The organism is Mesorhizobium sp. WSM4840 (assembly GCF_055811755.1).
Genome location: NZ_JBVVQD010000009.1, coordinates 54217 through 109105, shown reverse-complemented (window position 1 = coordinate 109105; position 54889 = coordinate 54217). Strand labels below are relative to the sequence as shown.

59 protein-coding genes and 1 pseudogene (2 of these 60 running past the window's edge) are annotated in these 54889 nt (G+C 62.8%); 26 read left to right on the top strand and 34 right to left on the bottom strand.

Going from position 1 to position 54889, the window contains the following annotated elements; all coding sequences use genetic code 11:
- On the top strand, window positions 1-331 hold the 3' portion of the coding sequence (locus tag AC0L3I_RS14695; RefSeq protein ID WP_473527329.1) for a transglycosylase domain-containing protein. The gene continues 1925 nt to the left of window position 1, outside the view; 331 of the gene's 2256 nt are visible here — the last part of the coding sequence; its start codon lies beyond the left edge, outside the window; its stop codon occupies window positions 329-331.
- A 209-nt stretch (window positions 332-540) separates the two neighbouring features.
- On the top strand, window positions 541-1293 hold the full coding sequence (locus tag AC0L3I_RS14690; protein ID WP_027153080.1) for an SDR family NAD(P)-dependent oxidoreductase: 753 nt from the start codon (window positions 541-543) through the stop codon (window positions 1291-1293).
- Window positions 1294-1314: 21 nt separating this feature from the next.
- Here the strand turns inward: AC0L3I_RS14690 and AC0L3I_RS14685 are convergent.
- Window positions 1315-1536 (bottom strand): annotated as a pseudogene (locus AC0L3I_RS14685) (NAD-binding protein); the annotation flags it as partial.
- An 87-nt stretch (window positions 1537-1623) separates the two neighbouring features.
- Window positions 1624-2073, bottom strand: coding sequence for a baeRF12 domain-containing protein (locus AC0L3I_RS14680; RefSeq protein ID WP_095488474.1), 450 nt, complete (start codon window positions 2071-2073; stop codon window positions 1624-1626).
- Window positions 2074-2539: 466 nt separating this feature from the next.
- Here AC0L3I_RS14680 and AC0L3I_RS14675 point away from each other — a divergent pair, with 466 nt between their 5' ends.
- The 7 genes from AC0L3I_RS14675 (at window position 2540) to AC0L3I_RS14645 (ending at window position 8824) form a co-directional block, all read left to right on the top strand.
- Window positions 2540-3013, top strand: a complete 474-nt coding sequence (locus AC0L3I_RS14675) for a cupredoxin domain-containing protein (protein WP_123151718.1) — start codon at window positions 2540-2542, stop codon at window positions 3011-3013.
- Between the two features lie 278 nt (window positions 3014-3291).
- Complete coding sequence (gene cysG / locus AC0L3I_RS14670) at window positions 3292-4743, top strand: siroheme synthase CysG (RefSeq protein ID WP_473527328.1); 1452 nt, start codon at window positions 3292-3294, stop codon at window positions 4741-4743.
- The gene (locus AC0L3I_RS14665; RefSeq protein WP_473527327.1) at window positions 4740-5045 is read left to right on the top strand and encodes a DUF2849 domain-containing protein; all 306 of its coding nucleotides are present in this window, start codon (window positions 4740-4742) and stop codon (window positions 5043-5045) included. The genes cysG and AC0L3I_RS14665 overlap by 4 nt, the downstream gene beginning before the upstream one ends.
- A gap of 46 nt (window positions 5046-5091) precedes the next feature.
- Window positions 5092-6762 (top strand): nitrite/sulfite reductase, encoded by a 1671-nt coding sequence (locus tag AC0L3I_RS14660; protein WP_473527326.1) that lies wholly within the window; start codon window positions 5092-5094, stop codon window positions 6760-6762.
- Complete coding sequence (locus AC0L3I_RS14655; RefSeq protein WP_095496871.1) at window positions 6737-7501, top strand: phosphoadenylyl-sulfate reductase; 765 nt, start codon at window positions 6737-6739, stop codon at window positions 7499-7501. Before AC0L3I_RS14660 ends, AC0L3I_RS14655 begins: the two co-directional genes overlap by 26 nt.
- A gap of 28 nt (window positions 7502-7529) precedes the next feature.
- Window positions 7530-8066, top strand: coding sequence for a DUF934 domain-containing protein (locus AC0L3I_RS14650; RefSeq protein ID WP_473487879.1), 537 nt, complete (start codon window positions 7530-7532; stop codon window positions 8064-8066).
- 137 nt (window positions 8067-8203) lie between these two features.
- Window positions 8204-8824 carry a DJ-1/PfpI family protein gene (locus tag AC0L3I_RS14645; RefSeq protein WP_123151722.1) on the top strand — a complete coding sequence of 207 codons (621 nt, stop codon included), beginning with the start codon at window positions 8204-8206 and terminating at the stop codon, window positions 8822-8824.
- Between the two features lie 44 nt (window positions 8825-8868).
- Here the strand turns inward: AC0L3I_RS14645 and AC0L3I_RS14640 are convergent, their stop codons facing one another.
- Window positions 8869-9891, bottom strand: a complete 1023-nt coding sequence (locus AC0L3I_RS14640; protein ID WP_123151723.1) for a fatty acid desaturase — start codon at window positions 9889-9891, stop codon at window positions 8869-8871.
- Between the two features lie 149 nt (window positions 9892-10040).
- Complete coding sequence (locus AC0L3I_RS14635; RefSeq protein ID WP_244603111.1) at window positions 10041-10277, bottom strand: hypothetical protein; 237 nt, start codon at window positions 10275-10277, stop codon at window positions 10041-10043.
- A gap of 238 nt (window positions 10278-10515) precedes the next feature.
- On the opposite strand from AC0L3I_RS14635, the gene grpE reads away from it, so the two are divergent.
- Window positions 10516-11151, top strand: coding sequence for a nucleotide exchange factor GrpE (gene grpE, locus AC0L3I_RS14630; protein ID WP_473527325.1), 636 nt, complete (start codon window positions 10516-10518; stop codon window positions 11149-11151).
- Between the two features lie 136 nt (window positions 11152-11287).
- Here the strand turns inward: grpE and olsB are convergent, their stop codons facing one another.
- The 11 genes from olsB to sppA form a co-directional block, all read right to left on the bottom strand.
- A complete protein-coding gene (gene olsB / locus AC0L3I_RS14625; protein ID WP_165848842.1) occupies window positions 11288-12163 on the bottom strand; it encodes a l-ornithine N(alpha)-acyltransferase in 876 nt (291 codons plus the stop codon).
- Window positions 12164-12339: 176 nt separating this feature from the next.
- Window positions 12340-14628, bottom strand: coding sequence for a hybrid sensor histidine kinase/response regulator (locus AC0L3I_RS14620; RefSeq protein ID WP_473527324.1), 2289 nt, complete (start codon window positions 14626-14628; stop codon window positions 12340-12342).
- Between the two features lie 112 nt (window positions 14629-14740).
- Entirely contained in the window at window positions 14741-15730 is a 990-nt protein-coding gene (gene acuI / locus AC0L3I_RS14615) for an acrylyl-CoA reductase (NADPH) (protein ID WP_473488047.1), read from the bottom strand.
- A 55-nt stretch (window positions 15731-15785) separates the two neighbouring features.
- On the bottom strand, window positions 15786-16286 hold the full coding sequence (gene lspA / locus AC0L3I_RS14610; RefSeq protein WP_095496863.1) for a signal peptidase II: 501 nt from the start codon (window positions 16284-16286) through the stop codon (window positions 15786-15788).
- 8 nt (window positions 16287-16294) lie between these two features.
- Window positions 16295-17152, bottom strand: coding sequence for a TrmH family RNA methyltransferase (locus AC0L3I_RS14605; protein ID WP_123151729.1), 858 nt, complete (start codon window positions 17150-17152; stop codon window positions 16295-16297).
- Entirely contained in the window at window positions 17153-18199 is a 1047-nt protein-coding gene (locus AC0L3I_RS14600) for an RsmD family RNA methyltransferase (RefSeq protein WP_473488046.1), read from the bottom strand.
- 89 nt (window positions 18200-18288) lie between these two features.
- Window positions 18289-18774: a DUF1772 domain-containing protein gene (locus AC0L3I_RS14595; protein ID WP_473527323.1), complete on the bottom strand. Its 486-nt coding sequence runs from the start codon at window positions 18772-18774 to the stop codon at window positions 18289-18291.
- Between the two features lie 153 nt (window positions 18775-18927).
- A complete protein-coding gene (gene lhpI, locus AC0L3I_RS14590) occupies window positions 18928-19908 on the bottom strand; it encodes a bifunctional Delta(1)-pyrroline-2-carboxylate/Delta(1)-piperideine-2-carboxylate reductase (RefSeq protein ID WP_473527322.1) in 981 nt (326 codons plus the stop codon).
- 134 nt (window positions 19909-20042) lie between these two features.
- Complete coding sequence (locus AC0L3I_RS14585) at window positions 20043-20375, bottom strand: LapA family protein (protein ID WP_473488043.1); 333 nt, start codon at window positions 20373-20375, stop codon at window positions 20043-20045.
- Window positions 20376-20458: 83 nt separating this feature from the next.
- A complete protein-coding gene (locus AC0L3I_RS14580) occupies window positions 20459-20743 on the bottom strand; it encodes an integration host factor subunit beta (RefSeq protein ID WP_006200394.1) in 285 nt (94 codons plus the stop codon).
- A 70-nt stretch (window positions 20744-20813) separates the two neighbouring features.
- Window positions 20814-21767 carry a signal peptide peptidase SppA gene (gene sppA / locus AC0L3I_RS14575; protein ID WP_473527321.1) on the bottom strand — a complete coding sequence of 318 codons (954 nt, stop codon included), beginning with the start codon at window positions 21765-21767 and terminating at the stop codon, window positions 20814-20816.
- 320 nt (window positions 21768-22087) lie between these two features.
- On the opposite strand from sppA, the gene lptC reads away from it, so the two are divergent.
- The 6 genes from lptC (at window position 22088) to ptsN (ending at window position 27347) form a co-directional block, all read left to right on the top strand.
- Window positions 22088-22801 carry an LPS export ABC transporter periplasmic protein LptC gene (gene lptC / locus AC0L3I_RS14570; protein WP_473527320.1) on the top strand — a complete coding sequence of 238 codons (714 nt, stop codon included), beginning with the start codon at window positions 22088-22090 and terminating at the stop codon, window positions 22799-22801.
- Window positions 22788-23411 (top strand): LptA/OstA family protein, encoded by a 624-nt coding sequence (locus tag AC0L3I_RS14565; RefSeq protein WP_473527319.1) that lies wholly within the window; start codon window positions 22788-22790, stop codon window positions 23409-23411. The genes lptC and AC0L3I_RS14565 overlap by 14 nt, the downstream gene beginning before the upstream one ends.
- Window positions 23411-24229, top strand: coding sequence for an LPS export ABC transporter ATP-binding protein (gene lptB, locus AC0L3I_RS14560; protein ID WP_123151735.1), 819 nt, complete (start codon window positions 23411-23413; stop codon window positions 24227-24229). The genes AC0L3I_RS14565 and lptB overlap by 1 nt, the downstream gene beginning before the upstream one ends.
- Before the next feature lie 190 nt (window positions 24230-24419).
- Window positions 24420-25946 carry an RNA polymerase factor sigma-54 gene (rpoN, locus tag AC0L3I_RS14555; protein WP_473527318.1) on the top strand — a complete coding sequence of 509 codons (1527 nt, stop codon included), beginning with the start codon at window positions 24420-24422 and terminating at the stop codon, window positions 25944-25946.
- Between the two features lie 268 nt (window positions 25947-26214).
- Window positions 26215-26799 (top strand): ribosome hibernation-promoting factor, HPF/YfiA family, encoded by a 585-nt coding sequence (gene hpf / locus AC0L3I_RS14550; RefSeq protein WP_123151737.1) that lies wholly within the window; start codon window positions 26215-26217, stop codon window positions 26797-26799.
- Between the two features lie 83 nt (window positions 26800-26882).
- On the top strand, window positions 26883-27347 hold the full coding sequence (gene ptsN / locus AC0L3I_RS14545) for a PTS IIA-like nitrogen regulatory protein PtsN (RefSeq protein ID WP_095488401.1): 465 nt from the start codon (window positions 26883-26885) through the stop codon (window positions 27345-27347).
- Window positions 27348-27421: 74 nt separating this feature from the next.
- Here ptsN and AC0L3I_RS14540 read toward each other — a convergent pair whose 3' ends face one another.
- Window positions 27422-27679, bottom strand: coding sequence for a BQ00720 family protein (locus AC0L3I_RS14540; protein WP_473488039.1), 258 nt, complete (start codon window positions 27677-27679; stop codon window positions 27422-27424).
- A gap of 165 nt (window positions 27680-27844) precedes the next feature.
- Window positions 27845-28270 carry an Hsp20 family protein gene (locus tag AC0L3I_RS14535; RefSeq protein WP_095496851.1) on the bottom strand — a complete coding sequence of 142 codons (426 nt, stop codon included), beginning with the start codon at window positions 28268-28270 and terminating at the stop codon, window positions 27845-27847.
- Between the two features lie 143 nt (window positions 28271-28413).
- Here AC0L3I_RS14535 and AC0L3I_RS14530 point away from each other — a divergent pair, with 143 nt between their 5' ends.
- Window positions 28414-29355, top strand: a complete 942-nt coding sequence (locus tag AC0L3I_RS14530; RefSeq protein ID WP_473527317.1) for a nucleoside hydrolase — start codon at window positions 28414-28416, stop codon at window positions 29353-29355.
- Between the two features lie 53 nt (window positions 29356-29408).
- On the opposite strand, the gene AC0L3I_RS14525 is transcribed toward AC0L3I_RS14530, so the two are convergent.
- The 4 genes from AC0L3I_RS14525 to AC0L3I_RS14510 all read right to left on the bottom strand — a co-directional run bounded on the left by AC0L3I_RS14525 (window position 29409) and on the right by AC0L3I_RS14510 (window position 33591).
- A complete protein-coding gene (locus AC0L3I_RS14525; protein WP_473527316.1) occupies window positions 29409-30023 on the bottom strand; it encodes a LysE family translocator in 615 nt (204 codons plus the stop codon).
- Window positions 30024-30133: 110 nt separating this feature from the next.
- Entirely contained in the window at window positions 30134-31582 is a 1449-nt protein-coding gene (locus AC0L3I_RS14520; RefSeq protein ID WP_473527315.1) for an amidase, read from the bottom strand.
- 5 nt (window positions 31583-31587) lie between these two features.
- Complete coding sequence (locus tag AC0L3I_RS14515; RefSeq protein WP_473527314.1) at window positions 31588-32499, bottom strand: ribokinase; 912 nt, start codon at window positions 32497-32499, stop codon at window positions 31588-31590.
- 213 nt (window positions 32500-32712) lie between these two features.
- The gene (locus tag AC0L3I_RS14510; protein ID WP_473527313.1) at window positions 32713-33591 is read right to left on the bottom strand and encodes a methylated-DNA--[protein]-cysteine S-methyltransferase; all 879 of its coding nucleotides are present in this window, start codon (window positions 33589-33591) and stop codon (window positions 32713-32715) included.
- A gap of 113 nt (window positions 33592-33704) precedes the next feature.
- On the opposite strand from AC0L3I_RS14510, the gene AC0L3I_RS14505 reads away from it, so the two are divergent.
- Window positions 33705-34520: a class I SAM-dependent methyltransferase gene (locus AC0L3I_RS14505; protein ID WP_473527312.1), complete on the top strand. Its 816-nt coding sequence runs from the start codon at window positions 33705-33707 to the stop codon at window positions 34518-34520.
- Between the two features lie 567 nt (window positions 34521-35087).
- On the opposite strand, the gene AC0L3I_RS14500 is transcribed toward AC0L3I_RS14505, so the two are convergent.
- The gene (locus AC0L3I_RS14500; protein ID WP_473527311.1) at window positions 35088-35582 is read right to left on the bottom strand and encodes a DUF2244 domain-containing protein; all 495 of its coding nucleotides are present in this window, start codon (window positions 35580-35582) and stop codon (window positions 35088-35090) included.
- Window positions 35583-35604: 22 nt separating this feature from the next.
- Between AC0L3I_RS14500 and nth the strand changes: the two genes are divergently transcribed.
- Window positions 35605-36408 (top strand): endonuclease III, encoded by an 804-nt coding sequence (gene nth / locus AC0L3I_RS14495; protein ID WP_473527310.1) that lies wholly within the window; start codon window positions 35605-35607, stop codon window positions 36406-36408.
- On the opposite strand, the gene AC0L3I_RS14490 is transcribed toward nth, so the two are convergent.
- Complete coding sequence (locus AC0L3I_RS14490; protein WP_473527309.1) at window positions 36402-36857, bottom strand: DUF2214 family protein; 456 nt, start codon at window positions 36855-36857, stop codon at window positions 36402-36404. The genes nth and AC0L3I_RS14490 overlap by 7 nt on opposite strands.
- A 244-nt stretch (window positions 36858-37101) precedes the next feature.
- Between AC0L3I_RS14490 and AC0L3I_RS14485 the strand changes: the two genes are divergently transcribed.
- Window positions 37102-37641 (top strand): GNAT family N-acetyltransferase, encoded by a 540-nt coding sequence (locus AC0L3I_RS14485; RefSeq protein WP_473488029.1) that lies wholly within the window; start codon window positions 37102-37104, stop codon window positions 37639-37641.
- A 50-nt stretch (window positions 37642-37691) separates the two neighbouring features.
- Here the strand turns inward: AC0L3I_RS14485 and AC0L3I_RS14480 are convergent, their stop codons facing one another.
- Window positions 37692-38465: an IclR family transcriptional regulator gene (locus tag AC0L3I_RS14480; RefSeq protein WP_095496906.1), complete on the bottom strand. Its 774-nt coding sequence runs from the start codon at window positions 38463-38465 to the stop codon at window positions 37692-37694.
- Between the two features lie 204 nt (window positions 38466-38669).
- Between AC0L3I_RS14480 and AC0L3I_RS14475 the strand changes: the two genes are divergently transcribed.
- From AC0L3I_RS14475 to AC0L3I_RS14455, 5 genes are all read left to right on the top strand, one after another.
- The gene (locus AC0L3I_RS14475) at window positions 38670-39647 is read left to right on the top strand and encodes a Bug family tripartite tricarboxylate transporter substrate binding protein (RefSeq protein ID WP_095496841.1); all 978 of its coding nucleotides are present in this window, start codon (window positions 38670-38672) and stop codon (window positions 39645-39647) included.
- Window positions 39648-39777: 130 nt separating this feature from the next.
- Complete coding sequence (locus AC0L3I_RS14470) at window positions 39778-40314, top strand: tripartite tricarboxylate transporter TctB family protein (protein WP_095496840.1); 537 nt, start codon at window positions 39778-39780, stop codon at window positions 40312-40314.
- 4 nt (window positions 40315-40318) lie between these two features.
- Entirely contained in the window at window positions 40319-41842 is a 1524-nt protein-coding gene (locus tag AC0L3I_RS14465) for a tripartite tricarboxylate transporter permease (RefSeq protein WP_473488027.1), read from the top strand.
- A gap of 15 nt (window positions 41843-41857) precedes the next feature.
- Window positions 41858-43042 (top strand): CaiB/BaiF CoA transferase family protein, encoded by a 1185-nt coding sequence (locus AC0L3I_RS14460; protein WP_473488026.1) that lies wholly within the window; start codon window positions 41858-41860, stop codon window positions 43040-43042.
- Window positions 43043-43055: 13 nt separating this feature from the next.
- Window positions 43056-43907, top strand: a complete 852-nt coding sequence (locus AC0L3I_RS14455; RefSeq protein WP_473527308.1) for a citryl-CoA lyase — start codon at window positions 43056-43058, stop codon at window positions 43905-43907.
- Here AC0L3I_RS14455 and AC0L3I_RS14450 read toward each other — a convergent pair.
- Both AC0L3I_RS14450 and AC0L3I_RS14445 read right to left on the bottom strand, forming a co-directional pair.
- Window positions 43883-44392, bottom strand: coding sequence for an NUDIX hydrolase (locus tag AC0L3I_RS14450; RefSeq protein ID WP_473527307.1), 510 nt, complete (start codon window positions 44390-44392; stop codon window positions 43883-43885). The genes AC0L3I_RS14455 and AC0L3I_RS14450 overlap by 25 nt on opposite strands.
- A gap of 123 nt (window positions 44393-44515) precedes the next feature.
- Entirely contained in the window at window positions 44516-44815 is a 300-nt protein-coding gene (locus AC0L3I_RS14445) for a hypothetical protein (RefSeq protein WP_473527306.1), read from the bottom strand.
- 226 nt (window positions 44816-45041) lie between these two features.
- On the opposite strand from AC0L3I_RS14445, the gene AC0L3I_RS14440 reads away from it, so the two are divergent.
- Complete coding sequence (locus tag AC0L3I_RS14440; RefSeq protein ID WP_473488022.1) at window positions 45042-45191, top strand: hypothetical protein; 150 nt, start codon at window positions 45042-45044, stop codon at window positions 45189-45191.
- A 20-nt stretch (window positions 45192-45211) separates the two neighbouring features.
- Here AC0L3I_RS14440 and AC0L3I_RS14435 read toward each other — a convergent pair whose 3' ends face one another.
- The 8 genes from AC0L3I_RS14435 to AC0L3I_RS14400 form a co-directional block, all read right to left on the bottom strand.
- Window positions 45212-45904, bottom strand: coding sequence for a response regulator transcription factor (locus AC0L3I_RS14435; RefSeq protein ID WP_473527305.1), 693 nt, complete (start codon window positions 45902-45904; stop codon window positions 45212-45214).
- Window positions 45901-48618, bottom strand: a complete 2718-nt coding sequence (locus AC0L3I_RS14430; protein WP_473527304.1) for a DUF4118 domain-containing protein — start codon at window positions 48616-48618, stop codon at window positions 45901-45903. The genes AC0L3I_RS14435 and AC0L3I_RS14430 overlap by 4 nt, the downstream gene beginning before the upstream one ends.
- Before the next feature lie 52 nt (window positions 48619-48670).
- Window positions 48671-49240, bottom strand: coding sequence for a potassium-transporting ATPase subunit KdpC (kdpC, locus tag AC0L3I_RS14425; RefSeq protein WP_473527303.1), 570 nt, complete (start codon window positions 49238-49240; stop codon window positions 48671-48673).
- Window positions 49241-49253: 13 nt separating this feature from the next.
- Entirely contained in the window at window positions 49254-51347 is a 2094-nt protein-coding gene (gene kdpB, locus AC0L3I_RS14420; RefSeq protein WP_473527302.1) for a potassium-transporting ATPase subunit KdpB, read from the bottom strand.
- Complete coding sequence (locus tag AC0L3I_RS14415) at window positions 51348-51557, bottom strand: hypothetical protein (RefSeq protein ID WP_473527301.1); 210 nt, start codon at window positions 51555-51557, stop codon at window positions 51348-51350.
- A 24-nt stretch (window positions 51558-51581) separates the two neighbouring features.
- A complete protein-coding gene (gene kdpA, locus AC0L3I_RS14410) occupies window positions 51582-53285 on the bottom strand; it encodes a potassium-transporting ATPase subunit KdpA (RefSeq protein ID WP_473527300.1) in 1704 nt (567 codons plus the stop codon).
- 33 nt (window positions 53286-53318) lie between these two features.
- The gene (locus AC0L3I_RS14405) at window positions 53319-53408 is read right to left on the bottom strand and encodes a K(+)-transporting ATPase subunit F (RefSeq protein ID WP_036266998.1); all 90 of its coding nucleotides are present in this window, start codon (window positions 53406-53408) and stop codon (window positions 53319-53321) included.
- A gap of 352 nt (window positions 53409-53760) precedes the next feature.
- On the bottom strand, window positions 53761-54889 hold the 3' portion of the coding sequence (locus tag AC0L3I_RS14400) for a hypothetical protein (RefSeq protein WP_473527299.1). Its footprint extends 371 nt past the window's final position; 1129 of the gene's 1500 nt are visible here — the last part of the coding sequence; its start codon lies off the right edge, out of view — the gene reads right to left on this strand; it ends in the stop codon at window positions 53761-53763.

Here is a 54889-nt window from a genome sequence, read left to right as displayed (position 1 = left end):
CGCCGCGCATGAAGGCGTGCCGGTGCGGCCGCTGCCTGGAACATGGAGGTCGACGCCTGCGGATACGATCGTGCAGGACGAAATACCGTCCAACACGCCGCAACCGGCGCCGGTGCCGTCCGCTTCGGTCAGCCAATCCGCGCCGTCCGCCCAAAAAGCGTCATCGCCTCGCGCCGTGCGTCCAGCCGAAACGGTCGATGCTGGCGGCTTCGGCATGCCGGGCGGTGGCGGCACCACCGCATCGGTCAAGCGCCCGGTGCCGCCCGGCGATGTCGGCGGCCCGGTCAAGAAGCGGCAGACCTCGATCCTCGACATCCTCACCGGCGGCTGACCCCCCTCGTCATCGCTGCCGTGTTCCGCTACATCTCCGGGTTAAAAGTGCTAGAGCGTACTTTGTGCGTCCAAAGGGACGCACGTCGCCCTAAAATCGCGTCGCGTTTGACCGGCCTCGTGCGACGCGCTTTAGGTTGTTGATTTACGCATGTCGTTATCGCAAAACCGCTGCACACTTTTGCGCGACATGCATTAGAGAGATCGCGAATGGCCGAGACCGACACCAGGAAGACCATCGTGCTGACCGGCGCCAGCCGCGGCATCGGCCATGCCACGGTCAAGCGCTTTTCGCGCGAAGGCTGGCGCGTTATCACCTGCTCGCGCCAGGCCTTTGCCGAGGACTGCCCGTGGCCGGCCGGTCCGGAAGACCACATCAAGGTCGATCTGGCCGACCAGGAGGATGTCGGCATCGCGATCTCGGAAATCCGCCATCGGCTGGAAGCGCATGGCGGCCAGCTTCATGCGCTGGTCAACAATGCCGGCATCTCGCCGAAGCTCAAGGACGGCAACAGCCGCATGAATTCGATCGACACGCCGATGCATGTCTGGCGCGACGTGTTCCAGGTCAATTTCTTCGCACCGATCATGCTGGCGCGGGGATTGTTTAGGGAGTTGGCGTCGGCCAAAGGCTCGATCGTCAACGTCACCTCGATCGCCGGCACCCGGGTGCACCCCTTCGCCGGCACCGCCTATGCGACGTCGAAGGCCGCGCTCGGCTCGCTGACGCGCGAAATGGCGCATGATTTCGGCCCGCACGGCATCCGCGTCAACGCCATCGCACCCGGCGAGATCGACACGGCGATCCTGTCGCCCGGCACGGAAAAGATCGTCGAGACGATTCCGCTGCGGCGGCTGGGAACCACGGCCGAAGTCGCCGACATCATCTTCTTCCTGTGCTCGCAGCAGGCCTCCTATGTGACGGGCTCGGAAATCCACATCAATGGCGGCCAGCACGTGTGAGCGAACGCCGGCGACCGAGGGCTAAGTAATCGGTGCTTTCGGCTCTTCGGCCCCCTCTGCCCCCTCTGCCCCCTCTGCCTTGCCTTCCATCACCTCTTCCACAATCCCCCGCGCGATCTCGCGTTCACCCATGATGACGGTGTCGGCTCCGAGCCCCTTGAGATGCTCGACCTCGGCATCGGAATGGGCGCGGGCAATGACGTTGATCTTCGGGTTGGCGGCGCGGGCGCGCAGCACGATCCGACGACAGGGATGACAGAAGGCGAGCCGCCTCGGGGCTGGCAATGGTTGCTGCAAAAGAGAAACGGCTGGTGCGCCTGATGCCCGCGATCAGGCCGCCTGCAGCAGGTTTTCGATGTCGACGATGGTGTGGTTGGTCAACGTCTTCGGAATTTCCACTGTGATTTTCTCGGCGACTTCCTTGTGGAGTTTTCGACGCATGTCGCCCAGCACCTGCGGCGGTGCGATCAGCACCATCTCCTTGAAGGCGCCGCGATGCGCGAGCTTGTACAGCCGCTCGGCAATTTCGTCGGCAAAACGCTCCTTACCGAGACGGTGCCAGTCGGTGTCCTCGACTGCGCTTCTGTGGACGGAAGGGCCGTCGCTGTAGCGGCCGGGGCGGTCCGAACCTTGCTCTCGCGTCGCCGGATTTGCCTGTTCCATCTCCTGCACGACCTGAAGGTCGGGATATTGGGTGTCGCCACGGTTCTCGAGGAACAGCGCCTTCTCGCCGTCGGCCACCACGATCCACAGTCCGCGTTTCAGTTTGAGGTTGTTCACGGAGCGCTCCTTTTTCCTGTTTTTCATGGTTTTTCAGGCCCGTCTCTGGAGCCATTGCGGCAGCTGAGCAGCCAGGCTCGGATTCGCAGGGGCAAACGCGCGCCGAGGCAGGAATGTTCCGGTGACGACAAGAACAGCGAGCGAGCCAACCAACCAGCCAAGGATGACGGTGTTCGGCCACGACATCGAAGCGGGCTATCATGTAGCAGTCTTCGTGCCCGAGACGGTGGCAGTGGAGCACTCACTCGCCACAGGGGCAGCCTGCTTGACGGGCTGCGTCTTAAGGCTGGAAGAATCCGGCGTTTGGAATCGTTGATATGGCGATACACCCGTTTGAGGTGATCCCCATGCAAGCACGATTGATCCTTGCTTGTCGATGCGCGCCTTGTGATCGCTCCCGCCTTTTCGGCCGGTGGCGGTGGCAGCGCGCGTTTCACAGTGGATAACAACATCAAGGGAGGTCCAAATGTTTAAGTCTAGCACAACCGCGACGCTGCTTTCGTTAGGTGTGGCGCTGAGCGCGGCGGCGTCGGCCGATCTCGCGCAGGCGGCGAAACGCACCATCACCATGGTCGCGGTCGAGGCCAAGGGCGGGACGACCGTCGACAAGGAGCCGTTCCCGACCGCGGGCCTACCAGAAGGTAAGGGCTACGAGCTCGAAGCGCCCAACGCCGAGGGTCGGTGGGAGGTATCGGCCTACCGCTGGGAGCCCAATCAGATCATCGTGAACCAGGGCGACGAAGTCACGCTCGAAATCCTGGGTGTCAATGGCGCGGAGCATCCGGGGGTGATCGACGGCTACGATGTCAGCTTCACTGTCAAGCGCGGCCAGCTCACCACCGTAACCTTCACCGCCGATAAGACGGGTGTGTTTGAATTTCGGTGTGGGACTCATCAGCCGTCGATGGTGGGCGAGTTGATCGTGCTGGCAGGCGGTTGATAAGCGTGTTCGGCGCTTGGTGACTTTAATCTACTAGATTGGTAGAATTTAGAAGAAAGTGTTTTGTGATACACCTCGCTTGCCGCTAGAACGGCGGCAGATCAAGGCGCGCAACAGCGGCTTGGATCCGCTCCACTCGTGGGTGTGGAATTTTTTTCTCCTGCCTTTGGTGCTTGCGGAAAAGCGATTGCTTCGCACGAAGCGATGCGCGAGTGCTTTCCTTCTGCTTTTCCGCTCCCGCGCGTAGAACTGACAGCGTATTCAGGATTCCACTCGCCATGCCGCAGGCCATAACCAAGCTCAACGCCTTTCCCGTCTTCATGCGGGTCGAGGGCGAAGCCGTGGCCATCGTCGGCGGCGGCGAGGAGGCTCTGGCCAAGGCGCGACTGATCGGCCAGTCGAGCGCCGTGCTGCGCATCATAGCCGATGCCGCCGAGGCCGAGTTGCTGGCCTTCATCGCCGCGAACGGCGCCATCCACATCGCTGCCCCCTATGATGCCGCGCATCTCGAAGGCGCGGTGATGGTGTTTGCCGCCAGCGGCAATGAGGCGCTCGACCGCCGTGTTGCCGAGGATGCGCGCCGGCTGGGCATTCCGGTCAATGCCGTCGACCGGCCGGAGCTGTGCGATTTCTTCACTCCGGCGCTGGTCAACCGCGCGCCGGTCGCCATCGCCATCGGCACGGAAGGGGCGGGCCCGGTGCTTGCCCAGATGCTGCGCAGCCGCATCGACCGCATGCTGTCGCCGTCGCTCGGGCCGCTTGCTTCGCTTGCTGCCTCGTTGCGCGGCACCGCTGAGAGATTGCTGCCGAAAGGCAATGCCCGCCGGCGCTTCTGGAGCGACTTTTTCGGCGGCGCACCGGCCCGTGCCATGGACGCCGGCCAGCTTTCGCAGGCGCATGACGCCGCCGTCGACCTGTTGCTTTCGAACGCGCCGGCACCGGGTCACATTGCCCTGGTTGGCGCGGGTCCCGGCGCCGAAGACCTGCTGACGCTGCGCGCCCACCGCCTGCTGATGGAAGCCGATGTCATCGTCCATGATGCGCTGGTGCCGGAGGCGATCGTCGCCATGGGCCGTCGCGACGCCGAGCGTCTGCCGGTGGGCAAACGCAAGGGCTGCCACACCAAGAGCCAGGCCGAGATCAACGCGCTGCTGATTGAGCTCGGCCATGACGGCAAGCGCGTCGTGCGGCTGAAATCCGGTGATCCGCTGGTGTTCGGGCGGGCGGGCGAGGAAATGGCAGCGCTGCGCGATGCCGGCGTCGCCTATGAGGTGGTTCCGGGCGTCACCGCGGCCTTCGCCGCCGCCGCCGATTTCGAGCTGCCGCTGACGCTGCGCGGCGTGTCGTCGTCGATGGTGTTCACCACCGGCCACGACCTCAAGGGAAATTCGCTGCCCGACTGGGCCAAGCTCGCCATTTCCGGCGCCACGGTCGCCGTCTATATGGGCCGCTCGGTCGCGGCCGAAGTTGCCGGCGGGCTGATCGAGGCCGGCCTATCACCGGATACGGCGGTCGCCGTGGTCGAGAATGCCAGCCTTGCCAACCGCCGCCGGTTCCACGGCACGCTCGCCGACCTGCCGTCGCTGGAGGTCCGCGCCGACCTTACCGGCCCGGTCATGACGATCATCGGCGATGCGGTTGCCGGCGCCAACTTTGAACGTTCCGAGCCGCTCGCGGCACACAGGCATGAAGGCGCGGCCCAAACAGCCGCCGAAGGAGCTGAACGATGAAAGTTCTGACCGCAAACCGCCTGACCAACGGCGAAGCCGTCTGGTACGCCAATGGCGGCTGGGCCGAGACCATCGACCATGCCGACGTCGCCCATGACAAGGTGGCTGAAGACCGGCTAGAGGCAATCGGCGCCATGGCCTACGCCAACAACGAAGTGGTCGACGTCAATCTGATCGACGTGGCCGTCGCCAATGGTGTGGTCGAGCCGGTGCGGCTGCGTGAAAAGATCCGCGCCGCCGGCCCGACCAATCGCAACGACCTGGGCAAGCAGGCCCGCCCGGTAGCCGCCCGGGCGGCGTAAACGACAAATTTGATGAAACGGGCGGACGCGCCCGGAAAGACCAGACATGTACCGTTACGATGAGTTCGATTACTATTTCGTCCAGGCCCGCGTTGCCGAGTTCAGCGATCAGGTCACGCGGCGGCTTGCCGGCGAGATCACCGAGGATCAGTTCCGGCCGCTGCGGCTGATGAACGGCGTCTACCTGCAGTTGCACGCCTACATGCTGCGCATCGCGGTGCCTTACGGCACGCTGAACAGCAAGCAGCTGCGCATGCTCGGCCACATCGCCCGCAAATACGACAAGGGCTACGGCCACTTCACGACCCGCCAGAACATCCAGTTCAACTGGCCGGCGCTGTCGGACATTCCGGCGATCCTGGCCGATCTGGCGAGCGTCGAGATGCACGCCATCCAGACCAGCGGCAACTGCATCCGCAACGTCACCGCCGACCACTTTGCCGGTGCCGCCGCCGACGAGGTGGCCGATCCGCGTCCCTATGCGGAAATCCTGCGCCAATGGTCGTCCGTGCATCCGGAGTTCTCGTTCCTGCCGAGAAAATTCAAGATCGCGGTGACCGGCGCCGAGCGCGACCGCGCCGCCATCCAGACGCATGACATCGGCCTGCATTTGAAGAAGAACGCGGCCGGCGAACTCGGTTTCGCCGTCTATGTCGGCGGCGGTCAGGGCCGTACGCCGATGATCGCCAAGAAGATCCGCGACTTCCTGCCCGAGGCCGACCTTCTGTCCTACTGCACGGCGATCCTGCGCGTTTACAACCTCTACGGCCGCCGCGACAACAAATACAAGGCGCGCATCAAGATCCTCGTCCACGAGACCGGCGTAGAGGAGATCACCCGCCAGGTCGAGGCCGAATGGCAGGAGCTGAAGGATGCGGATCTAAAGCTGCCGGAAGCCGATATCCGCGCCATCGATGCTTATTTCGCGCCGCCGGCTTTGACCGACCGGCCGGAAGGCGACGAGGCGGTCAAGCTTGCCCGCCTCGATTCGAAGAGCTTTTCGGAATGGCTCGACCAGAACGTGGTGACCCACCGTCATCCCGATTATGCCGCCGTGACGATTTCGCTCAAGGGCATCGGCGAAGCGCCGGGCGACGCCTCCGACAGCCAGATGGAAGCGGTCGCCGACCTTGCCGAAAAATATGCCTTCGACGAGTTGCGCGTCAGCCATGAGCAGAACCTGATCCTGCCGCATGTCGCGCGCGCCGACCTCAAGGCGGTCTATGACGCACTGGTCGACATCGGACTGGCGACGGCCAACTCCAACCTGATATCAGACATCATCTCGTGCCCTGGCCTCGATTATTGCGCGCTGGCCACGGCGCGTTCCATTCCGGTGGCGCAGGAAATCTCGCTTCGTTTCGCTTCGCTCGAGCGGCAGCGCGAGATCGGCGAATTGAAGCTGAAGATTTCCGGCTGCATCAACGCCTGCGGCCATCACCATGTCGGCCATATCGGCATCCTCGGCGTCGAAAAGAAGGGCGCCGAACTCTATCAGGTCACGCTCGGCGGCTCGGCCGACGAGAACACCTCGGTCGGTGAGATCATCGGCCGCGGCTTCAGCTCGGCAGAGATCACCGACGCCATCGAACAGATCGTCGAGACCTATCTCGGGCTTCGACTGGACAGAAACGAAAAATTCATCGACGCCTACCGCCGTGTCGGTCCCGCGCCGTTCAAGGAGGCGCTCTATGCTGGCGAAGCCAAGGCCGCTTGATCGTATCGTCGACGTCGAGGCCGGTATCGCCGCCGAAGCGGCGGGGCTCGATGCGCTCTATGGTCATCTGAAGCCGCTGGAGATCATCGAGCGGTCGGCCCAGGAATTCTTTCACGGTGAAATCGCCGCGGTTTCGTCGTTCGGCGCGGATTCGGCAGTGCTGCTGCACATGATCGCCAAGATCGACCGGACGCTGCCGGTGATCTTCCTCGACACCGGCAAGCATTTCGAGGAGACGCTCGGCTATCGCGACGCGCTCGTTGCCGATTTCGGGCTGACCGACATCCGGGTGATCACGCCCGAAGAAGCGGCACTCGAACGGATCGATCCGACCGGCAATCTGAACGAGACCGACACCGACGCCTGCTGCGGTGTTCGCAAGGTTGAGCCATTGGCGCGCGGCGTCGAGCCGTTCCGCGCCTGGTTCACCGGCCGCAAGCGTTTTCAGGCGACGACGCGGGCGTCCCTTCCGGTGTTCGAGGCGGTCGGCTCGCGCATCCGCATCAATCCGCTGGCGCATTGGACGACCGCCGACCAGGCCAACTATATGCGCGCGCATGCGCTGCGTGAGAATCCGCTGGTCGCCTATGGCTATCTGTCGATAGGCTGCTTCCCGTGCACGCAGCCGGTGCAGCCGGGCGATGACGCGCGCAGCGGCCGCTGGGCAGGGCACGCCAAGACCGAGTGCGGCATCCATTTGTCGGGGCTGGAGAAGTCGCTGACCGACGCATCGCTTTAGGATCTTTTTTGAGCTTTAGGAATTTTCGATGACCGAACTGACGCCAGAGACTGTTACCCGCCTCTGGACCCCGACTGGTTTTAGCGAGGACGAGTGGAGCCATGCCGAGAGTGCCGACGCACTCTCCGGCAATGGCCGCTTCATCCTGCCGCTGCAGGCATTTCTCGACCTCGATCCGGCGGTGCGCCGGTCGGCGAAGGAGCGCCTCGGCGTGCTGCTTCAGCCCGGCGATCAGCTCGAAAAGATCGCGGACCTGCTCGACCAGATATCGCTGGTGGCGCTGGCCTTCCCGGCTTTCAGTGACGGCCGGTCCTTCTCCAAGGGCGAACTGCTGCGCAGCCGCTACCGTTTCGAGGGCGCGGTCCGCGCCACGGGACAGGTTCTGGTCGACCAGCTTCCGCATATGCTGCGCCTCGGCTTCGACGAGTTCGAAGTATCAAATCCAGTGTTGCTGAAACGGCTCGAGGAAGGCCGCACCGGCGGTCTGCCGCTCTCCTACCAGCCGGCCGTGAAGCCGGAGGCCAAAGGCCCCAAATATTCCTGGCGGCGGGTGCGCGCCGGCTGATCTTCCCCACGGAGCAGGTCGCATCTGGTCGGACCACTTTGCACATTTAATCTTTTGTTTTCGGCGTCCGCACCTTAAGATAGGGCCTATTATTTCGCGATCCGAAATAAATATCGCCACCAAGGGAGGAACCGGGAATGGCTGGTAAGAAGATATTGATGCTCGTTGGCGAGTTCAGCGAGGAATACGAGATTTTCGTCTTTGAACAGGCCATGCATGCGGTCGGCCACACGGTCCATGTCGTGTGTCCCGACAAGAAGGCGGGCGATATCCTGAAGACGTCGCTTCACGACTTCGAGGGTCACCAGACCTATACGGAAAAGCTCGGCCACGACTACATCCTCAACAAGAGCTTTGCCGAGGTGAATCCGGCCGAATACGACGCCGTCTATGCGGCAGGCGGGCGCGGCCCGGAATATATCCGTATCGACAAGCGCGTGCAGGCGCTGGTGCGGCATTTCCATGAGACCGGCAAGCCGATCTTCACCATCTGCCATGGCGCGCAGATCCTGATGGCAGTCGACGGCGTGCTGCGCGGCAGGGAAGTCGCGGCGCTGCAGTATTGCGAGCCGGAAGTCACGCTCGCCGGCGGCACCTACATCGATGTCGCGCCGACCGGCGCCCATGTCGACGGCAATCTGGTATCGGCCAAGGGTTGGCCGGGCCTCGCCGCCTTCATGCGCGAATGCCTGAAGGTGCTCGGCACCGAGATCCGCCACGGCGAGATCCTGATGCGCGACGAACGCAAGGCGGCTTGAGCCAGATCTTGGAAAACCGCCGCACCTGTGGTGCGGCGGTGCGTTTACGCAGTCATCCGCGCTTCGCGAAACGACACCAGCTTGCTGCGGCTCTCATCCCACAGAGCCAGCTTGACGCAGCGCAGGCTGTCGAGAAGCGTGACGCGGCCGATTTCGCGCAGTTCCGGATAGTCCCTCAGGACTTCCTGCAGACGATAGCACGGCACCTTGGCGGAGAGGTGGTGCACGTGATGGACGCCGATATTGCCGGTGAACCAGTTCAGTACCGGCGGCAGGTCATAATAGGACGAGCCGTGCAGGGCCGCATGCTGGAACTCCCATTCGGAGTCCTTTGCCCACTCGGTCTCTTCGAACTGGTGCTGGACATAGAACAGCCAGATGCCGGCGGAACCGGCCAGAACGACGATGGGCAAATGGACAACCAGGAACGCTTCGAGGCCGACGAACCAGACGAGGGCAGCGGCGGCGACCGCAATGGCCACATTGGTGGCCATTGACGACACCCAGGGCGTGAGGCCGCCTCGCATCATGCCGACCGGCAGTCTCTGCTCAAAGATGAAAAGCCAAATGGGGCCGAGGCCGAACATGACGAGCGGATGGCGATAGAGACGATAGGCAAGGCGGCCCCGCCAGGACATTTGCCGATATTCGGCGACAGTCAGCGTCGTGATGTCGCCCGTGCCGCGTTCATCGAGGTTGCCGGCGCTTGCGTGATGGGTAGCGTGGGCACGCCGCCAGCAATCGTAAGGGGTCAAGGTCAGGATGCCCAGCCCGCGGCCGATCCAGTCGTCGGCGGTGCGGTTGGCGAAGAAAGAACCGTGGCCGCAATCGTGCTGGATCATGAAGATCCGCACCAGAAAGCCGGCGGCCGGAAGGATCAGGATCAGACCCCACCAATGACCATGGGCATAGGCAGCCGAGGACAGTGCCCACAGCGTGGCAAAGGGGATGAGGGTGATGGCAAGTTCGACGGCGCTGCGCCGCCTGTCAGGTTTCTTGTAACGCGCCAGGATTTTCAACCAGGCGCGTTTGCTGTTCGCTACAGCTTCGGGGGAAATCATGTTCATCAGGAAGCATAGACGGACCATTCCGTCGCCGCAAGGCAGGGATCACGCGAAGTTACTGCGCGTAATTGTCGCGCGATGCTCTAGGTGCTGCAATGTCGAAGGGCATGCTTGGACTCCGGCGGCACGCAACGACAGGCGAATGTGTTGGTCTATCGCCGTCTGCCACCGGCGGCTACGCTGCTTTCGATGCCGTCCAGGCGGTCAAGCAATTCCTTGAAACGATCGGGAATGTCGTTCTCCGTCCGGAACGCCGGCAACGCGCGCAGAAAGTGCATCGTTGCCTCGGTGCCGAACTGGCGCCTGATGCCGGCCGCGAGCCTTTCACGTCTTTCGTCATTGTTGCGGGCGCCATTCTTGTTACAGTCGCCATCGTTGCGGGTCATCATCTCAAAATCCTGTGTCGGCTTCGAAACTCTTCCAGCAGACGAATGGTTCCCCCATCGCAGCATCTTGGCAAGCAAAGCCGGCGCTTACAGTAAAATTTGAATTAATATCGAAAGGTCTTCATGGTGCGTCGTCGAAGCGCGAGCGGCCGCTCCAGTATCGCTTGCCCCTTGATTTTTGGCCGCCAAACCTCGATATCGGGCACAAAATCCACATCATTCGAAAAGACGGGAAACGGCGATGAGCGACCAGGCAAAAGACGAACGCGCGCCCGAGGATATCGAAGCGGCTGAGGCCGCCGCCGAGCGCTCGGAAGGCAGCGTCGACGGCGACTATGAGGCGCTTGTGCGGCTGTTGAAGGAAAACGACGAGCTGAAGGACCGCGCACTCCGTGTCGCGGCCGAGATGGAGAATCTGCGCCGCCGTACCGCCCGTGACGTGCACGACGCGCGTGCCTATGCGGTTGCCAATTTCGCCCGTGACATGCTGTCGGTATCGGACAATCTGCGCCGCGCGCTGGATGCGATCCCGGCTGAAACCAAGGCGTCGGGCGATGCCGGCATCAAGGCGCTGATCGAGGGCGTCGAGATCACCGAGCGCGCCATGCTATCGGCGCTGGAGCGGCACGGGGTGAAGAAGCTCGAGCCGGAAGGCGAGAAATTCGACCCGAATTTCCACCAGGCGATGTTCGAGGTGCCCAATCCGGAGGTGCCGGCCAACACCGTGGTCCAGGTCGTGCAGCCAGGCTATTCGATCGGCGAGCGGGTGTTGCGGCCGGCCATGGTCGGCGTTGCCAAAGGCGGTCCCAAGCATGTGGCTGGTGAAGCGCCGGTCGAGCCAGGGCCGGTGAATGAGCAAGCTGAGAAGGATGCGTAAGTTAGGGGAGTAGGGGGAATAGGGCAGTACGGGAGTAGGGAATAACGCCACCTACGATAAAGTAGAGCAATTGCCTACTCCGGCCGTTGGCCTGCTCCCCCTACTCCCCTACTGCCTTATTCCCCTACTGCCCTACTCAGGCGGCGAAACGCTGGGCTTCCCCGCCATAATAATTGACGTAGCGGGCACCGATCTCCTGGACCGGCATCACCACGAACACGTCGACCGTCGAGAATTCGCGGTCAATGACGCAGCCGTCGCCGATGCGCGCGCCGACGCGCAGATAGCCCTTGACCAGCGGCGGCATCGCCGCGATCGCGGCCTTGGCATTGACCGCCTCGATCGGCATCAAATCCATGGAACAGTAGCGCCCGGCGACCGCACGCACGTCCCAGGCCGAATTCGTCCGGCAGTGATGGGCGAGATAGGTCAGCGCTTCGGCGTGCGCCGCCGGCACGGTGCCGTGGAACGAAGCGCAACCGGTCATCACGCCGATCCCGTAATGGTTGATATAGGCCCAAATACCTTGCCAGAGCGCCTCAATGGTGCGCTTCGAGCGGTATTCCGGCAAGACGCAGGAGCGGCCGAGCTCGAGGAAACGCTGGCCGGGATGGCGGGCGATAAGATTGGTCAGTTCGAATTCGCCCTCGGAATAGAAGCCGCCGGCCGCTGCCGCGATTTCCTGCCGCAGCAGGCGGTAGGTACCGACAATGCGGCGATGCTCGGGACCGGACAGCGAGGTGTCGAAGACGAGCAAATGATCACAAAGCGGATCGAAATGGTCGGCGTCGCGGCGGTCCTGCACCTGGAACAGGTTCTTCCTGGCACCAAGCTCGTCATAGAACACCCGGTAGCGCACTTCCTGCGCGGCGGCGATCTCGGCCTCGTTGCGGGCGAGCCGCACTTCGAGATTGCCGATTCGGCCGAGCGCTTCGCCTTTTATGACGGCATCGACGTTCCGCCCGGTGAGCAAAGCACCACTGGCGTTCGGCCGAGCGTCACGTTCCGGCATAACTGTATGCACGAGTGATTCTCCTTCGAGCCATCCCTCTTGGCACGGGGATACGGTGTAGGTGCAACAGGATTGTGACAGTACCGTGATACGGTGCTACGGGCAATACTTCGTCGGCTGGGTAATCCTTCAACCGGCTATGTTACGCAGGGAAGCCAGGAAGGACAGCCGGCGGATCAGGCGGCCACCTGGCCCTCGATCGCATGGACAAGCGCGTCGGGGTCGAGCGGCTTGGTGACGAAGCCGCTGGCGCCATGGGCAAGCACCGCGTGGCGCGTCGTTTCCTGGCTGTCCGCCGAAAGCACCATGATTGGAACCGGCGGCACGGCGGTTTCCTCCTCGTGCCGGCGGATGGCGGCGATGGCGTCCAGCCCGTCCATGACAGGCATGTGCAGGTCCATCAGCACCACGTCGAAGCGGTGCTTGTGACCGGTCCCAGTGACGGCCTCGACGGCGGCCTTGCCGTTGCCGACCACTTTCACGCGATGCCCGGCCTTCAGCAGAGTGGCACGAGCAAGCATGGCGTTGATGTCGTTATCCTCGGCGATCAGCACGGACAGCCCCTGCCTGCGGCCGCCAATGGCACGGACGGATGGTGCGCCGGGCTTTTCCAGCTGTGGCTGGGTGCGGGCGGGCACGCTGCTGGTCAAAAGCACGCGCAGCAACGTCTCGCCGCGCACCGGCCTTGCCAGGAAGGTGGCGTAGCCGCTGGCGCGGAACTCGCCCAGCATGCCGCGGTCGGTAGGCGCGATCAGCGTGATCGCCTCGCAATCGGCAAAGCCGCTCTGGCGAAGGCGTTTGAGCAACCTGCCGTCGCCCTCCTCCATGACCGCATCGACCAGAAGCACGTCGCAGCCTTCTGCGAAGGACGCTGCCTGGGAGGCGGTCGCGGCCAGATCGACCATGCCGCCATTGGCACGGATGGTGCGGGCGATGGCGTCGGCCTCGATGGCGTTCTTCGACAGGATCACCGCGCGCCGTCCTGACAGCGCATTCAGGCGGGTCTGCGGCGGCTCGGTGGCCGATATTGCAGGGATTTCGAAGACGAACTCGGAGCCTTGGCTGAGCCGGCTCGATACCGAAATCGTGCCGCCCATGGCGATCACGAGGCGCCTGGAGATGGCAAGACCGAGCCCGGCGCCGCCATGCGCGCGGGTCGACGTGCCATCAGCCTGTTCGAATTCCTCGAAGATGCGCTCCATGTCGTCCTCGTGCAGGCCGGGACCGGTGTCGGCGACGGTGAAGCATATGCGGTCGGTGGTTTCGGTGCGGGTACGAGCGATGCTCACCAAAACGCCGCCGCTGTCGGTGAACTTGATCGCGTTGCCGATCAGGTTGAGCAGCACCTGCCGGACCCTTCCCGGATCGGCTGATATCATCTGCGGCACGTCGGGTTCGACATGGCAGCCAAGGCCGATATTCTTGGCGAAGGCCCGCGCAGCCAAGAGTTCGACGACGTTGTCGGCGATCTCGCGCACCGACATTGGCTGCGGTTCGGGATCGAAGCGGCCGGCCTCGATCTTCGAATAGTCGAGCAGATCCTCGATCAGCGCCAGCAGTGCGCTGGCCGAGGTCGAGACGGCGCCGACATAGGTCCGTTGTTCGGGCGAGAGATTGGTGTCCGCCAGCAGCCTGGCCATGCCGATGATGCCGTTCATCGGCGTGCGGATCTCGTGGCTGACGGTGGCGAGGAAGCGCGATTTGGCCTGGCTTGCATATTCGGCTCGCTCACGGGCGGTGATCAGCGACGATTCGGCGTGCTTACGGGCGGTGATGTCGCGGGCGATGGCGCGATGCGAGGCGCCGCCGTTCTCCTTGTCGCGCACGGACAGTTCGATCCATGAGAACCAGCGCGGGCCAGCCGGCGTGCGAATGGCGACGTCGGTGGAACTCAGGCATTCGTGGTCGGAAAAAGCGGCATCGGGAACGATGCCGACGTCGATGCCGAGTTCGGCAAGGGTCCTGCCGGCAAGTTCGCGCTGATCGGCTCCGACAAGATCGGCGAAAACCTTGTTGGCATAGACGATGTGGCCGTCACGGTCGCGGTGGACGACGAGATCGCCAAGCGCGTCGATCAGCCCGCGAAAGCGTTCCTCGCTCTCCTGCATCTCCCACATGCGGTCGGCCAGGGTCTCGACCTCGGCGCGGCTGCGAGCTGCGGTCTCGCCAAGGAGGGCAACCGTACGACGCTCCTTGCGCCTGGCACGCAGATGCACGGCGAGACCGGCCATGCCAGTCGCCAAAAGGCCGAAAGTGATGAAGACCGGCGCTCCGGTCAGATGCGACAGACCTGCCAGCACGACTATGGCGACGAGCGTCAGGAACGGCAGGCCTTCGCGATTGGCGGCGGGCAGCTCGGGCGCCAGTGGCGGCGCTGCGATATGCTGCCGTCTTGGCGCCTCCGGGCCGATCTCGTCGACGCTTTCGGCGCTCTCCGTTTCTCTGATGCCGGATTCAGTGACCATGCGGAAACCCTTGCCAGACAGAGATTATGGAAAATTGCGGCCGATCGTTCGAATTTTATCGGTCGCGCGGTTTTTTTGCCTTCCTTTCGCGCAAAACGGCAGACGACAGAACTCACATATCCACCACCACGCGGCCACGGATCTTGCCCTCGACGATGTCGTGCGCGGCGTCGATGATGCCGTCAAAGCCGATGGTCGTGGATAGGCTGGCGAGCTTCTGGAGATCGAGGTCCGTGCCGATGCGGCGCCACGCCTCCAGGCGGACCGCTTTTGGCGCCATCACCGAATCGATGCCGAGCAGACAAACGCCGCGCAGGATGAACGGGGCGACGCTCGCCGGCAGATCCATGCCGCCTGCCAGGCCGCAGGCGGCGACGGCGCCGCCATAGGAGGTCATCGAAAGGACGTTGGCCAGCGTGTGACTGCCGACCGCATCGACGCCGCCGGCCCAGCGTTCCTTGGCGAGCGGCTTTGCAGGCTGGGCAAGCTCGTCGCGCGAAATCACTTCCGCAGCACCCAGGTCGATCAGATAGGGGCTTTCAGCGCTGCGGCCGGTCGAGGCGATGACATGATAGCCGAGGCTGGACAGGATCGAGACCGCGACCGAGCCGACGCCGCCGGCCGCGCCCGTCACCACCACCGGGCCGCGATCGGGCACGATGCCGTGCCGTTCCAGCGCGATGACGCAAAGCATGGCGGTGTAGCCGGCGGTGCCGATCGCCATGGCATCATGCGGGCTCATGCCCTGAGGCAGCTGCACCAGCCAGTCGCCGTTGACACGGGCACGCTCGGCATAGGCGCCAAAATGCGTCTCGCCGACGCCCCAGCCGTTCAATATGACCTTGTCCCCCTTGCGCCAGTCGGCATGGGAAGACGAGACGACGGTGCCGGCGAAGTCAATGCCCGGCACCAGCGGCCAGCGGCGGATCACCGGCGCCATGCCTGATATGGCGAGGCCGTCCTTGTAGTTCACCGTCGTCGCCTCGACGGCGACGGTGACATCGCCTTCCATCAGGTCGGCCTCGGTGAGGTCAGTCACCGCGACCGACTGTTTCTTCTCGGCGTCGCGCGAAACGAGGATGGCTTTGAAGGTTTCGGACATGTCTTCTTCTCCTCGGGCTTCTCGAATGGCCACTGTATGGCGGCAGAAGGCCAGGTCAATCGCTTGAGGGCTTGGCCTCGCGCCGCCAACCGATGAGTTCGTCGAAGACGACCACCACCGCGCCGACCGCGATGAAGGCGTCGGCGAGGTTGAAGATAGCAAAGGACCATACCGGGGTGTGGAACAGGATGTAGTCGATCACGTGACCATAGGTAACGCGGTCGAACAGATTGCCGAGCGCGCCGCCGACGATAAGCGCAAAGCCGATGCGGGTAAGCACGTGGCCGGGCGGGGTGCGGGCCGCGAGATAGAGCACGAAAGCGACGACGAAAGCGGCGATGACCACCAGGCCGGTGTCGCCGAAGGACGAAAACATCGAGAAGGCGATGCCGGTGTTGTAGGTGCGATACAGCGCCAGGAACGGCACAAGATCGACCTTTTCCTGGAAGGCGAGGCCGGTCTCGACCAGGTATTTCACCCACTGGTCGAGCGCTATCGCGGCGGCGACCAGCAGGGCGTAGGGGAACCATGATTTTGCCGTTGGGGATTTGACCATTTGGGATGTCACGGTTTGGCGTCCTCCGGGGCAAGTTTCAGCGCGCCGCGCCGGATCTCGAACAGCATGATGCCGGTGGCCACCGCGAGATTGAGCGAATCGGCGCGGCCGGCCTGCGGAATCCGCAGCAATCTGTCACAGCTTTCGGCCATGCTTTCGGGCAGGCCCTGCTGCTCGTTGCCCATCATCAGCAGCACCGGGCCTTTGGAAAAGTCGACCGAGCGGTAATCGACCGCACCCTTCAGATGTGTGCCGGCAACGAGGCCAGGAAAGCCTTTTCGCCACGCAAGGAAGGTTTCCGGCGTCGCCTTGGCGACCGGCACCGCGAAGATCGAGCCCATCGTGGCGCGCACGGTCTCGACGGAAAAAGGATCGGTGGTCTCGCCGACCAGGATGATGCCCTTGGCACCAACGGCATCGACGGTGCGGATGACAGTGCCGAGATTGCCGGGGTCGCGCACGCGGTCGAGCGCCACCCAGACGTCGCCGTCTCGAGCGCGGATGTCCTTCAGCGGCAGGAATTTCTGCGAAAAGACGCCGACCACCATTTGCGGGTTATCGCGCCGGGTGATGGCGACGAGCACTTTTTCCGAAACTTCGAGCACGGTGCCGCCGGCGGCAACCGTGCGCGCCGCGACCTTTTCGACTGCAGCGTTGCCGCGTCCGGCCTTGGCGAAGACCAGCGTCCGGATCGACCAGCCGAGGTCGAGCGCGTCGATGACCAGCTTCAGCCCCTCGGCCATGAAGGCGTTTTGCTGGTCGCGGAATTTCTTCAGGGAGAGCGCCTTGATGTCCTTGATCAACGGATTGGCGAGGCTGGTCACTTCCTTCACCTGCCCTGGCGCACCGGCGTGCCGCTCGCTCATTCAGGCCACCCAGCGTGAGAACAGCGACGTAGACAGCGCCCGGCCGGCGGATTTTTCGCGGATGATCAGTTCGCCGGATTCGACCGTGCCGCCCATGCCGGCAAATGTGTCGCGCATCAAGGCATGGATGGCGAAGAAGGAGGCGCGGATCGAATAGGCGGTCAGCACGACAGCAAGCGGCTTCGGCGTCAGGATCGAGCGGCAGAGGTCGGTCAGATCAGGCAGGTCCTCGAACAATTGCCAGACCTCGCCCTTGGGGCCACGGCCATAGGCGGGCGGATCGAACAGGATGATGTCGTAGCGGCTGCCGCGGCGCTCCTCGCGCTCGGCGAATTTCATGGCGTCGTCGATGATCCAGCGGATCGGCTTTTGCGACAGGCCCGCCATCTCCTGGTTCTCCCTGGCCCAGCCGATCGCCTTCTTGGACGCATCGACATGGGTGACCTCGGCGCCGGCGCGCGCCGCCACCAGTGAGGCAAGGCCGGTATAGCCGAACAGATTCAGCACCTTGACCGGTCGCTTCGCCGCCGCGATCAGCCCGGCCATGTGGTCCCAGTGCGAGGCCTGCTCTGGGAAGACGCCGACATGGCGAAACGAGGTGAAGCGGCCGAGATAGTCGATTCCGTCATGCTTCATCGGCCAGGTCTCGCCTAGCGGCGTCTTGGGGAACCGCCAGCGGCCGATGCCTTCCTCGTCGGTGTCGCCGGTGAAAATGGCGTCGGCGCGGTCCCAGTCTTTGGCCGGCAACGCTTTTTGCCAGATCGCCTGGCCTTCGGGCCGGACGATGCGATAGGGCCCGTACTGCTCGAGCTTTTGACCGGCGCCGCTGTCGAGCAGCGCATAGTCGGCGTTGGGCGCCACTTCGAGGATCAGCGGCAGGTGTTCGGCGGGCAGGGCGCCGTCGCGGCGGGAAAGGACGCGCGGCGCGGCTTTCGGCTCGGTGCGGTTGCCCGATGCTGTGCCGGTCCCGCGCTGCGCCTGTTCCGCCCCGCCCTTTGCGAGCTGATGCGAGCGGCTGTCGCGGCGTTTGTCGCGAAAAGGTTTCAAGAAGAGCATCTCCGGGGCGACTTGGCCCGCTTCTGCCACAGCACATTCACCGGTGCAACAAACGCGGTCGCTGGACATTTCCGAAACGGTCAGCCGCGCCTGATCCAAAGCAGGGCGGCAACCAGCGATACGAAACCGACTGCCTTGAAGGCGGCGACGATCATATGGCCGGTTTCCCAGCGCCGTCGGATCGCTTCGAAATTTTCCGGAATCGGTCCAGGCACCCAGGTGGCCAGAATATCGTTCGCCGGCTTGACGAGAGCAAACCACATCGCAAGAGACACCGCATAGAGCACGGCAGCGGCCAACGCGTACCAGAACGCCGGACGTTCATTGCGCAGCATCCATGCGAGAAGTCCCGGGCAGCCGATCGCGGCCACGTCGAGTGGCGCGCCAATGACGGCAAACAGCTGGAACTGGGCGTTGAAGACAGTCGTCTCGCGCCAGAGCGAAGGCGACCACTTCGTCAGCCGAGGAGCCGATTCCAGGACATGGGCGAAGGACGGTCCAAGGCTGAGCGCCGCGACGACTGCGGCCAAGATGGACCAGAACAACAGGAACCCGCGTATCTCCATAACGCCCGAACAACGGCGTGACGCCGGAGACGTTCCCGTCCGAACGGGACCAGAGAAGCAGGGGAGTAAGGGAGTAAGTGAGTAAGTGAATAGGGGAAATATGACTAGCACGAAGCCGCACGATTGGTACGGCTCCCCTACTCCCCTACTCCCCTACTCCCCTACTCCCCTACTCTTCAGCGCCTTGTACACCGCAATGCCGGCGGCGAGGTCTTCGAGGGCTGCGCCGACCGATTTGAAAAGCGTGATCTCACCGGGGCTCTGCCGGCCTTTCTTTTGGCCGCGTGCCAATTCATGCAGGTCGGCGACGATGGCTTGCGCCTCCAGCACGCCCGAGGCCAGCGGCTGGACGATGTCGCCCGCTTCCTTGGTGGCGCCGGCCCGGGTGTCGACATAGACGCGGGCACGCGCAATCGCATCGTCGTCGCTTTCGCGCATATCAGGCGTGAAACCGCCGACCAGATCGACATGGGTTCCCGGCTTCAACAGCGCGCCCTTGATCAGCGGCGTGGTCGTGATCGTCGCCGACGAAACGATGTCGGCCTGGCCGAGTTCGGCGTCGAGATCGCTCGCGGCGGTGGCCGCAAAGCCCTCGGCGCGCAATTCCGACGCAACCTTTTCTGCATTGGCCGGCGTGCGGTTCCAGATGCGGATGGCGGTGATCGGCCGCACCGCTGAATGCGCCTTGGCGAGGAACGGCGACAGCGCGCCGGCACCGACCACCAGCAGCCGCTCAGCGTCCTCGCGGGCCAGATAGGAGGCGGCCAGCGCCGAGGCGCAGGCCGTGCGCCACTGCGTCAACCGCTGGCCGTCGATCATGGCTTCAGGCTCGCCGGTCGCGCCGTCGAGCAGGAGGTAAAGCCCCATCACCGCGGGTTTGCCCACGGTGTTGTTGTCGGGCGACACCGTAACGATCTTGACGCCGATATGGCCGCCTGCCGACGTGCCGGCCGCATTGAAGTCGGTCCAGGCCGGCATCAGGAGCAGCGTCGAGGCCGCGCCGTCGGGCCGTTCGACCATATGGTGATGCCTGACCGGTTGCATCGCGCCATCGCGAAAGGCCGCGCGCAGAGTCTCGACCAGGCCGGGAAAGGTCAGCGCATGATCGACCTCGGCCGCCGAAATGGTCAGCATGGGAAACTCCGTGGAGAGAAATACGCCTAACGCATAACCGCGGAAATCGGAACCGATTTCGGAAAAGATCATGCGTAATCAAAATGGTACGGCGTCCTATGTGCGTCCCAAAGGACGTGCGGCGCTGTGTTGGCTCAGTTCGTCGGCTTCGGCAAGGCCGGGCCTTGTGGCGCAGCCGGCGCACGGCTGACCGCTTGGCGCAGGTTCTCGGCCTCGACGCCGCGCTGGCGCGCCAGCCTGCGATAGCGGCCCTGCTTGATCCAGGTCGCCAGGCTGCCGACCACCATGCCGATGGCGAGAGCCAGGAACAGGAAGATGAAAAGCGGCAGCGTCAGCGTCAGCGCCGGATTGCCGGGGTTGAACGGATCCAGGGTGAAGGCAACCGGATCGCGATTGGCGACCGCCAGCGCAATCAGGATGACGGCCAGCGGCACGAAGACCACGACGAGCATGAAACGATTGAACATGGAATTTCCTGTCGAAGACGGGCTCGGCCGCGGGCCGCGCCCTACTGAAAAAGGCCGGCATGGCGCACGAGCTCGCGCGGCGCCTATTTGCCGCCGTTCAGCCTTTCACGCAATTCCTTGCCGGTCTTGAAGAACGGCACCCATTTCTCCTCGACCTCGACGGATTCGCCGGTGCGCGGGTTGCGGCCGGTGCGGGCGGGGCGGTTTTTCACCGAGAAAGCACCGAAACCGCGCAGCTCGACCCGGTTGCCTTCGGCAAGCGCGTCGGTGATCTCGTCGAAAATCGCGCCGACGATGTTTTCGACGTCGCGCAGAAAAAGGTGCGGGTTGCGTGTGGCGATGATCTGCACAAGTTCGGATTTGATCATGAGAAGGCTCCCCGTGAAAACACTGCGGTCAAAATTATGAGGATGATTTTATTTGCTTTTTTCACTCGTCTCAAGGGTGCCAGACGGAAACGAGACCGTCAAGAAACAAGCGGTCGGCACCAAGTTCGTGAATGATCTCGCCGCCATAGTCGGGCAGGCCGAGCGCACTGCCGATGGTTCGCGCCGTCGCTTTCGAGAACAGGAAGCCGCCGCTTTCCGCGGCCTTCCACTCCACCACCTTGAGCTTGGCGTCGACGCCCTTGGTCGCGAGCCAGTCGATCGCTTCGGTCTCGCCGCCGACCGCGTCGACCAATTTGTTGGCAACAGCCTGCCGGCCGGTGAAGATCGAACCGTCGGCCAGGGCCAGCGCCTCCGGCTTGGTCATGTTGCGTCGTTCGGCGACGACGCCGACGAACCAGTCGTAGCTGTCCAGGATCAGCTTGCGGACCATGGTGCGCTCGTCGTCATTGGTCGGCTTGAAAGGCGATGGCGAGGCTTTCAAGGGCGAGGATTTCACTTCCTCGAGCTTGATGCCGAGCTTGTCCATAAGGCCGCTGACGTCCGGATACTGGATCAGCACGCCTATCGAGCCGACGATCGACGATTTGCGCGCGACGATATGATCGGCAGCGGTGGCGATCATATAGCCCGCCGATGCGGCCAGCGTGCCGACCTCGGCCACCACCGGCTTCTCGGCGGCCAGCTTGCGCACTGCTTCGTAGATCGATTCGCCCCCGACGGTGGTGCCGCCCGGTGAATCGATCGACAGGATCACAGCTTTCACCCTCGAGGATTGACGGATGGTGTCCAGTTGTTTGATCAGGTCTTCGTCTTCGGTAATGGTGCCCTCGATCTTGACCTTGGCGATATGGTCGACCGCCGTGCCAGTGAAGTCGTCACCGTAAATCCAGCTCGAAAAGGCAATCAGCCCGACTGCCGCGACAACAAGCGCTGCAACGCGCCAGAATGTCAGCTTGCGGCGCAAGCGGCGGCGGTCGATCAGGTCGTCGGCTCTCAGTGCCATGGTCAGCCTCATAGACGGTGGAAGCAGATGCTTTTAAAGCAACCATCCGCGCCCGGCTACCGATTCCTGACGAGCTTGCGCCAAAGACAGGGTTTCGACGTTCGCGAGCCGGCGTTTCAAGAGACATCAAGACCAATCCACAGGCCCCTAACGCTGTGCGCCTGTATCTGGTATGAGATGCAAGTCGTGCCGGTTTCATTTTCGTTTGTACAACTGCAACCGTCACACTTTTGCGGTTTTCCTCCGCTTGTGCTTGCTTGAGGGCGCCGGCATCCCACCTATAGGGGTGCTTGGCGGCAGGGGTTTAAAAGAAAGCAGTTATGTTAGCGCGACCGATCGAACCGACCAACACCGAGACGGAGTTGGCTCCCCCGGACGTAGGCCCGGCGCGGGTCGACGCCTTCGGCATTGCCCAGCGCCATTCGCGCCGCGTGCGGATCTTGAAGCTGGCGGTGCCGCTGGCCGCTGCCGCGATCGCGGTCGCCTTCCCGATCTATACCTATCTCGCGGCGCCTGGCTCAATCCAGGTCCAGGCCGACGGCAGCGCCTTCGCCAATGGCAAGCTGGTGATGGCCAACCCCAAGCTCAACGGGTTCACCAAGCAGAAACTGCCCTATTCCATGACGGCCTTGCGCGCCATACAGGACGTGACCAAGCAAGGCATCATCAATCTGGAGGGCATCGACGCCAAGCTGCCGATATCGACTGACAATGTGGCGGCCATCAATGCCTCGCACGGCACCTACAATCGTGACGGCAACACGATGAGCCTGACCAGCGATGTCACCATAACCACCACCGATGGCTTGGCGGCAAAGTTCAAATCGGTCTTTCTCGATATGGGCAAAGGCACTATGAAGACGAACGACCCGGTCGACGTCAGCCGCGGCGGGTCGCGGATCACCGCAGATTCGATGTCGATCCAGGACAACGGCAAGATCGTGGTTTTCGAGAACAGAGTGCGTGTCAACATCGATCCCGCCAGCTTGAAAGCGGCAGAGGCAATGAGCGGAGAATCCAATGCGGTTCAGTAGTTCGACATGGCTCGGGGCAGCAGCTTCGGCGTTGCCGGCCCGTGGGCTGGCTTTGGGGCTGGCTTTGGGGCTGAGCTTGGGGACGACGCCGGCTCTGGCGCAGTCCAAGGCCACCAGCCAGTTGTCGGGCCTCAAACTGTCCGGCGACAAGCCCATCCAGATCGAAAGCGATAAGCTCGAGGTCCGCCAGGCGGAAAGCGTCGCCGTGTTCACAGGAAATGTAAGCGTCGTCCAAGGGCCGACTTTGCTCAAGGCCGGCAAGATGACGGTCTATTACGTCAAGGACGCCGACGCTGACGCCAAGGAAGCGCAGGACGCAGGTGCCGCGATGACCGGCTCGGCCAACATCGACCGTCTGGAGGTCGCCAACAAGGTCTATATCAAATCGGACGACCAGGTCGCCACCGGCGACAGCGGCACCTTCGACATGAAGACGGAAGTGCTGGTGCTTTCAGGCAGCAAGGTCGTGCTTTCGCAAGGTGACAATGTACTGGTCGGCTGCAAGCTCACCGTGCAGATGAAGAGCGGCCTGGCCCAGGTCGACGCCTGCGGGGGCCGCGTCATGATGTCGATCACGCCGCCGGCGAAGTCGGGAGCGGCGAACCCCTGATGGTCGACGTAGCATCGCTGATGGCGCGTCTTCCAGGACGCGCCGCCAGCAAACTTGCGGCACCGGCCACGGTCAGCGTCGACCAGGTAAAGTTCAAGGGAACCTTGATCGCCAAGGGCCTGACCAAGAGCTACAAGGGCCGCAAAGTCGTCAGCGGCGTGACGATCGGCGTGCGCGCCGGTGAGGCGGTCGGGCTGCTCGGTCCCAACGGCGCCGGCAAGACGACCTGCTTCTACATGGTCACCGGCCTTGTGCCGGTCGATGAAGGCACAATCGAAATCGACGGCTTCGATGTCACCTCGATGCCGATGTACCGCCGCGCCCGCCTCGGCATCGGCTACCTTCCGCAGGAAGCGTCGATCTTTCGCGGCTTGAGCGTCGAGCAAAACATCCGTGCCGTGCTCGAAGTGGTCGAAAAGAGCCGCAAGGAGCGCGAACGCAGTCTCGACGAACTGCTCGAGGAGTTTCACATCAGCCATTTGCGCAAGGCCCCGTCGCTGTCGCTTTCCGGCGGCGAGCGGCGCCGCCTTGAAATCGCGCGTGCACTGGCGACCCGCCCCGCATACATGCTGCTCGACGAACCTTTCGCCGGCATCGATCCGATCGCCGTCGCCGATATCCAGCAACTCGTGCGCCATCTGACGGCGCGGGGCATCGGCGTGCTCATCACCGATCATAATGTCCGCGAGACGCTCGGCCTGATCGACCGCGCCTACATCATCCATGCCGGCCAGGTGCTGACCCATGGCCGGGCCGATGAAGTGGTCGCAAACCCGGATGTGCGGCGGCTTTATCTCGGTGAGGGATTTACACTCTAAGCGGGAAAATTCCCCTCCAAGCGCGATTTTTGGCGCGAGACGAGCCTTTTTCTCCGATTTCTCCTCCAAATAACGCACCGACAGGCGAGTTTTGATCGCTGTCGCCTTGACAAGCAAAAGCCGGGCCAGTTTCTATGCCCAACTCCTTCCGGCAGTCCGGATGCGTAGACAGGGCGTTTGAAACCGAACCATGGCGTTGGCGGCAAAACTACAGCTACGACAGTCCCAGTCGCTGGTGATGACGCCGCAACTCATGCAGTCGATCCGGCTGCTGCAGTTCACCCACGTCGAGCTGGAACGCTTCATCGACGACGAGATCGAGCGCAATCCTCTACTCGATCGCGCCGAGCCGCAGGACGATGCCGTCAGCGATCAGGCGCAGAAGATCGATGCCGTGCCGGAAACGGCCACCGGCGGTGACTGGTTCGAGAAGGAAACGGCGTGGAGCGCCGAGGCGATCTCGGAAAAGCTCGATACTTCGCTGGAAAACCTGTTTCCCGACGATCCCGGCACCAGCGAGCGGCTCGGTCCCGACCTGACGGCCCAATGGAAATCGGCCTCCGGCAACGGTTCCGCGTCCTCGTCGGACGGCTTCGAGGTCGGAGACATGGCGGCCGCCGCCATCACGCTGCGCGAGCATGTCGGCGGACAGGTCGCGCTTGCCTTCGCCGACCCGGCAGCACGCCTGATCGCCAGCGAACTGGCCGATGGCCTCGATGAGGCCGGCTACATGCGCGCCGACATGGCTGAGATCGCCGCTCGTCTCGGCACCGACAGAGCGGCGGTGACGAATGCACTCGAGGTCTGCCAGACATTCGAGCCCGCCGGCATCTTTGCCCGCGACCTCGCCGAATGCCTGTCGCTGCAGCTTGCCGTCCGCGACCGGCTCGACCCGGCGATGAAGGCTTTGATCGCCAATCTCGAGCTCCTGGCGCGGCGCGATTTCCAGACCCTGAAACGGATCTGTGGGGTCGACGAGGAGGATCTGCTCGACATGCTGGCCGAGATACGTGCGCTCGATCCGCGCCCGGGGATGGCGTTTTCGGGCGGTGCCAGCGATGCGATCGTCGCTGATGTCGAAGTGCGGGCGGCCAATGACGGGAGTTGGGTGATCGAACTCAATGCCGAAACGCTGCCGCGCGTGTTGGTCGACCATATCTATTTTGCCCAGGTTTCACCGCATGCGAAAAACCAGACGGAAAAGGATTTCCTGGCGGAATGCCTGCAAAACGCCAACTGGCTGACGCGCAGTCTCGACCAGCGGGCGAAGACCATCCTTAAGGTTGCCTCAGAAATCGTGCGCCAGCAGGACGCCTTCCTCGTCCATGGCGTGCGTCACCTGAAGCCGCTCAACCTGCGCACGGTGGCCGACGCCATCGGCATGCACGAATCGACCGTCAGCCGGGTCACCGCCAACAAATACATGCTGACGCCGCGCGGCGTGTTCGAACTGCGCTATTTCTTCACCGCCTCGATCGCTTCGTCGGGTGGCGGCGATGCGCATTCGTCTGAAGCGGTGCGCGACCGCATCAAGCAGTTGATCGACGAGGAGAAACCGGCCGACGTGCTTTCCGACGACGCGATTGTGGATATGTTGCGGGAAAGTGGCGTCGATATCGCCAGGCGCACGGTCGCCAAGTATCGGGAGGGCATGAATATTCCCTCGTCGGTGCAGCGGCGGCGTGAAAAACGCGCTTTGGCCAGCGCCGGACGTTGATCCCCGACGGAATTTCCACAGCTTTCGCGCTTCATTGACAAGCCGCATTGAAGTGGCTAGAAGCCCGCCCGCATGGGACGGGCTACTGCCCGCATGCGGATGGTCCGTCACGACGTTGGCCACGGGACGGTCAAAGAAGGCGGCTTGTGATCAACCGGAAAGTTCGGATTTAAAATCGGCGCAAGTGACGCCGCAAAGCTTGTGCGCACAGACCACGGGTATAAACTCGGGACAGTTTGAAGCCTGAGCAAGGAAGGTCAGTTTTCAGATGACACTGCGCATATCAGGAAAACACATGGATGTCGGCGATGCGTTCCGTACGCGCATCAACGACCGTGTCGGAGAAGTGATCGGGAAATATTTCGATCGGGGCTTTTCAGGGCAAATTGTAGTCGTCAAATCGGGGTCGCGCTACACGGCCGATTGCATGATCCGGCTGGATTCCGGCGCTTCGCTGCAGGCGACCGGTGAAGCCCAGGACCCGACGCTCGCTTTCGAGGCCGCGGCGGATCGCCTCGAAACCCGCCTTCGGCGCTACAAGCGTCGGCTGAAGTCACATAATTCAGGCAATGCCAATGGCGAACTCACCGACATCGCCTATACGGTGATGGCGCCGCTTGCCGATGACGATGAGGAAATACCGGAGAATTTCGCGCCAGCCATCGTCGCCGAATCAACCATGACGCTGCGGACCATGTCGGTGGCGTCAGCCGTGATCGAGCTCGACACCAAGGACAGCCCGGTTCTCGTCTTCCGCAACGCCGGAAACGAGCATCTCAATATCGTCTATCGCCGGCCGGACGGAAATATCGGCTGGATCGACCCGTCTACGACCAAGGTTGCGCAGGGATGACGACCAAGGCCGCACTGGGATAAGGAACCAGCCGCACGCGAGAGTGAGGGCTGGCGACGGCAGGCGAACAAGGGATTTCAAGTATGGATCTGAGCGATCTTATCAACGTTCCGGCAATCTTGCCGGCGTTGAAGGCGAACTCCAAGAAACAACTGCTGCAAATGCTGTCCGAAAGGGCGGCAGCGATTTCCGGCATTCCGGAACGGGAGGTGTTCGACACCATCCTGCAGCGGGAACGGCTGGGCTCGACCGGTGTCGGCAACGGCATTGCCATTCCGCATGGCAAGCTGGCCGGGGTCAAGCGGATCGCCGGGGTTTTCGCCCGGTTGGAGACGCCGGTCGATTTCGAGGCGCTGGACGACCAGCCGGTCGATCTGGTGTTCCTGCTTTTGGCGCCCGAAGGCGCCGGCGCCGACCACCTCAAGGCGCTGTCGCGCATCGCGCGGGTGCTGCGCGACGCCGACACGGTGGCCAAGATCAGGGGCACCCGCGACGCCGCAGCGATCCACGCGCTTTTGTCGGACACGCAAGCCTCACACGCGGCCTGAGTTTTTGATTGGATCCGTTGAAGGGCCGCCGTGAGCGGCCCTGTCCGTTTCCAACCAGATCGCTGCGCCTATTGTTAGTGGATGGCGACGGCGATCAGGTCGTTTTCCAGGGCGCCAGCCAGCGCCCGGTCGCGAGCGTCCGAAAGCAGGATCGGCTGGCCATTGGCGGCAAACAGGGCCCACAGTTCAAGGCCGGGCGCGATTTCGCCGAGGCCCGGGAAACGGCCGCGCAGATCGTCGCTCGACACTTTCCTAAGATAGGCGACCGAGCCTTCGCCGAGATGGGCGAATTCGCCGCTGGTCATGATAAGATTTTCGTCAGTTCTGGTCATTTAAGCCTCCTTGGCGCGAGGACGCCGCTCAGGCCGCCTCGCATGAGAGCTATTAGAGCGCCGTGTGTCCAATTGGACACACAAAGGACGCTCTAACACTTCAATTTGCTGCATCGTGCTTTCGGAAAATCGATTCCGATTTTCCGGCCGATGCAGCGATAAGGATCAGTCTTTCACCGATATGTTTATTTTCCGTACCAGCCGTTCGGACTCGGGCCGATCGAGATCGATCGACAAAAGCCCGTTCTTCAGCTCCGCGGTGATCACCCGCATGCCGTCGGCCAGCACGAAACAGCGCTGGAACTGGCGCGCGGCAATGCCGCGATGAAGAAATTCGCGCTCTGTATCGTCGTTCTGACGGCCGCGCACGACCAACTGGTTCTCCTCCGTGGTCACATCGAGATCGTTCTCGGCGAAACCGGCGACAGCGAGCGTGATACGCAGCCTTTCGGCCTTGCCGTCGGCACCGCTGAGGCGCTCGATGTTATAGGGAGGGTAGCTATCACCCGACTTCGCCAGACGCTCCAGGGTCTTTTCCATGGCGTCGAAACCCAGGAGAAGCGGGCTGGAAAAAGGCGTCATTCGGCTCATGTTACATTGTCCTCTCAAGAGCGACATAAAGTGGAAAAACCCAGATGGCATTTTTCCCGATGGTCTTGATATGGTCCGCCCCGCGGTCAAGTTCAAGCCGTCAAAAGCCCCGCCCAAAAAGACTCCCCAAACAAGGAATTGAAATGCCCCTATCCCGCAAGATCATCATCGACACGGATCCCGGCCAGGATGATGCCGTCGCCATATTGCTGGCGCTCGGCAGCGCCGAGCTGGAGATCGTCGGCATGACCGCCGTCGCCGGCAACGTGCCGCTGAGGCTCACCGAAAAGAATGCACGCAAGATCTGCGAACTGGCCGGCAGGTCTGACATCAAGGTCTATGCCGGCGCCATCCGGCCGCTGGCGCGCGAACTGGTTACCGCCGAGGAGGTGCATGGCGAGACCGGTCTCAACGGACCGCAATTGCCCGAACCGACAATGAAGCTGCAGGACCAGTATGCGGTGGATTTCATCGTCGAGACACTGATGAAGGAAGAGAGCGGCACGATTACGCTCTGCGCGCTCGGACCGCTCACCAACGTTGCGCTGGCGCTTATCCGCGAGCCGAAGATCGCGCCGCGCATCAAGGAAATCGTGCTGATGGGCGGCGGCTTCTTCGAAGGCGGCAACGTCACGCCGACCGCCGAATTCAACATCTATGTCGACCCGCATGCCGCCGACGTCGTGTTCAAATCCGGCATCCCGATCGTCATGATGCCGCTCGACGTCACCCACAAGGCGCTGACTACCGCCCAGCGGACCCAGGCCTTCCGAAAGCTCGGCACCAGGGTCGGCACGGCTACGACGGAGATGCTGGAATTCTTCGAGCGCTTCGACGAGGAGAAATACGGCACCGATGGCGGTCCGCTGCACGACCCTTGCGTCATCGCCTATCTGTTGAAGCCGGAGCTATTCAGGGGCCGCAACTGCAACGTCACCGTGGAAACCGCCTCGGAGCTCACCATGGGCATGACCGTGATCGACTGGTGGGGCGTGACCAAGCGACCGAACAACGCCATGGTGATGCGCGACATCGACCATGATGCGTTTTTCGCACTGCTGCTGGAAAGGCTGGGGCGGCTTTAGGGTTCCTTCCTTCTCCCCTTGTGGGCCCACAAGGGGGGAAGGAAAGGTGCCGCTCACTTCGCCTTTGAAAACGCCAGCCACAGGCCGCCGCCGACCAGGAAACTGCCGCTGATCCTGGACATGAGCTTGATGCGGTCGGCCGAGAGCAGGCGTCCGGCGCGGCCGGCGGCCAGCGCGAAGGTCGAATCCGACACGGCGGCGAAGATCAGAGCGGTGAGACCCATGACGACGATCTGCAACGCGTAGTTGCCTTCAGGGGCGATGAACTGCGGAAAGAAGGCGCCGAAGAACACCAGCGTCTTGGGATTGCTGATCGCCACCAGCAGGCCTTGCAGGAAGAAGCCGCCGCGCGGTGTCTTCGCCGATCCGTCGGCGTTCAGCTTGCCCTTGGAGCGGAACATCTGCACACCCATCCAGATCAGATAGGCAGCGCCGATCAGCCTGACCCATTCGAACCAATGGCCCATTCCCGCGATAAGCGAGGTCAATCCGACGCCGACGATGGCGATCATGATGGCCAGCCCGGCCTGCGTGCCGGCGACATTGGCGAGGCCGGCGCGGGAGCCATGGCGGATGCTGTTGGCGATGATTAGCGTGACCGTCGGTCCGGGCACCAGGACAATGACGATACAGGCAACGACATAGGTAGCGTAGAGTTCCAGCGACATGGTTTTTCCTCGACAATATGCGGCTTGCGACGCGGCCGATCGTGATCAATGCATGACGGCAACGCCGGTGCAAGCCGGCAGGATACGTCGCTGGCGGCCTTGACCTGGACTTAGGCTCCGGCCTGCCACGGCAGCGTCGTCTCGTAGGCTGCCGCTGCTCTCAACACGGCCATGTCGCCGCGCGGCCGCCCGATCAGTTGCATGCCCATCGGCCTGCCTCTGGCATCGAAGCCCGCCGGTACGTTGACCGCCGGGCAGCCGCCCAGCGTGGCGAACGCTGAAACCTGCATCCAGCGGTGATAGCTGTCCATCGCACGCCCGGCCACTTGCGTCGGCCAGTGGGTGGCGAACTCGAAGGGGAAGACCTGCGCAGTCGGCAGTGCGACGAGGTCGAAGCGGTCGAAGAGCGACAGCAGGGTTTTGTGCCAGGACGAGCGCCTCACCGTGGCGGCGTGGATTTGCGGCGCCGTGAGCTGCAGCGCATGTTCCACCTCCCACACGGCCTCCGGCTTCAGAAGACTGCGTTTGAAGGGATCGTCGTAATGCGCCTTGAGCGCACAACCGCTGCTTGCCTGGCGCAGCGTCACAAAGGCCTGCCACAGCGCTTCGTAGTCGAAATCCGGCACCAGCGCCTCGGTCTGAAAGGATACGTCGGCGAACCGGCCGAGAGCGGCCTTGCAAAGATCAAGGATGCCAGGTTCGACCGGCAGATGACCACTGAGATCGCCGAACCAGGCGATGCGGCCGCCGGGCGCTGCCGTTTGCAGCCCTTCGAGGAACGAACCGTGCTTGTGATGTGAGAGCGGCGCGCGAGGGTCGTAGCCGGCCTGCTCGTCGAGCAGCAGCGCCATGTCGCGCACGCTGCGGCCCATCGGTCCTTCGACGCCCATCTGTGTGTGAAAGACGTCAAGTTCGGGACCGGCCGGGACAAGTCCCTGCGACGGACGTAAGCCATAGACATTGTTGTAGGCGGCCGGGTTGCGCAGCGAGCCGCCAAAGTCGCTGCCATCGGCGACAGGCAGCATGTCGAGCGCCAGCGCGACCGCCGCGCCGCCGCTCGAACCGCCGGCGGTCAAGGCCGGGTCGAAAGCATTGAGCGTCGGGCCGAACACGGTGTTGTAGGTGTTGGAGCCAAGGCCGAATTCGGGAACGTTGGTTTTGCCGATGATGATGGCGCCGGCCTTGCGGATGCGCTCGACGAAGAAATCATCCTCTTGCGGCACGAAATCGGCGAAGATCGGCGAGCCGAAGCTGGTCCTGAGGCCCTTGGTCTGCGCGAGATCCTTGATGGCGATCGGCAGGCCGAACAGGGGGCCGGCATGCCCTGCACGCGCCAGATGGGCGTCTGCCTTGTCAGCCTCGCGCAAGATGTCGGCACGGTCGCGTAGTGAGACGATGGCATTGACCAGCGGGTTCACGGCGTCGATCCGGTCGAGGAATGCCGTCACCACCTCGCGCGCGGACAGCTGACGGCGCCTGATCGCGTCGGCAAGGTCCACGGCGGACAGACGGCAGATATCGCCGGCAGGCGGCACGGCGTGTTTTGTGGCCGGACGCATGGCTCTCACCTGGCTGGCGGATTTTGGAGCGCCGCGTCGACGTCCTTCGCCAGCGGGATCGCCGGCTGGGCGCCGGGCTTCAGGCAAGCGAGCGAACCAGCGGCTGCAGCACGGGCGAGCGCCTGATCGAGCGGCAGGCCGGATGACAGCCCGGCGGCGAAATAGCCGCAAAACGTGTCGCCGGCGCCGACCGTGTCGACAGGGGTGATCTTCAGCGCCGGAACCATCAGAAGATCGACTGGCGTGGCAGCCAGAACGCCGTCACCGCCGAGCGTGACGACAATTGTGCGGCCGGTCTTTCCGGCGTAATCGCGCATCCGCGCCGGGCGATCACGGCCGCTCAGCGACAGCGCCTCACCATAGAGGTCGAATTCGGTCTCGTTGGCGACGACATAGTCGGCCTTGCCGAGGAAGGCGGCCGCCTCGCCGCGGAATGGTGCCGTGTTGAGCACGGTGACCGCGCCTGCCGCCCCGGCCGCGTCCAGTGCTGCATCGACAGTCTGCAGCGGGATCTCCTGCTGCAAGAGCACGACATCGCCCTTTTTCATGAAAGCCCTGGAGAGGTCGCCTGTCACGACCGACTCATTGGCGCCCGGCACCACGGCAATGACGTTCTCGCCGTCGTCGGCGACCATGATCAATGCCGTGCCGGTCGAGGCGAAGGTTTCGCCGACACCGGACAGGTCGATCTTGCCGTTCCGCAGCAGCGCCAGCGCTTCAGTGGCGAAATTGTCCTTGCCGACCGCGCCGACCATGCGCACCTTGGCACCGGCGCGCGCGGCGGCCAACGCCTGGTTGGCGCCCTTGCCGCCGGGTGCGGTGGTAAAGCCGGAGCCCCGAACCGTCTCTCCCGGTGCGGGCAAGCGGTCGACATTGGCGATAAGGTCAAGGTTGATCGAGCCGATAACGATGATCAAGTGGTGCCTCCCTGCTGACGTATCGTGCTTTACGAAAATAGGAATAGATTTTCGGAAAGCACGAATGCGTAGAATTAAATTGTTAGAGCGTTCTTTGTTCGTCCGAATGGACGCACGTCGCTCTAATTTTGCGGGAAGCTACTCCGTAAGGCCGCTGCTTGCCAGACCGCGCGAGATGAACCCGCGCGCTGGCCCGAATCTATGGGCGTTTCATCAAGATCCGACTTGTCCCGCTTCCCAGCCAAGGATGGCGCGTTTGCGGGTCAGGCCCCAGTGGTAACCGGTGAGCGCGCCAGACTTGCCGAGAGCCCGGTGACACGGCACCACGAAGGACATCGGATTGGCGCCGACCGCGGCCCCCACCGCTCGGCTGGCGCTCGGCGCGCCGATGCCGGCGGCGATCGAGGAATAGGTGCAGGCCTTGCCCATCGGGATGCGCAGCAGGGCCTCCCAGACGCGGACCTGGAAGTCGGTGCCGATCATGACGACGCGCAGCGGCTGGTCGGCGCGCCACAGCGCCGGATCGAAGATGCGCGCGGCATAGGGCGCCGTCGCGGCCATGTCCTCGACATAGTTTGCGTTCGGCCAGCGGCCGGACATGTCGGCAAAGGCCCCGCGCTCGCCGCCGGCATCGCTGAAGGCGAGGCCGGCAAGGCCGCGGTCGGTGACCAGGATCAGGGCGATGCCGAAGGGCGAGATATGATAGCCGTAGCGGATCGTCAGTCCGGCGCCGCGCGTCTTGTAGTCGCCCGGCGACATCGCCTCATGGGTGACGAAAAGGTCGTGCAACCGGCCGGGGCCTGACATGCCGACCTCGAAAGAAGCCTCGAGCAGCGGCATGCCGGAATCGAGCAGTTTGCGTGCATGGTCGAGCGTGACCGCCTGGAGGAAGGCCTTGGGCGACAGGCCGGCCCAGCGTGTGAAGAGCTTCTGCAGGCCGGTCGGCGTCTCGCCGACTTCCTCGGCCAGTATTTCGAGCGACGGCTGGTCACGGTAGTCAAGGCTGATCTTCTCGATCGCGCGCCGAACAACTTCGTAGTCACCGCCTTCGGGTGTGATGTCTTTCTTCAGAATAGCTGTCTGTGCGTTCATCGGACTATCTCCTTGACCGTGAATATCGTCCTTCGCGGCTGCGATCACCACCCGAAACTTGCCTTCTCGTCATGTGCACCCAGATAGATCTGGCTTCGAGGAAGGAGCCGACGATGGCTGGCGAGAAGGTGCATCTCACCAAGGAGAAGGAGACGCTGCTGATTACCATTTATGGCAAGGCACTGGAGAGCCGGTTGCCTCAATCGCTGCTGAAAGATCATTTTGCGGACGAGGCGGTTCGCCGCATCGACTATGATTTCTCGCGGCTGAAGGTCGACGACAATCTCGGCGTCGGCTTGGCGATCAGGGCCAAGACGCTGGATGATTGGGTTTCGGCCTTTCTGGCCAGGAATCCCGAAGCGATCGTGCTGCATCTCGGCTGCGGGCTCGACACGCGGATATTCCGCATCGATCCACCATCCCGCGTGGATTGGTTCGATATCGACTATCCCGAAGTCATCGAGCTCAGGCGCAAACTCTATCCGCCGCGCGACCATTACCGCCTGATCGCGTCGTCAGTCACCGAGCCTGGCTGGCTGGACGAAGTGCCTGACGATCGTCCGGCCATGGTCGTGGCGGAAGGGCTCACTCCCTACCTTGCCGCTGACGAGGGTCCAAGACTGTTTTCGCGGCTTGTGTCGCATCTTTCGAGCGGCGAATTGGTTTTCGACGCCTATAGCCGCTTTGGCTTGAAGATCATTCGCCTCAATCGATCCTTCCGCGCGACTGGCGCCGAGGTCCATTGGAGCATCGAGGATCCGCACGAACTGGAGCAAAAGGTGCCCGGCCTGCAACTGGTCGAGGACCTTTCGGCCTACCGGCCGGAACACGCCGCCCGTATGAGCTGGGTCGCGAGGCTGCTCATCCGGCTTTGGAGCTATATTCCGCCGCTGCGCAGGATCGGCAGGATGTTGCGGTATCGATTCTGAAATAACTTCCCCTCTGCGCTTCGCGCCTCGTTGCTCGATAAGGAACTTAATGCGAATTTGTCGGAAAGATGGATCTATAGAAATGAAGCAAGATGCACGGGCAGCAGCGACCTTTTTTCTGGCCCTCCAATAGCGGTGGCAGTCGAGATTCTTCGAGAATTGTGCATCGTCGTTTTTCACAATGGGTTGAGTGAAAGTCTTGTTTTAGCGGGCCAATTTTGGGCGGTATTGAGATCGCAACCATTTTTGCATGGTCTTTTGCAATACTGTTTGGGTCCCACTCTACATTCTTCTGAGATGGCTTAGAATTTTCTCGCCGTGGGTAACGATAGGGTTCGCTGCCGCGATAGGAGCGTGGTTCAATATTTTTCCGGAATTCTTGCCCAAAAATGAGACGACCAACTTCTGGATAACAGGGTGCCAAATCATAGCGAATGGCACGCGCACTTTATGTGGGTATTGGGAGCTGGCATCGGACGTGCTGTCTACCGCGACCTTGGGCGCGGTGGCTGGTCTGATTTTTTGGCTTATCTACGCTGGCGGCTGGAAGCGGCCAGTCATCAAAACCTAGCGCGCTTTGGCGGTCGCCAGGGCGCGCGAAAAGGCTGACGCAAAGCTCTCGCGGTCGTCGGGATTGAGGAAGCCGCCGATCGGCACGTTCTGGCCTTGTGCTTCCACCGTCATCCTGGTGATGCCGATCTCGGCGTGGCGGGCGACCGAAAAACGCGCCCAGAACGGATTGAAGCGATGCGCTTCCGATTTGCCTGATGGCGTGGTCTTGCGGATGTCGAGGCTGGTCCGTGAGACCGACACCTCCTCGCGGGCGCGGGCGGCACGATAATTGGCGCGAAAGGCGATGTAGACGGCGATGACGTCGAGACCGAGGAAGCCGAACACCGGCCAGGCGCCGCGCGACAGGAAAAACGCTCCTGTCACCAACGAGCCGAACAGCAGAGCGCCCATCAGGATGGCAAAGCCGGTTTTGCCCAGCGACCGATGCGGTATCAGCAACGCCTGGAAGAATGGCTCGTCGGCCTGAAATGAGGCGTTTGTGTCGCTCATGACGGGATATTATAGGAAGGGGATGACGAGCCCCAAGCCCAAAAATTCCTCTACACCCGAAAATGAACCGCCCCCCGGCCGACGCGACGGCTCGAACGCCAAGCCGCGTGCCCGGCCGGTGCGGTCCCATTTGCGCTACAGCCCGGCCGAGGTGCACGAGATTTTCCGACGCTTTTCCGTTCAGCGGCCCGAGCCGAAGGGCGAGCTCGAACACATCAACGCCTTCACGCTGCTGGTGGCTGTGGTGCTTTCGGCACAGGCGACCGATGTCGGCGTCAACAAGGCAACGCGGGCGCTGTTCAAGGTCGCCGACACCCCGCAAAAGATGCTGGCGCTCGGCGAGGCCAAGGTCGGCGACTATATCCGCACTGTCGGGCTTTGGCGCAACAAGGCCAAGAACGTCATTGCGCTGTCGGAAGCGTTGATCCGCGACCATGGCGGCGACGTGCCCGACGACCGCGATCAATTGGTCAAGCTGCCGGGCGTCGGGCGCAAGACCGCCAATGTCGTGCTTAATATGGCCTTCGGCCAGCACACGATGGCGGTCGACACGCATATCTTCCGCATCGGCAACCGGCTGGGACTGGCGCCCGGCAAGACGCCGGAACAGGTCGAGCAGGGGCTGTTGAGGATCATTCCGGACGAATATATGCGCCACGCGCATCATTGGCTGATCCTGCATGGCCGCTACGTCTGCAAGGCGCGCAAACCGGATTGTCCGGTCTGTGTCATCGCCGACATCTGCAAGGCCGAGGAGAAGACGAATGATATTCCGGCGCCGCTGGTCGAAATTGCGCCGCTCGAACCCGTAGGCGAAATTCAGTAGCCGTAGCCGCGCGCCATCGCCGCGGCGAAGACCGGGATCAACAGGAAAATCAAGGCTTCGGCGCGGACATAAGTTCGAACCGATGCAAGTTGCGCCGCAGGTACCTGAAAACCGGGGTTGGCCGAGGCCTGCCTGTTCCAGGAAACAAAGCGGACCGTCGGAATGATCGACAGCAGGCCGACGATGACGAAGGCCACCATCTTTGCCCAGAACACCCAGTTGTAGACGTAGAATTCCCAGCCCTTCAGGCCGTAGATGACGCGGCCGATGCCGACGATGATGATCAGCATGGCGAGGATGCCGTAATGGCGATCGATGCCGACAAGCCGCCGGAGCGTCGCGGCGGGCAGATCGCCGCGGATCAGGACAAATTCGGCGCCGATGATGCCCGCCAATGAAAACACCAGCAGATGATGAAAGATGGCAAGCGCAAGATCGGTGGTATCCATGCCCTTTTCCCTCCGTCGGACGGCACAGCGGATGCTGAATCAGCTGCTGGTGAAAAGTAGCACCGCTGGGCAGGATTCACATTGGGCTGGAAGATGATCTGCACAGGCTTTGGCTCTTGTCTGGTGCAGGCGATTTGGATCTCTGTCGCATATCGCTGTCCCCCAAAACCGCCGAGCACCCCCGGGTCAAATCCAAGGGCAGGCTACTAAGCACAGGCAAACTTACGCAACCGAGGCACGACACATGATCAATCCACAGGCGCTTGTCGCTCCCGTCATTGAAACGCCGCGCACCGTGCTGCGGCCACACCAGCTCGATGATTTCGACGCCTATGTCGCCATGTGGGCCGATCCGGCCGTCACACGCTTCATCGGCGGCAAGCCGCGCACGCGGGAGGAAAGCTGGATGCGCTTCCTGCGTCATGCCGGCCTGTGGTCGCTGCTGGGCTATGGCTTTTGGGCGATCGAGGACAAGGCGACCGGCCGCTTCATCGGCGAAGCCGGCTTTCACGATTTGAAGCGCAACATCGTGCCGTCGATCGAAGGCGTTCCGGAAGCCGGTTGGGCGCTGGTCCCGAGCGCCCATGGCCAAGGCTTCGCAAGCGAAGTCGTCGGACGGGTTCTCGCCTGGGGCGACGAGGCATTCGGGCGCGCAAGGACTGTCTGCATCATCGATCCGGAAAACACCGCTTCGCTGAGCGTCGCGGCCAAATGCGGCTACAGCGAAGTGTTGCGGACCACCTATCACGACGATGCGACGATCCTGCTGGAACGGCAGCCTTGAGGGTTGCGGCCTGTCATCCTGTAGTTCCGATCGGGCCGAATCGAGGCTTTCTAGGCCTGCCGCTTCAGCACCGGGCCTTCCGCTTTGGCTTTTAGGGCCGCCTGTTCGAGCATCGAGGCGTCTTCGCCGAAAGCGCGGGTGGCGCGCGCGGCCGCCTCGATCAGCGGATTTTTCATGCGCTGCAGAAAGGCCGCGTCGACGCGCGTGCTCGGGCCTGACAGCGTCAACGCACCGAGCAAGGTGTGCCCCGGCCCGAACACTGGTGCCGAAACGCCCGCTGTCTCGGGGTCGCGATCGCCGACCGACAAACAATGGTAGGTTTTGCGGATCGTCTCGTAAGGCTCGCCCTGCTGACCGGAAAACGCCGCAAGCACGCGGCCGCCCGTACCGGCCAGCAACGGCAGCACGTCGCCTTCCCGTATGGTGTAGCGGATGGGATGCTTGGACTCGACACGATAGAGGCAGGTGCGCACGTCGCCCGAGCGGACATAGAAAGCGACGCTTTCCCAGCTTCGCTCGGCCAGATCGCGCATGATCGGCAGCAGGATGTCGATCGCCACGACCGAACGCTGGTATAGGGCACCCAGCCGGAAGGTGGCAGGGCCGACACGGTAGCGGCCGTCGTCGAGACGCTCCAGCAGCTGCCCGCGCAATAATGAGTTCGCCAGCCTCAGGATCGTGCTCTTGTAGAGGCCGGTCCGCGCCGCGATTTCGGCCAGGCTGAGCGACCGGTCGGCGGTAGCGAAAGCATCGAGGATGGCGATCGCACGGTCGAGCGCGGCAACACCGTTGGTCGACGCAGGCTTGGATTGTGTTACGGTCATCTGCTTGACCACGTCGTTCCGTTCCCAGTTGGACAGAAGGGCCGATCGGAACAACTATGCCGCGTGCAGACAGTTCTGTCCAGTAGAATGCCGTTCCTGTTGACAGAACAAGACAAAGGCTGCATGAATTTTTGTCGAGCGGGTCTGAATTCAGGCTACGTTGCTGGCAGGCACCAGAGGAGGTGTCGTGATTGGAGGAATCCCATGCTGAACAGACGCAGATTTTTAATGAGCACCGCCGCTGCCGGCGCCGCCGGTTTCGCAGCGTTGCATCTCTCGCCCGCTTTTGCGCAGGATGCGCCGCAGATCCAGATCTTCGTGCCGGCAGCGCCCGGCGGCGGCTGGGATCAGACGGCGCGCACGATGGATCAGGTGCTGCGCAGTGAGAAGCTGATCTCCGGTTCGCAGATCACCAATGTCGGCGGCGCCGGCGGCACAGTCGGCCTGCCGCAATTCATCAGCCAGTGGAACGGCAAGGGCAATTCGCTGATGGTTGCCGGCATGGTCATGGTTGGCGCCATTATCGCCAACAAATCGGCCAACAATCTCACCGAAGTCACGCCGATCGCCCGCCTCACCGGCGAATTCGAGGCGCTTGTGGTGCCGGCGGCCTCGCCGTTCAAGACCGCAGCGGATTTCGTCGCCGCCCTCAAAGCCGATCCAACCAAGGTTCCGGTGGCTGGCGGTTCGGCCGGCGGCTCGGACCACATATTGTTCGGCCTTATCGCGAAGACGGCCGGTGTTCCGGCAGCCAACCTCTCCTACGTGCCGTTCGCCGGCGGCGGCGAGGCACTGTCGGCGCTTCTCGGCAACCAGGTCGCGGCCGGCATCTCCGGCTATGGCGAGTTCTCCGAACAGGTCAAGGCAGGCGCGCTTCGGCTGCTCGCCATTTCCGCGGACAAGCGCCAGGAAGGCATCGATGCACCGACGCTGAAGGAAGCCGGCATCGATGTCGAATTGTTCAACTGGCGCGGCGTCTTCGCACCGCCGGGCGTTTCCGACGCCGACAAGGCGGCGATGATCACGCTGGTCGAGACCATGGCTAAAAGTGATGCCTGGGCCACCGAATGCAAAAACCGCAACTGGACGCAAATCCTGCTCACCGGCGACGACTATGCTAAATTTCTCGCCGAAGACACGACCCGGATCGCAGCCATCCTCAAGGACCTCGGCCTTGCCTGATGTCCTCGGACAGGGGCGGTCTGCACTGCCCCTTTCCGATGTTCGCCAGCCGCATGGACATACGATCCAGCGCGAGTGAAACTGCGGTGAGGTCGGCTGTGGGAGACCGGCCTATCCAGGGAGGACGATCATGAGCACCAGCGACCAGCAGGCGGCGCGGCCGCGCCTTGCCGTGCCCGAATTGCTGATCGGCATCGGGCTTCTCGCCTGCGCCGGCGCAGTAGCCTGGCAGACGCTGTCGATTCCGGTGTCGCCGCTCTACTCCAAGGTCGGCCCGACCGTCTTCCCCTACATCACCATGTTCGGCATGACGATCCTTTCCCTCCTGTTGATCGTCGCCGCCCTGCGGGGCGGCTGGCAACCGGAAGAGGAAAAGGAAACGCCGACCGACTGGAAGGCGATGGGCATCGTCGCCGTCGGACTGGTCGCGAACCTTGTTCTGATCCAGCCGCTTGGCTTCACCGCAGCCTCGGTGATCATGTTCGTTCTCATCTGCCACGGGTTTGGCAGCAGACACCCGTTGCGTGACGTGCTGCTCGGCCTGATCCTGGCGCTTGCCGCCTATTTCGGCTTCGCCAGGGCGCTCGGCGTCAATATCGGCGCCGGCTTCATCGAGAACCAGCTGAACACCGGTCTCGATTCGATTATCCGTATGTTGAGAGGCTGAAGCCATGGAAACGCTCAGCCATCTCGCGCACGGATTCTCGGTCGCTTTTACGCCGGTCAATCTCATGTGGTGCCTGGTCGGCACGACGCTGGGGACAGCGATTGGCGTGCTGCCCGGCCTCGGACCGGCGCTGACCATCGCGCTGCTTTTGCCGATCACCTACCAGGTGGCGCCGGAAGCGTCCTTCATCCTGTTTGCCGGCATCTATTACGGCGCCATGTATGGCGGTTCGACGACATCGATCCTGCTCAACACGCCGGGCGAAAGTGCAACCATCGTCACTGCGCTGGAAGGCAACAGGATGGCCCGTTCCGGCCGCGGCGGCGCGGCACTCGCCACTTCGGCGATCGGCTCGTTCGTCGCCGGCACACTCGGCACGCTGGGTGTCGCTTTCCTGGCCCCGGTCGTGGTCAAATTCGCGCTGTCTTTCGGCCCGGCCGAATATTTTTCGCTGATGGTGCTGGCCTTCATCACGGTTTCGGCGGTGCTCGGCTCGTCGTCGGTGCGCGGCCTGACCAGCCTGTTCATCGGCTTCGTCATCGGCATGATCGGCGTCGACCTGCAGACCGGGCAGCCGCGCTTCACCTTTGGCATGAGCCAATTGCTCGACGGCGTCGACGTGATCGTCGTCGCCGTCGGCCTCTTTGCAGTCGGCGAGACGTTCTACATGGCCTCGCGCCGCTATGCCGGCAAGGACGAGATCGTGCCGCTGAAGGGCTCGCTCTACATGACGGCGGCCGAATGGGCACGCTCGTGGAAGGCTTGGCTGCGCGGCGCCCTGCTCGGCTTCCCAATCGGCGCCCTGCCGGCCGGCGGCGCCGAAATCCCGACCTTCCTGTCCTATGCGATCGAGAAGAAGCTCTCCAAACACAAGGAGGAGTTCGGGACGGTCGGCGCCATCGAAGGCGTTGCCGGACCGGAAGCCGCCAACAACGCATCGGCTGCCGGCGTGCTGGTGCCGATGCTGACGCTCGGCCTGCCGACCTCGGCGACGGCCGCGATCATGCTGTCGGCCTTCCAGAGCTACGGCATCAATCCCGGGCCGATGCTGTTCATGACGCAGGCCAATCTGGTCTGGGGGCTGATCGCCAGCCTGTTCATCGCCAATATCATCCTCGTCATCCTCAACCTGCCGCTGATCGGGTTGTGGGTGCGGCTGCTGAAAATCCCGGCGCCGCAGCTCTATGCCGGCATCCTGGTGTTCGCCACGGTCGGCACCTACGGTATTTCGCAGTCACCGACCGACCTCGTCATCCTCTATCTGCTCGGCGGGGCCGGATTCCTGATGCGGCGCTTCGATTTCCCGACGGCGCCGGTCATCATCGGCATGATCCTCTGGCCGCTCGCCGAAACGCAGTTCCGCCGCGCGATGACCATCTCGAACGGCGACTGGTCGGTGTTCTACAAGCATCCGCTGTCGCTGACGCTGCTGACGCTGGCGTTCATCGGGCTGATTGGGCCGCATATCTACGCTTACGTCGAACGCAGGCGCCTACGCGGACCGGAGCATGTGCCGGGCGATGCCTGACCTGGCTGTCATATCATGACCGATCTGCTGTCCGGTATCCGCGTCCTCGACCTGACCAATGTTCTGGCTGGCCCCTACTGCGCCTATCAGCTGGCGCTGCTCGGGGCCGATGTGATCAAGGTCGAGGCGCCGCAAGGCGGCGACCTGGCGCGCCAGCTCGGCGGTTCGCCGGAACTCAACAGCACCGGCATGGGCGCTTCGTTCCTGGCGCAGAACGCCGGCAAGCGATCGGTGGTGCTCGATCTCAAGAAAGAGGCCGATCGCGAACGCTTTCTCGATCTGGTCGCCTCCGCCGACGCGCTGGTCGAGAATTTCCGCCCCGGCGTGATGGACCGGCTGGGACTCGGCTATGCCAGGCTGAAAGAGGTCCGCCCCAGCCTTGTCTATTGCGCGATTTCGGGCTTCGGCCAGACCGGGCCGATGCGCGACAATCCCGCCTACGACCAGATCATCCAGGGCCTATCAGGCATCATGAGCATCACCGGCACGCCGGAGACCGCGCCGCTGCGGGTCGGTTATCCCGTCGCCGACACGCTGGGCGGACTGGTCGGGGCGTTCGCGATCGCCGCGGCACTTGTGAAGCAGAAGACGACAGGCGAGGGCGCCTTCCTCGACGTGTCGATGCTCGAATGCACGCTCTCCGCGCTGGGCTGGCCGGTCTCCAACTATCTGACGGCTGACGTCGAGCCGCAGCCGATGGGCAACGAGAACATGACGGCAGCACCTTCCGGAACGTTTCGCACCGGCGACGGCTTGCTCAACATCGCCGCCAACAAGCAGGAGCAGTTCGTCACGCTCTGCCGGCTGGTCGGGCTGCCGGAGCTGGCCTCGGACCCGCGCTTTGCCGAGCGCGAGACGCGCAAGCGCAATCGCATCGCCTTGAAGGCACTGATCGAGGATGCCCTGGCGAACAGCTCGGCCGCGGCCTGGGAGGAGACGCTCAATCGCGCAGGCGTGCCGGCGGGCAGGGTGCTGACGATCCCGCAGGTGCTGGCCGAGCAGCAAGTGATCGAGCGCGACATGACCACCCGTTTCGATAGCATGCCGAACATCGACCGACCGCTGACCGTCGTGCGCGGCGGGTTCATGGTCGATGGTGCAGCACCGTTGCCGACCAAGCCGCCGCCGGCGCTGGGCGAGCATATGGACGAGGTGTTTGCCAGTCTGCCGCCGCGCGTCAAGAAAAGGGCGCAGGCATGAGCGACGCGAGAACATGAGCAACGTTGGGAAAAAAACCGGCCGCGAGCGCGGCGAGGAATGGTGGCAGACCGATATCATCGAAATGCGCCCTGGCGCGATCCGGCTGCGCGGCTATGAGATCCAGGACCTGATCGGCCGCGTCAGCTTTCCGGCGATGATCTGGCTGATGCTGCGCGGCGAACTGCCTGGTGAGGAGCAGGCGGCGCTGCTCGGCATCGCGCTGGGGGCGGCCGTCGACCATGGGCCGCAGGCACCGTCGATCGCCATTGCCCGCATGGCGGCCACCTGCGGCGTCGGCATCAACAGTGCCATGGCCTCAGCCATCAATGTGCTTGGCGACGTGCATGGCGGCGCCGGTGAACAGGCGCTTGCCTTCTATGGCGACATCGCCGCGGCACTGGATGGAGGCGTGACGCTTGCCAATGCCGTCGCGTCGCGGCTCGATCGGTTCTTCGCCGAGGAAAAATCCTATGTGCCGGGGCTCGGCCATCGCTTCCATCCGGTCGATCCGCGGGCGCCGCGCCTCATCGAGCTGACCCGCGATTTTGCCGCGCGCGGCGTCGTCAGCGGACGTTTCGCCGACATCGCCGAGGCTGTTGAGGCCGAGGTCGCGCGGCGCAAGGGCAAGAAGATCCCGCTCAACATCGACGGCGCCACCGCCGTCATCTATGGCGAGCTCGGCTTCCCGCCGCCGCTGACACGCGGCCTTTTCGTGCTCTCGCGCTCGGTCGGCATATTGGCGCATGCGTGGGAACAGTCGCAACAGAGCGACCGCAACAAGGGACCACTGCCGCGCGAATGGTTGTGGGCCTATACCGGCACGCCGGCGCGGCCGTTCCCTCAGGGAGATGGTGACTCCAAATGAGGCCTTGGTTCAAGTTCGCCAGCGGGCGCTGGTTGGGGAATTTTTAGATTCTTCAGAAGCGTTGAAAGATCGGGCTCGTCGATAAGTGCCGCTGCGTCTTCCGGCGTCAACCATGCCCGCTGCCGCCTTTTGGCTTCCTGCCAGTTGGCCAGTTCCTCGGTCACCGCCAGCAGATAGACGGTGACGTCGACGCGGACGAAGCGGTTCGTCAGCCGCTTCCAGTAGGAATAGGTGCCGGCCGGCTGCTTCAGAGTTTTGCCGAGGACGCCGGCTTCCTCCTGCGCTTCGATAGTGGCTGCCTTGCGCCCACTCTTGCCCTTCATCGGCCAGCCCTTGGGCACGATAAAGCGCCTTGTCGATGTCGAGGTGACCAGCATCATCTCGACGTCGCCACGCTCGCTCAGCCGAAAAGGAATAGCCGCGACCTGACGGATTCGCTCGCCCTTCCTTGCCTTGCGTACGACCTTCTTCTTGGTGACTGCCATTCCCGATGATCCAATCAGGGCAGTGCCCAAGCATAAAGGCACGTTGCGAAATCAAAACCGTTTTGATGCTGCTTCAAGCACAGCGGCGTTCAAGCATATGAGTCGGCTAAAAGTGCCGGCTCATCATCGGCAGGTCCTGATAAAACGGCTGCCCGAGCGCTGCAACTGGCAAGTGGGCGCCATCTGCGGCACATCTGGCCGTTGCGGCACGACCACGCGATCCTGGGCACGGAACTGCTGTTGCTGCTGCTGATATTGCTGCCGCCGCAGCCTGTTCTCCAGCATTTGCAATTCGCCTTGCCGGACCAGCGGCGCGTTGCGGTTGGCGGGAGTGACGTTCTGCGCGGAGACAGCCGCGTCCGACAGCATCGCTGTTGCCAGGGTTGCTGACATCAAGATCGTCGACAGGCGAAGCGGCGACATCTATCCATTCCCGCGCGAAACTGAGCCTCCAATCATATAGGGCGTCTGTCTGGTGATGCCATGGTTAAAGTCTCGCCGAAGCGGAATTGGCGGGTTGAGCTGCCGGACTCAATGCCAATCGACCCCATGCGCGGCGGGCAAGGGGATAAATCTCGAGATCGACGACAGGAAATTGGAGAGCATCCTGCAGTTCAGCACTTGTTAGGTCGTCGGTTGCCTGGTGCCTGTGGCATTCAACGCGAAAATCACGCCGCTGCTCAAGGCCGCAACCATTTTGAAAATCAATGTGGTTGCGGTCGACACAGGCCAGCCGATCAGCTTTCCCAATCTCATCAACCGGCTACAGCCGCGCGCCGCGGAGCTCTCGGCGGATTGAGCGTCGCCCCGCACCTCGCTTCAGTCGACTTCGCGCAGACGATATCCGACGCCGGTTTCGGTGATGATGTAACGCGGTTGGTCGGGCGTTTTCTCGATCTTTTGCCTGAGCTGCCGCACATAGACCCTGAGATACTGCACGTCGGTCGAATCGCCCCAGACCTGCTTCAAAAGAAACTGGTGGGTGAGAACCTTGCCCGCGTACTGCACGAGGATGCGCAGGATGTCGTATTCCTTCGGCGAGAGCTTTATCTCCCTGCCCTCGATCATGACGATGCGCTTCACCAGATCGACCGTGAGATCGCCGGTCTGGAAGACCGGCTTCTCGCCTTGCTGCTGGAACTTGTGGCGGAGCGCCACGCGGATGCGCGCGACAAGCTCGTTCATGCCGAAAGGCTTGGTGAGGTAGTCGTCGGCGCCGAGTTCAAGCGCCGAGACGATGCCGGCCTCGTCGGTACGGCTGGAAAGGATGACCACGGGAACATCCAGGCCGTCGTCCCGCCATTTGCGCAGCAATTCGTGGCCGCCCATGCCGGGCAGGCCGAGATCGAGCAGGATCAGGTCCGGCTTCTCCGTCTCCATCAGTTCGATCGCCGTCTTGGCATTCGGCGCCTCGCTGATCGCATAGCCCTGGCTGCCCAGGCCGACGCGGAGCAGCTTGCGGATCGGCGGTTCGTCATCCACGACCAGTATCCTGACATTGGAGTTCGTCATGGCAAGTCATCCATGTCGGGGTCGTCCACATGTTGGTCTGCCGGCACCGGCATCCTGATGGTGAAAACCGCACCCGAGCGGTCGGTCCTGTTGGCCGCCGAAATCGTCCCACCCATCGCCTCGATGAAGCCACGGCAGATCGAGAGCCCGAGCCCGGTGCCGGCACGGACCTGGTCGCCCTTGCGCACCCGGTGGAACGTGTCGAAAATGCGCTCCAGATCCGTTGGCGGAATGCCCGGTCCCTCATCCATGATCTGCAGGATGACGGAACCATTGTCGGCCCAGCCCTGCAGGCGGATCGTCGAAGCTGGCGGCGCATATTTGGCGGCGTTGTCGAGGAGGTTGAACAGCGCTTGCTCGAACAGGACGGGGTCGAGCCTCAACATCGGCAGATCCGTGGGAATGTCCATTTCGGTCTTGTGTTCGCCGATGATTTTCCTGGCCCGCTGCAAGGCGGTGCCGACAATGTCGCCGACATAGTGGAATGCGTAGTTCGGCTCCATCGCACCGGATTCGATCTTGGTCATGTCGAGCAAATTGGCGATGAAGCGGTTCAGCCGTTCCGATTCGTCGAGCACGGTCGACAGCAGCTCCGCCCGGTCCGCTTCGGGAAGCGCCGGCGCAAATTCCCGCAAGGTGCCGGCGGCGCCCATGATGGCGGCAAGCGGCGTTTTCAGGTCATGGGAAATCGAGGTCAGCAGCGCCGAGCGCAGGCGGTCCGCCTCGGCCTCGAGCTTGGCCCGCTCGACGTCGGCGACAAGCTGGATGCGCTCGATGGCCACCGCCGCCTGATCGGTGAGGGCGTCGAGCAGGCGCTTCTGCTCGGGCGTCAGCAACGGGCCTTGCTTGTCGTTGTCGAGGCCGACGACGCCGACGGCGGTGCGCCCCGTCCGCAACGGCAGATACAGGCGTCTTGCTCCGGGAAGCGTGTCGGCGCCGCGGCCCGCGGGGCGATCGTGCTCCCAGGCCCAACGGGCGGCCGCGATGTCGGCCTCGGCCAGCGTGTCGTCAGGCGGATAGCCGGCCTTGACGGTGATCGAGCCGTTCTCCGGCAAGAGCAGCACGACGCGCAATTTCAGCATAGAGGCAATCTGGAAGGCAGTCGCCCAGAGCACGTCGTCAAGCGTGCCAGCGCCGGCGAGCTTCTTCGAGAAGAGATAGATATCTTCCGTGGCGCGTGCCCGCGAGCGGGCAGCAACCGCCTGACGCTGCACGCTCGCTGTCAGATTGCTGGCAATGACCGCAACAACCAGGAAGACAGCCAGCGCAACGATGCTCTCCGGATCCTGGATCGTCAGCGTGTAGCGTGGTTCCAAGAAGAAATAGTTGAAGGCAATGGCGCTGATGAGGCAGGCATACAAAGCTGGCCAGAGACCGCCGGTCACCGCCGATGTCAGGACCGCGATGAGAAAGATGATCGCCAGATTGCGGACGTCGAGAAACTGGTCGAGAAGGACGGCGAAGGCGAGCGAGCCAACAACATAGGCCGTGGCCTTGAGATAGGGCCAGATTTCGAATTGCCACTGCTCGTCCGCTGCCTTGACGGTCCTCGACGTCGCCTCGGCGTTGCGGTCGTTTCCCGAAATGACATGGACGCTGATGTCGCCGGCATTGCGGATGAGATCATAGGTGAGCGAGCCTTCGATCAATTCCCGCCAGCGCGATCGGGTCGGCCTGCCGATCACGATATGGGTGAAGTTGTTCGCGGTCGCATGGCGAACGATGTCCTGCGCGACGTTCTGACCTGGAATGGTCGTTACCTCGGCGCCGAGCTGCTCGGCAAGGCGCAGCAGAGTCGCTAGCCGATCCTTGTCCTCCTCGGACATCCCGGCTGAACGAGGGGTGTCGACATGAAGCGCCGTCCAGGGGGCGCGGAGCCGGTCGGCCAATCTCCGCGCATAGCGGACACGGGCCGCCCCGCCCGGACGCGCGTCGACGCAGACGAGAACCCTTTCCCCCGCCGCCCAGGGCCCGGGTATGGCGTGGGCCTGCATGTGGATCAGCAACTGCTCGTCGACGCGCTGGGCGGTGCGGCGGAGCGCCAGTTCCCTGAGCGCCGTCAGATTGCCCGGCGAGAAATAGTTCTCGATGGCGCGCTGGGCGGTGCTGGGAATATAGACCTTGCCTTCCTCGAGCCGCTTGATCAGGTCGTCGGGAGTGAGATCGATGATCTCGATGTCGTCGGCCTGGTCGATGATGGAGTCTGGAACCGTCTCGCGCACCCTGACGCGCGTGATCTGCGCCACGACATCGTTCAGGCTTTCGACATGCTGGATGTTGAGCGTCGTGTAGACGTCGATACCGTGCGACAGGATTTCCTGAACGTCGAGATAGCGCTTCGGATGGCGGCTGCCCGGCGCGTTGGTGTGGGCAAGCTCGTCGACGAGGACCAGCGCCGGACGCCGGGCAAGGATGGCATCGAGGTCCATTTCCTCGAGGATGCGCCCCTTGTAGTCGACCTGGCGACGGGGAATCACCTCATAGCCGTCGACCAGCACCTGGGTTTCCTTGCGGCCGTGCGTTTCGACGACGCCGATCACCACGTCCACCCGGTCGGCCAATCTTGCACGGCCCGACATCAGCATTTCATAGGTCTTGCCGACACCGGGTGCTGCGCCCAGGAATATCCGCAGACGACCTCGCGCCTCCCGCTCCGCATGATCAAGCAGCGCGTCGGGTGAGGGTCTGGTTTCGTTGCGGCTGTCGTCCGGCATCAAAATCGATCATGAATGGCGTCGGGGATGGTGTCGATCCCCGGACCACCATTCATTGCTTGGTGGCCTCGTCCAGCGCCAGGTTGAGCGCCAGCACATTGACCACCGGCTCTCCCATGAAGCCGAGTTCGCGCTCCTCGACATGGCTGTCGACAAGGGCTTTAACCCTGGCTTCATCAACGCCCCTGGCCCTGGCCACCCTGGCGACCTGGAAATAGGCGGCCTCGGGGCTGATATGCGGATCGAGGCCGCTGCCTGAAGTCGTGACCAGATCGATCGGCACCGGCTGGTTCGGATTTTCCGCTTCCAGCCTGTCGGCATCGCTCTTGACGCGGTCGATCAGCTTGGCGTTGGTCGGCCCGAGGTTCGAGCCGCTCGAAGCGGCGGCGTCGTAGCCGTCGCCCGCAGCCGACGGCCGGCCATGGAAATAGCGCTCGCTGGCAAAAGCCTGGCCGATCAGTTCGGAGCCGACGACCTTGCCGTCCCTCTCGATCAGGCTGCCATTGGCTTGGCGCGGGAACAAGGCCTGGGCGATGCCGGTCATGCCGATCGGATAGATCAGGCCGGTAAGGATGGTGAAGAAAACGATCATGGTGATCGCGGGTCTGATTTGCTTGAGCATGGACTTAATTCCCTTATGCGAGGCCAAGCGCGGTGATGGCCATGTCGATCGCCTTGATGCCGACGAAGGGGACAATGATGCCGCCGAGGCCGTAGACAACAAGGTTGCGGCTGAGCAGCGCGCCCGCGCCGATCGCGCGATATCTGACGCCTCTCAGCGATAGCGGGATCAGCGCGATGATGATCAGTGCGTTGAAGATGATGGCCGAGAGAATGGCGCTCTGCGGCGTTGCCAGATGCATGATGTTTAGCGCCTGCAGCGGACCTGATGTCTGCCCCGGCGCGATGTAGAAGACGGCGAATATGGCCGGGATGATGGCAAAATACTTGGCCACGTCGTTGGCGATGGAGAAGGTCGTCAGCGAGCCGCGCGTCATCAGCAGCGCCTTGCCGATTTCCACGATCTCGATCAGCTTGGTCGGATCGCTGTCGAGGTCGACCATATTGCCGGCTTCGCGTGCGGCGACCGTGCCGGTGTTCATCGCAACGCCGACATCGGCCTGCGCAAGGGCGGGCGCATCATTGGTACCGTCGCCGCACATGGCGACGAGCTTGCCCTTGGCCTGTTCGTCGCGGATGAGCTTCAGCTTGTCCTCGGGCGTCGCCTGGGCAAGAAAATCGTCGACGCCGGCCTCCGCCGCGATCGCCGCCGCCGTCATCGGATTGTCGCCGGTGATCATCACCGTGCGGATCCCCATTTTGCGCAGTTCGGCAAAGCGTTCCCTGATGCCGCCCTTGACGATGTCCTTGAGATGGACGACGCCGAGCAAGCGTCCGTCGCGCTCGACCGCCAGCGGCGTGCCGCCGGATTTGGCGACGTCATCGGCGATCGCCTGCAGGTCGCGGACGGTGTCGCTGCTGGGGCGCGTACCATGCGTGGCGACGGTCGACTGATTGACGTGGGCGAGCACCGAATCGACCGCGCCCTTGCGAACCGAAGAGCCATCGATGTCGACGCCGCTCATGCGCGTTTGCGCGGTGAAGGGCACGAAAGCGGCATGCAGTGTTGCCATGTCGCGGGCGCGGATGGCGTATTTCTCCTTCGCCAGCACGACGATCGAGCGGCCTTCCGGCGTTTCATCGGCAAGCGAGGCCAACTGTGCAGCGTCGGCCAACTCCTGCTCGGTGACGCCCTTGACCGGGCGGAATGCCGTCGCCTGGCGATTGCCGAGCGTGATCGTGCCGGTCTTGTCGAGCAGCAGCGTGTCGACGTCGCCAGCCGCCTCGACGGCGCGGCCCGACATCGCCAGCACGTTGAACCGCACCAGGCGATCCATGCCGGCGATGCCGATGGCCGAAAGCAGCGCCCCGATCGTCGTCGGGATCAAGGTAACGAACAGGGCGACCAGAACGGTCACCGAAATGGTGCCGCCCGAATAGGAGGCGAAACTCGGGATCGTCGCCGTCGCCAGCACGAAGATCAGCGTCATGCCGACGAGCAGGATGTTGAGCGCGATCTCGTTGGGCGTCTTCTGGCGCTCGGCGCCTTCGACCAGCGAGATCATGCGGTCGAGGAACGTATGGCCGGAGGCCGCGGTGATGCGCACGCGGATCCAGTCGGACAATACCTGCGTGCCGCCGGTCACCGCCGAACGGTCGCCGCCGGATTCACGGATCACCGGAGCAGATTCGCCGGTGATCGCCGCCTCGTTGACCGAAGCGACGCCTTCGATCACCTCGCCGTCCGATGGAATGATGTCGCCAGCCTCGACGAGCACCACGTCGCCGACCTTCAGGCTGGTGCCGGGTACCAGCTTGAACTTGGTGCGGTCGTCGCCGCTCAACAGCTTGGCCTCGGCCTCGGTGCGCGCCTTGCGCAGTGAATCGGCCTGCGCCTTGCCTCGGCCTTCGGCGACCGCTTCGGCGAAGTTGGCGAAAAGCACCGTGAACCACAGCCAGATGATGATCTGCAGCGAGAAGCCGAGATCGCCGCCACCCGTGACAAGATCCTTGACGAACAGGACTGACGTGAGCGCCGAGACGACAGCGACGACGAACATCACCGGATTGCGCATCAAGGTGCGCGGGTTCAGTTTCCTGAAGGCGCCGTCGATGGCGGGCAGCAGGATGCTGGCATCCATGATAACAGCGGATTTGGACTGGCTCATTTAGTGGCTTCCAGTATCGATGGTGTTGGACGGCACCGCTCGATCGGATGCCGAAAGTAGGTGCGGAAGCCCGGAGGCCAGCAGCCAGATCGCGATCATGACGGCCGCAATGGCGAAGAACGTGGACATGGTCGGGAAAGGAGGCGGGGTTGCTCCCTTTTGATCGGCTCGATGTCGAATCTTGCGGCGGATGGTTTCGAACCAGGACATGACATTGATCCAAGGTGGGCGGTTTCAGAATGTCTGCCCGTGGATGCTAGCCAGGTGCTCGACGATCGGTCCGACCGCCAGCGCCGGGAAGAAGGTGAGGCCACCGACGATCAGAATGACGCCGACCAGAAGCCCGACGAACAGCGGCCCGTCGGTCGGGAAGGTGCCGGCGGAGGCGGGCACCGTCTTCTTGGCGACCAGCGAACCGGCGATCGCCAGAGCCGGGATGATGACCAGGAAGCGGCCCATCAGCATGCCGATGCCGAGCGTGATGTTGTACCAGGGCGTGTTGCCGGTCAGGCCGCCAAAGGCCGAGCCGTTGTTGGCGGCAGCCGAGGTGTAGGCATAGAGAACCTCGGAGAAGCCGTGCGGGCCGGCATTGGCTATGGAAGCGACGCCTGTCGGCAGCACCACCGCGATGGCGGTGAAGATCAGCATCGCCAGCGGCAGGCAGAGAATGGCGAGCATCGCCATCTTGATCTCCTTGGCCTCGATCTTCTTGCCGAGATATTCGGGCGTGCGTCCGACCATCAGTCCGGCGACGAAGACGGCGATCACGATGTACATCAGGATGCCGTAGAGACCGGCGCCGACACCGCCGACAATGACCTCGCCGAGCTGCATGTTGATGATCGGGATCATGCCGCCAAGCGCGGTAAAGCTGTCATGCATGGCGTTGACGGCGCCGCAGGACGCGGCTGTGGTGATGACCGCAAACAGCGCCGACAAAGCGATGCCGAAGCGCGTTTCCTTGCCTTCCATGTTGCCGCCGTCGATGCCCAGCGCGTGAACCAGCGGATTGCCTGATGCTTCCGCCCAGTAGCAGACGGCGACGCCGGCGATGAACAGGACGGCCATCGAGGTCAAGATCGTCCAACCCTGGCGCTGGTTGCCATTCATGCGGCCGAAGACGTTGGTCAGCGCCGCACCGATGGCGAAGATCGACACCATCTGGATCAGGTTCGAGATCGCATCGGGATTTTCGAAAGGATGCGCGGCATTTGCGTTGAAGAAGCCGCCGCCATTGGTGCCGAGCATCTTGATGGCGATCTGCGAGGCTGCCGGCCCGACCGCGATCGTCTGCCGCGCGCCCTCCAATGTTGTGGCGTCGATATAGGCGCTGAGCGTCTGCGGTATGCCGAGATAGACATAGACCAGCGTCAGCACGATGCAGAGCGGCAACAGCAGGTAAAGGGTGCACCGGGTCATATCGACCCAGAAATTGCCGATCGATTTGCCGGAGGCCTTGGTGAAGCCGCGGATCAGCGCGATTGCGATGGCGATGCCGGTCGCCGCGGACAGGAAGTTCTGGACGGTGAGGCCGGCCATCTGCACGAGATAGGACATCGTGCTTTCGCCGCCGTAGTTCTGCCAGTTGGTGTTGGTCATGAAGCTGGCGGCGGTGTTGAAGGCGAGACCGGGTTCGACGGCGCTCATACCGGCCGGATTGTAAGGCAGGCTGCCTTGCAGCCGCTGCAGGAAATAAAGCACCAGGAAACCGGCCAGGTTGAAGAACAGCAAAGCCGCCGCATAGGTGGTCCAGTGCTGCTCCTCACGCTCGCTGGTTCCCGAGATGCGATAAAGGCTCCGCTCGACAGGGCCCAAAATCGGCGAGAGGAATATGCGGTCGCCGCTGAAAACGCGAAACATGTAGCCGCCGAGCGGCTTCACGAGCAAAACGACGATCCCGCAATAGACGAGGATCTGTATCCATCCGTTGAAAGTCATTGAAATAGCTTTCCGTGCCTTCGCCAGTTGCCGTTAGAAGCGTTCTGGGCGAACGAGGGCGTATGTCAGGTAGGCGAGAAGGAACAAGGTCACAGCGCCACCAAGGATGTAATCGACAAGCATGTTGTGGTCCTTCCGCCTAAAGACTGTCGCAGGCTTTGATGAAGGCGAAGAACAGGGCGAAAAATAAAAACCCTATTCCGAGAACGATGATGTCCATCGGACTTGCTCCTTATTTTCGTTTTGCACTGCCTTGCCTGCAGCCGGCAGGGTTGAGGTCATGTGAAGACACTCGGTCGCGACGGCAATGGCGAACGAGATAAGTCCTTCCCGACGGGATATGGATCAAAACCCCATAAAGGTTCGAGCCGGGGCAAAGAGGAAAGAAATAAAAATCCTATAGGGATTTTGCCGTGATGATCTCAGCGCACGGCGTTTAAAGACAAGTCGCGCGCCGGCGCGAAGCTGCCGAAAATCAGCGATCGCGCGTATAGATCACGGCGTAGTCGTCCGCATACGCCCGCTTCCAGCCCAATTCATCGAAGAATGGAATGCGGCTATCGTCCGGCGTCAGCAAGGCCCAGTCTATCGCATGCTTCCCGAGCTGCGCTTCGAGGACAGGCTTTCCACCGCTGCGTCCTGTCTCGGCATCTGTCTTCATAAAGCCGTTGAGAAAGAGCTGATCTGTCCGGCCGTCGATGAATGTCTTGATTCCATGGAAAATCAAGCTGCCGCCAAAGTTGTAGGAATTCAGGACATTGCCTGACAGATGATGGCTTTCGACGAATGCAAGCGCATCCTTGGCCGAAGTCTTCTGACTCGGCGCGACCGGATAGGCGCTCGTGTGCATTGCGGTTGTAGCCACCAGCAAAACGCCTGCCACGCCGCAAATCTGGTAAAATCGCTCCGCGAAAAACCGTTCCAGCCCGTCGCGCCTGTCGGACATCCATTTCGCCAGGGAGAGCGCGGGATATTGCTCCGCAATCTCGGCCGCAAGCACGATCGGGACCAGCAGAAAGAACAGGTACATGAAGCGCAAATGGGTGAGATAGATATGCAAGGCAAAGACGATGAACAGCGCCTTCGCCCAGCCGATGCGAAGTCTCGACACAAGCAGCGCGAAAACGAACAGTAGGATACCCACCTCCTGGAACCGTTGATCCGAGGCGTCGAACGGTTTCCACTCGATAATCAAGGGAACCGCTTCATTGCCATAGGCTACGGTGAAAGTGGCAAGGATGGCCTTGATGCCATAGGGATTGATCAAGCTGACCACCGGGCAGAGCAGCCCGAAGGCAACCCATTTGCCAAGGAGTACGGGGTTGGACAGGCGGGTTCGCACAAGAACATCGAGGCCGGCGAAAGCCGCGATGACGAAGCCGATGGTAAAGGTCGCGTGGAGATTGGCCCACAGGACAAGCAGGGCAAGCAGCCAAAGAGGCGGTCCCTGCTCATTGCGCGCTGCGCGAAAAAGCATTGCGGTCCAGATCACGATGATGGGCAAGGTGAAGATGTGCGGACGCGCGGTGTAGATCGGGGAGATCATGGCCGCCCCGAACAAGGCCAGTCCCACTGCCGCCATCGGTCTCAACCAGGTGCTGAGA

Bases quoted from the DNA above. Each gene is read 5' to 3' on its own strand.
- AC0L3I_RS14690 (WP_027153080.1), top strand. From the start codon at position 541: ATGGCCGAGACCGACACCAGGAAGACCATCGTGCTGACCGGCGCCAGC.
- AC0L3I_RS14675 (WP_123151718.1), top strand. From the start codon at position 2,540: ATGTTTAAGTCTAGCACAACCGCGACGCTGCTTTCGTTAGGTGTGGCG.
- cysG (WP_473527328.1), top strand. From the start codon at position 3,292: ATGCCGCAGGCCATAACCAAGCTCAACGCCTTTCCCGTCTTCATGCGG.
- AC0L3I_RS14665 (WP_473527327.1), top strand. From the start codon at position 4,740: ATGAAAGTTCTGACCGCAAACCGCCTGACCAACGGCGAAGCCGTCTGG.
- AC0L3I_RS14660 (WP_473527326.1), top strand. From the start codon at position 5,092: ATGTACCGTTACGATGAGTTCGATTACTATTTCGTCCAGGCCCGCGTT.
- AC0L3I_RS14655 (WP_095496871.1), top strand. From the start codon at position 6,737: ATGCTGGCGAAGCCAAGGCCGCTTGATCGTATCGTCGACGTCGAGGCC.
- AC0L3I_RS14650 (WP_473487879.1), top strand. From the start codon at position 7,530: ATGACCGAACTGACGCCAGAGACTGTTACCCGCCTCTGGACCCCGACT.
- AC0L3I_RS14645 (WP_123151722.1), top strand. From the start codon at position 8,204: ATGGCTGGTAAGAAGATATTGATGCTCGTTGGCGAGTTCAGCGAGGAA.
- AC0L3I_RS14640 (WP_123151723.1), bottom strand. From the start codon at position 9,891: ATGAACATGATTTCCCCCGAAGCTGTAGCGAACAGCAAACGCGCCTGG.
- AC0L3I_RS14635 (WP_244603111.1), bottom strand. From the start codon at position 10,277: ATGATGACCCGCAACGATGGCGACTGTAACAAGAATGGCGCCCGCAAC.
- grpE (WP_473527325.1), top strand. From the start codon at position 10,516: ATGAGCGACCAGGCAAAAGACGAACGCGCGCCCGAGGATATCGAAGCG.
- olsB (WP_165848842.1), bottom strand. From the start codon at position 12,163: ATGCCGGAACGTGACGCTCGGCCGAACGCCAGTGGTGCTTTGCTCACC.
- AC0L3I_RS14620 (WP_473527324.1), bottom strand. From the start codon at position 14,628: ATGGTCACTGAATCCGGCATCAGAGAAACGGAGAGCGCCGAAAGCGTC.
- acuI (WP_473488047.1), bottom strand. From the start codon at position 15,730: ATGTCCGAAACCTTCAAAGCCATCCTCGTTTCGCGCGACGCCGAGAAG.
- lspA (WP_095496863.1), bottom strand. From the start codon at position 16,286: ATGGTCAAATCCCCAACGGCAAAATCATGGTTCCCCTACGCCCTGCTG.
- AC0L3I_RS14605 (WP_123151729.1), bottom strand. From the start codon at position 17,152: ATGAGCGAGCGGCACGCCGGTGCGCCAGGGCAGGTGAAGGAAGTGACC.
- AC0L3I_RS14595 (WP_473527323.1), bottom strand. From the start codon at position 18,774: ATGGAGATACGCGGGTTCCTGTTGTTCTGGTCCATCTTGGCCGCAGTC.
- lhpI (WP_473527322.1), bottom strand. From the start codon at position 19,908: ATGCTGACCATTTCGGCGGCCGAGGTCGATCATGCGCTGACCTTTCCC.
- AC0L3I_RS14585 (WP_473488043.1), bottom strand. From the start codon at position 20,375: ATGTTCAATCGTTTCATGCTCGTCGTGGTCTTCGTGCCGCTGGCCGTC.
- AC0L3I_RS14580 (WP_006200394.1), bottom strand. From the start codon at position 20,743: ATGATCAAATCCGAACTTGTGCAGATCATCGCCACACGCAACCCGCAC.
- sppA (WP_473527321.1), bottom strand. From the start codon at position 21,767: ATGGCACTGAGAGCCGACGACCTGATCGACCGCCGCCGCTTGCGCCGC.
- lptC (WP_473527320.1), top strand. From the start codon at position 22,088: ATGTTAGCGCGACCGATCGAACCGACCAACACCGAGACGGAGTTGGCT.
- AC0L3I_RS14565 (WP_473527319.1), top strand. From the start codon at position 22,788: ATGCGGTTCAGTAGTTCGACATGGCTCGGGGCAGCAGCTTCGGCGTTG.
- lptB (WP_123151735.1), top strand. From the start codon at position 23,411: ATGGTCGACGTAGCATCGCTGATGGCGCGTCTTCCAGGACGCGCCGCC.
- rpoN (WP_473527318.1), top strand. From the start codon at position 24,420: ATGGCGTTGGCGGCAAAACTACAGCTACGACAGTCCCAGTCGCTGGTG.
- hpf (WP_123151737.1), top strand. From the start codon at position 26,215: ATGACACTGCGCATATCAGGAAAACACATGGATGTCGGCGATGCGTTC.
- ptsN (WP_095488401.1), top strand. From the start codon at position 26,883: ATGGATCTGAGCGATCTTATCAACGTTCCGGCAATCTTGCCGGCGTTG.
- AC0L3I_RS14540 (WP_473488039.1), bottom strand. From the start codon at position 27,679: ATGACCAGAACTGACGAAAATCTTATCATGACCAGCGGCGAATTCGCC.
- AC0L3I_RS14535 (WP_095496851.1), bottom strand. From the start codon at position 28,270: ATGAGCCGAATGACGCCTTTTTCCAGCCCGCTTCTCCTGGGTTTCGAC.
- AC0L3I_RS14530 (WP_473527317.1), top strand. From the start codon at position 28,414: ATGCCCCTATCCCGCAAGATCATCATCGACACGGATCCCGGCCAGGAT.
- AC0L3I_RS14525 (WP_473527316.1), bottom strand. From the start codon at position 30,023: ATGTCGCTGGAACTCTACGCTACCTATGTCGTTGCCTGTATCGTCATT.
- AC0L3I_RS14520 (WP_473527315.1), bottom strand. From the start codon at position 31,582: ATGCGTCCGGCCACAAAACACGCCGTGCCGCCTGCCGGCGATATCTGC.
- AC0L3I_RS14510 (WP_473527313.1), bottom strand. From the start codon at position 33,591: ATGAACGCACAGACAGCTATTCTGAAGAAAGACATCACACCCGAAGGC.
- AC0L3I_RS14505 (WP_473527312.1), top strand. From the start codon at position 33,705: ATGGCTGGCGAGAAGGTGCATCTCACCAAGGAGAAGGAGACGCTGCTG.
- AC0L3I_RS14500 (WP_473527311.1), bottom strand. From the start codon at position 35,582: ATGAGCGACACAAACGCCTCATTTCAGGCCGACGAGCCATTCTTCCAG.
- nth (WP_473527310.1), top strand. From the start codon at position 35,605: ATGACGAGCCCCAAGCCCAAAAATTCCTCTACACCCGAAAATGAACCG.
- AC0L3I_RS14490 (WP_473527309.1), bottom strand. From the start codon at position 36,857: ATGGATACCACCGATCTTGCGCTTGCCATCTTTCATCATCTGCTGGTG.
- AC0L3I_RS14485 (WP_473488029.1), top strand. From the start codon at position 37,102: ATGATCAATCCACAGGCGCTTGTCGCTCCCGTCATTGAAACGCCGCGC.
- AC0L3I_RS14480 (WP_095496906.1), bottom strand. From the start codon at position 38,465: ATGACCGTAACACAATCCAAGCCTGCGTCGACCAACGGTGTTGCCGCG.
- AC0L3I_RS14475 (WP_095496841.1), top strand. From the start codon at position 38,670: ATGCTGAACAGACGCAGATTTTTAATGAGCACCGCCGCTGCCGGCGCC.
- AC0L3I_RS14470 (WP_095496840.1), top strand. From the start codon at position 39,778: ATGAGCACCAGCGACCAGCAGGCGGCGCGGCCGCGCCTTGCCGTGCCC.
- AC0L3I_RS14465 (WP_473488027.1), top strand. From the start codon at position 40,319: ATGGAAACGCTCAGCCATCTCGCGCACGGATTCTCGGTCGCTTTTACG.
- AC0L3I_RS14460 (WP_473488026.1), top strand. From the start codon at position 41,858: ATGACCGATCTGCTGTCCGGTATCCGCGTCCTCGACCTGACCAATGTT.
- AC0L3I_RS14455 (WP_473527308.1), top strand. From the start codon at position 43,056: ATGAGCAACGTTGGGAAAAAAACCGGCCGCGAGCGCGGCGAGGAATGG.
- AC0L3I_RS14450 (WP_473527307.1), bottom strand. From the start codon at position 44,392: ATGGCAGTCACCAAGAAGAAGGTCGTACGCAAGGCAAGGAAGGGCGAG.
- AC0L3I_RS14445 (WP_473527306.1), bottom strand. From the start codon at position 44,815: ATGTCGCCGCTTCGCCTGTCGACGATCTTGATGTCAGCAACCCTGGCA.
- AC0L3I_RS14435 (WP_473527305.1), bottom strand. From the start codon at position 45,904: ATGACGAACTCCAATGTCAGGATACTGGTCGTGGATGACGAACCGCCG.
- AC0L3I_RS14430 (WP_473527304.1), bottom strand. From the start codon at position 48,618: ATGCCGGACGACAGCCGCAACGAAACCAGACCCTCACCCGACGCGCTG.
- kdpC (WP_473527303.1), bottom strand. From the start codon at position 49,240: ATGCTCAAGCAAATCAGACCCGCGATCACCATGATCGTTTTCTTCACC.
- kdpB (WP_473527302.1), bottom strand. From the start codon at position 51,347: ATGAGCCAGTCCAAATCCGCTGTTATCATGGATGCCAGCATCCTGCTG.
- AC0L3I_RS14415 (WP_473527301.1), bottom strand. From the start codon at position 51,557: ATGTCCTGGTTCGAAACCATCCGCCGCAAGATTCGACATCGAGCCGAT.
- kdpA (WP_473527300.1), bottom strand. From the start codon at position 53,285: ATGACTTTCAACGGATGGATACAGATCCTCGTCTATTGCGGGATCGTC.
- AC0L3I_RS14405 (WP_036266998.1), bottom strand. From the start codon at position 53,408: ATGCTTGTCGATTACATCCTTGGTGGCGCTGTGACCTTGTTCCTTCTC.